Source organism: Nonomuraea longispora, assembly GCF_004348345.1.
In the GTDB taxonomy this organism is placed as follows: Bacteria; Actinomycetota; Actinomycetes; order Streptosporangiales; family Streptosporangiaceae; genus Nonomuraea; species Nonomuraea longispora.
Genome location: NZ_SMJZ01000024.1, coordinates 1 through 55,658, shown reverse-complemented (window position 1 = coordinate 55,658; position 55,658 = coordinate 1). Strand labels below are relative to the sequence as shown.

Sequence of the window (55,658 nt, the reverse complement as noted above, 5' to 3'; positions counted from 1 at the left end):
CCGGTCACCTTCGAGCCCAACAAGGCCTACCTGCGCGAACTCCTGTCCACCCAGATCGACTACACCACCCTGGGCACCGGCTACGTACAAGAAGCCCACGAACGCTTCGAGCAGATGCAACAAGCCCTCATGGGCGGCGAGAAAGCACCCTCCGAACGCGTCATCGAAGACAACCGCGCCGTCTCCGGCCACGAATACCGGCTGCAGACCGACGGCGAACACCCGATCACCAGCCTGGCCGCCGACCGCTGACCACCAGCGAGCCGGGATGGGCATGGTGACGGTGTCGTCGTGGCGCGAGCTGGACGACTCGATCAGCGAGGCCGGCCGGCGTGACGGGGTCGGGCCCGCGCACTCATCGCTGGTCTTCCGTGGGCTGGCGAGGAGCACGTACTCGCATGTGTCCGGGCTGGCGCGGTTGAACGGTGACTACGCCGACCTCGAGTCCCACCTGATCCGCAATTTCCGGAAATATGCGCATCGGCAGGCGCCGGGCACGACCATGTGGGACTGGCTGGCCCTGGGCCAGCACCACGGCCTGCCCACCCGCCTGCTGGACTGGACCTTCTCTCCGCTGGTGGCCCTGCACTTCGCCACCGCCTCCCGGCCCGAGGACGATGGTGCGCTGCTGGCGGTCGACTGCGCGGGCGCTCACCGGCTGCTGCCGGAGCCGCTGCGTGAGCCCCTTGCGGCGGAGGGGGCGTTGGTCTTCACCACGGAGATGCTCGCGGAGCAAGCCCGTGACCTCGCGGCCTTCGACCGGCTCGGTGAAGAGCCGTTCCTGGTGTTCTTCGAGCCGCCGTCGCTGGACGAACGCGTGATCAACCAGTCGTCGATCCTGTCGGCGTTCTCGCAGGTCACGTACCAGCTGGAACAGTGGCTGGCGGCGCATCCCCGGCTCTGGCACGGGTGGGTCATTCCCGCCGAGGTGAAGGCCGAGATCAGGCAGCGGCTCGACCAGGCGAACATCACCGAGCGGGTGCTGCTTCCCGGGCTGGACGGGCTCGCCGACTGGCTGCGCCGGTACTACTCGCCCGGCCGGGTCACGACGGGCGAGGCCGAGGGCGGAGCGTCCATGACCGAGAGCGAGGACCCCGGACAAACGTAGCCGTACCTGGGGATTCGCCGAAGGCGGGCCACGGGTGGCACGACGCATGCCCGACCGAAAAGCGATCTTGCTGCTCAGCATGGCTGTGACCGGTCGGGCGACGTGTCGCGGGACGGCCTGTCAGCCGAAGAGGGAGTGCCCGTTGCCCCGCTTGATGCGGCGGCGGATCACGACGACCAGATCGATGGCCGCGATGACGGCCAGGACCGCCATGATGACCGCCAGCACGGGAAGGTTCGCGGTGGCGGCCAGCACAGCGAAGACCGTACAGATCACCAGCCCGAAAGTGGCCAGCACGATGCGCAGGTTGAGCGCGCTCTGCGGTCGTTCCGAGGTCGGCGAGACGACCGACCAGAACCTGTCACGAACCGATGGGTGATGCCTGTCCATGCCCTCCACCTCTCTGCGGACCGCCCCTCTACCCAGCGGGGGACGGGCGATTCATGACGCCCTCACTTCCCGGCGTGCGCGCCCCGGGGGCAGATAGAACCGGCCGAGGAAGCCCCTGATCAGGCGGGCCACGTCGTCGAGGGCGCTCTCCAGGAGGAAGTGGCCGCCTTCGAGAAGGTGGATTGGCCGTGTGCGGCAACCGGATGAAGGCCCGGCGGCACTACCAGCGCGCCCGCCGGCCGCCGGCAGGAACGTGCTGAGCATTTCGACGAACGTTTCTACACGTGGCCGCACAGGCCGTGACCGGTACGGCGATGGACGACGCCGCGGTCCATCCGCCGGTCCCCGCCCTCATGGGCGTCCCACGAGCCCGGTACGCCGGGCCGCTCGCCACCGGGTGACGGCATGAAACTTTCACAGTCCATTGACGCTAGGAAAGCGCTTTCCTAGCGTGTGGGCCGAGCTCCCATGACGACCCCGATGCCGCGGGCCCCGCGGCACTCACTCCGGCACCCGACGACGAAAGTGAGACGACAATGGGACGAGCAGTCGCGCTGCGACTCCAGGCGGCGCTGGCCGCGATGGTCACCGCGGCCGCGGTCGGCGTGGCCTTACCGATGACCCAGGCGTCGGCGGCGGCCGGCACCGCCACCGGCTTCGCGACCGGCAACGGCGGCACCACCGGCGGCGCGGGCGGGCAGACGGTGAGAGCCACCACGGGCACCGCGATCCACGCGGCCCTGTGCGGCCGGGCCAGCAGCAGCACCCCGATCACCATCGAGGTCGAAGGGACCATCAACCACGGCAACACCTCCAAGGTGTCGGGCGACAGCTGCAACACCGCCGCCGGCGTGATCGAACTCAAGCAGATCAGCAACGTCACGATCATCGGCGTCGGCAGCGGCGCCGTCTTCGACCAGCTGGGCATCCACATCCGCGAGGCCCGCAACATCATCATCAGGAACGTGACGGTCCGCAACGTCAAGAAGTCGGGCTCGCCCACCTCCAACGGCGGTGACGCCATCGGCATGGAGAGCAGCGTCCGCAACGTCTGGGTCGACCACGTCACCCTGGAGGCCTCGGGCGGGGAGTCGGAGGGCTTCGACGGGCTCTTCGACATGAAGAACGACACCCAGTACGTCACCCTGTCCTACAGCATCCTGCGCAACAGTGGCCGGGGCGGGCTCATCGGATCCAGCGAGAGCGACCGCTCCAACGGCTACGTCACCTTCCACCACAACCGGTACGAGAACATCGACTCCCGCACCCCGCTGCTGCGCGGAGGCATCGCCCACATCTACAACAACCACTACGTCGACCTCCACGAGTCCGGCATCAACTCCCGGGCGGGAGGCCGCGCCAAGGTGGACAACAACTACTTCGAGGACTCCAAGGACGTCCTCGGCACCTTCTACACCGACGAGGCCGGCTACTGGCAGGTCGGCGGCAACATTTTCGACAACGTGACCTGGTCGAGCCCCGGCGACGAGAACAACCCCGCCGGCCCGAACCCGCAGTCCAACACCTCCGTCAGCATCCCCTACCCCTACAACCTCGACGGGGCAACCTGCGTGCCGGACATCGTGCGGCAGACGGCGGGCGCCAACAAGGGGCTGCTGGAGTCGGGGGGCGACTGCTCCTCGCCGCAGGAACCCACGACGCCCCCGACCGACCCCACCGACCCGCCGACCACGCCGCCGGACGGGAGCAACCTCAGCATCGGGGCCGGTTCCGACGGCTCCAGCAAGGGCGGCGGGACGAGCTACGGCAACGTACGGGACGGCGACATGAGCACCTATTGGTCGCCTTCCGGCTCGACCGGCGACATCTCGGTCAAGTGGAGCTCCGCCACGACGATCGCCAGGGTCGTCATCCGTGAGGCGTCGGGCTCCGCGGGCGCCATCGGATCCTGGCAACTGGTCAACCACGACACCGGGGCCGTCCTGAAGTCCGGCAGCGGGGCGGGCGACATCACCTTCACCCCGACCTCGCTGAAGAAGATCACCTTCAAGATCACCGGCGCGAGCGGCACGCCGAGGGTCGCCGAGTTCGAGACCTACGCCGGGTGACCGGCCCGCGGCGCGGAGGAGGTCGCACTCTCCTCCGCGCCGCGGCTCACCAGCCCCCGGTCCTTCCGCAACCGCACGCACACCGCGAACGGCGCGTCGTCCCGCTCCCCCCGACGCCTTCGACCGGGCCGCGCGTACGGATCTCGCCCGCGTACCGCATGCCGATGCGCTCCATCACCGCACGGGAACGCACGTTGTGGCGGGCCGTGCACGACACCACGGCCGACGACCTCGCCGCTCATCCGGTCGTACGCGATCCATTTGCGCACACCGTGCAGGAGCCACGACTCGCCCATGGACGCCGCCCATCGCTCCGGCTGCCGAAGGTCGGGCCTGGCCGTGCCGTACCAGGGCCACACCTCCTCGTCGTCGTGCACCGTCCACAGGTCGGACGCGAGGGAGGGACCGGCCGGTTCGAGCCGCAGGCGCGTCGTGAACCGCCGCATGCCGGCGTCACCACCAGCCGAAGGCGGCCCAAGCGAGGAGCGGGGCGACGACGATCGAGACAAGCCCGTAGGTGAGCAGGTTACGGAACAGACGGGGTCTGACCGAGGGCTCGGCGGCGCCGAGGATGAGCCCGCCGGTGATGCCGAGCGGGTTGATGTCGACCAGCACCGAGGCCAGAGCGAGGGCGAGCACGCCGCCCACCGGGGACACCCCGGCGGCCACCAGCGGCGGCAGCAGCGGCATGACGGTCGCGAACACCGCGATGGAGCTGGCGGCGAAGGACGTGACGCCGGCGATGTAGCAGAGCACCAGCAGGCTGAGCAGCGGCGACCCTTCGATCGTGAGCAGGTCGCTGATCTGCTTGAACGCGCCCAGGTGCTGCATCAGGCCCACGTACGTCAGCAGGCCGCCGATCAGCAGGACCACGGTCCACGGGATTCTGGACACGATCGCGTCGGCCGGCAGCCGGAACACCAGCTGCACGATCAGCGCGGCGGTCAGGCCGAGATAGCCCACGTTCATGTCGAAACCGACGGACAGGACGACGACGGCCAGCATGCAGGCCAGGGTGAACGCGCGTGCTCCGGGGCGCGTCGGCGTCGCGGCGGGCGGGGGTGCGGGAGCGTCGACGGTCGCCGTCGCGGCGCCACCGCCGGACGCGGGTGCGGGTGCGGGTGCGACCCCGCCGGACCCGGGCTCCGGCTCCGGTACGGCGGCGCCGTCCGCGGGCTCCGGGGCGGTGGCGCCGGAGCCCGGGTCGGGGGCGGCCGGTCCGGTGCTGCGGGCCGAGGAGAGGGCCGGGATGGGTGCCCGGCCGCGTGGGATGCCGCCGCTCCACAGGCCGACGATCAGCAGCCCCGCGCACACGGCCAGGCCGGCGAGCAGCCCGCCGCTCAGGAACGCCACCGGCGCCGAGCCGGACAGGCCGATCCCGAGCTTGGTGCTCAGCTCACGCGCGGTGACGCCGTACACGGCGAGCGGTGAGAGCAGCCCGCTGATGATTCCGGTGACGCCCAGGACGGCGGCGATCAACGGCGAGGTACGGTAGCGCGCGGCGAAGCCGAGCGCGATCGGCGAGACGATGGCGGTCGCCGCGGCGGGCAGGGTGCCGACGGCGGTGAGCACGGCCCCGATGGCGAAGGGCACCAGGGCGATCAGCACCAGCCGGCCGCCGGCCATCCGGAGCAGCACATCCAGTAACCAGTCGAGGGTTCCGTTGTGATGGGCGACGGCGAACAGCGCCGTCACGCCGACGATGAGCACGAAGAAGTCGGCCGGGAAGAACGCCGTCACGTCGCTCTCCGACACGCCGGCGGCCAGCCCGAGGACGAACGCCGCCGCCAGGGCGCCCAGCCCGAGGTCGAAGCCGGGGATCAGGGTCGCCGCGAGAAGGGCGGCCAGCACGATGATGGACAGGGTCGCCAGGGTCATGAGCACGCTCTTTCTCGGGTCAGACCACTCCTCGGTGGCGCAGGTCATGGATGTCTTGGTCCGCGAGCCCGGCGAGGTCGCGCAGCACTTGGGCGGTGTGCTCGCCGAGGGCCGGCGCGGCGTGTCCGACGGTGGCGTCGAAGCCGGAGAACCGCCCGGCCGGAGCCTGCATGAGACGGGTACGGCCCGTTCTGTCGTCCGGCACCTCCACCACCGAGCCACGGGCGCGGATGTGCGGGTCGGCGCAGACGTCGGCGGCCGAGTTGACCGGCCCTGCGGCCACCCCGGCGTCGACGAGCAGCGTCATCAGCGGTTCGAGGTCGTGCTCCGCGACGAAGGCGGCGACCCGCGCCTCGATCTCCTCCCGGTGTTCGAGGCGGGCGGTCATGGAGTCGTGCACGGCGAGGTCGGCGGCGTCCATGACCTTGACCAGCCGGCGCCACATCTGCTCGGTGGAGGCAGGCAGGGCCAGCCAGCGGCCGTCACGGGTGCGGTAGAGATCGTTGGGGCTGATGTGCGGGTTCTGGTTGCCCTGGCGTTCGCGGTTCTTCCCGGTCGCGCCGTACTCGACGATGAAGTCCTCCATCATCCGCAGCAGCGGCTCGTACAGGGGGATGTCGGCGAGCTGGGCCTGGCCGGTGAGGTCGCGCTGGCGCAGCGCGAGCATGGCGGCGAACGCGGCGTAGATGCCGGTGACGCCGTCGGCCACGGGGTAGCCGGCGAAGAGCGGTGGCCGATCGGGGGCGCCCGTGCGGTAGGTCAGGCCGGCGAAGGCCTCCGCGACGCGGGCGAAGCCGGGGCGGTCGGCGTACGGACCGGTCCGCCCGAACGCGCTCACCTGCACCATGACCAGGTCGGGCCGGTAGGCCCGCAGGTCGTCGAAGTCGATGCGGAACCGGCGCAACGTGGCCGGGCGGAAGTTGGTCACCACGATGTCGACGGCCGCGGCGAGCCGGCCGACCAGGTGTGCCGCCTCGGCGTGGTGCAGGTCGATCGTGACGCTGCGCTTGCCGCGGCCGAGCATCGCCCAGGCGGCCGACTCTCCGTCCTCCAGCGGCGGGTAGTGGCGTGCCGGGTCGCCCGTGGCGGGGTGCTCGACCTTGATCACCTCGGCGCCGAACTCGCCGAGCAGCGAGGACGCGAGGGGGCCGGCCAGGATCGTCGACACGTCCAGGACACGCACTCCGCCGAGCGGACCGTTGGCCACTGGTTATTCCTTTCACGTGGGGAACGTCGTTCGGGTGACGGTTGTGATGGACGTCACCATGCCGTGCCGTCGGCGTGCGGGGAAGACCTGAATGGCGTTCACGGGTGGAAGGTTTTTCCTTTATGGTGGCGCGGTGCGGGTGGAACGGGCGCGGTACTTCCTGGCCGCCGTCGAGACGGGGTCGCTGCGGGCGGCGGCCGGCCGGTGCGGCGTCAGCCAGCCCACGCTCGGGCAGCAGATCGCGCTGCTGGAGGAGGAGCTCGACGTCGTGCTGCTCACCCGCAGCCGGCACGGCGTGCGCCCGACCCCGGCCGGCCAGGCCCTGATCGAGCCGCTGCGCCGGCTGGTCGAGGCCGAGGAGGCGGTGCGCGAGTCGGCGATGCAGTCGAGCGGCTCCTACCGCGGCAGGGTCCAGATCGGCGGCGTCACGGTGACCGTGGAGACCATCATCGCTCCGGTCGTGGGCCGGCTGCGCCGCGACCATCCGGGGCTGCGCTTCACCGTACGCGAGGGGGCCTCGTCCGCCATCGAGACCGCCGTGCTGGACGGCGCGCTGGACTTCGGGGTGATCACCACGCCGCTGACCCCGCCCGCGCCGGGACTGCGGCGCATACCGCTCATCTCCGCTCCTCTCGGGGCGTACGCGCGTACCGACCATCCGCTGGCGGGCCGCGACCAGATCCACTGGCGTGACCTGGAGACCTGGCCCATCGTCACCATGCGGGCGGGCACCGTGCTGTGGGAGACGCTGCACCGGCACGTGGCGGCCCCCGACGTCGTGGTGCAGGCCATGTCGGCGCGGACCGTCAAGGTGATGGTCGGCCAAGGTGTCGGTCTCGGCATTCTCGCCGGGTTCGACACCTCGGCCGACATCACCGACGTGGTCTGGCTTCCGCTGTCCGACGCGCCTCCCGTGCAGCTGTGCCTGACGCAGCGTCAGGACAGCAGGCCCTCGCCGTCCGCCCTCATCGTCCAGCGGCTGATCCGCACCAGGGCCGGCGAGCTGGCCGGCGGCCGGGCTTCCCCGGTCAGCTGAGGGAGCAGGTGTTGGCCACGTCGCCGGAGGTCTGGCGGGGAATGGTGGCGCTGCGCGGGGGCTTGTGGCCGTGGCCCGGGGCCGTCCAGCGTTCGAGGGCCTCGAACGCCGTCCGCATGCAGGGAAGCAGCGGCCGCATCCGGTCGGGGAACATGTCGTACTCGATGTCGAGGTGGGAGGCGCCTTCCATCCTGTAGTAGCGGTGCAGGGCGGCCCTGCCCTGCTTGCGCACCAGCGCGGCGTACGGGTCGCTGTGGACCGCGATCGGCAGCAGGGTGTCCAGCGTCCCGTGCACCGTGATCAGCGGCTTGCCGATGCGGCCGGTCATCGAGGCCCGCCGCACCGCCTTGTGCACGCTCTCCGGGCGCGCGTAGTAGTCGTAGTCGGCGTCGCAGTTGGGCGTGCCGCTCTCGCAGAACGGGATGCCCGCCTCCAGGTCGCCGTCGTACTCCGGGTCGAGCTCCTCGCGTGCGCGGCGCTGCGTGCCGTCCCAGATGTTGCGGTAGTTGAACTCCCACAGGAACTCCGAGCCGGGGGCGAAGCCGGCCCGCAGCATCTCGGCGTGCGCCTCGGGGTCGCCGTTCTCGGCGTACTTCGGGTAGTTGCGCAGCGCCACCGGCAGGTAGACCAGCGCGTTCGGCCCGTTGTCCGGCGGCCAGTACGTGCCTTCCGCGTCGACGCCGCCGTCGTAGAGCTCGGGGTGGTTCTCCAGCGCCCAGCGCACCAGCTGGCCGCCGTTGGAGATGCCCGCCGCGTACGTCCTGCGCAGCGGCTTGCGGTAGTGGCGGGCGACGGTGGCCTTGGCGGCGACGGTGATCTGGGTCATCCGGTGGTACCACTCGACGTAGGCGTCGCCTGGCCGCCTGCCGTCCTTGTAGAACTCCGTGCCGCCGTTGCCCTTGTCGGTCGAGGCGTAGGCGTAGCCCTTGGCCAGCACGTAGTCGGCGATCGTGAAGTCGTTGGCGTACTGGCGGCGGTTGCCCGGCGCCCCCGCGACGACCAGCCCGCCGTTCCAGCGTCGCGGGAGGCGGATCACGAACTGGGAGTCGTGGTTCCAGCCGTGGGTGGGGTTGCTCGTGGAGTCGTCACGGAAATAGCCGTCGACCTGGATGCCCGGCACCCCGCTCGGGTTGCGGGTGGCCGCGGAGTGCAACCCCTGCCAGTCGGCGGCGTCGGTGTGCCCCGAGTCGACCGTGCCGGCGGTGGTGAGGTCGTCCAGGCAGGCCGTTACCTGGTGCTGCGCGCCCGGAACGTGGATTCTGCCCATGTGGGGGCAGCGGGCGTCCGCCTGCGCGAGCGACGCCACCGGCACCAGAGGGATCGCCACGAGCGACGCCATCAGGGCCGAGAAGACAGTGGATCTGCGGAGAAGAAGGGACATGGTGCGACTCCCTGGGGGAACGGAACTCGACGGTCAGGCCGGACGCCATGCGCGCCGGCGCTCAGTGCTCCGGCATCCTGTGGTCGCGGCCCCCACCGCTTCCGGTCCAGCGAGCCGACCGGTCTGGCTCAAGGTGCGTGTGCGGACGTTCGGGTCAATCGATCACGGAAGTTACTAAGCGCATAGTCAGGTGCCGGAGGGTGACTTGTCAACCGGTGAATTCCGGCGCCGAACGCGCGTACCTACTCCTTGGGCCTGCCGACCAACCGCAGCGCGAGGTCGGCGTAGAACTCACCGAGCTGCTCGGGCGAGTCGGCGCCGTCGAGCCGGTACCAGCGGACAAGATCGATGCTCAGCGACAACATCGCGCGCGTCACCCGCTTGACGTCCACCTGCGCGAACGTCCCGTCGGCGACTCCGCGCGCGACGGCGTCGCGGAAATAGCCGTTGGTCCGGTGACGCAACTCCACGATCTCGCCGTAGTGCTCGGCCGTGAGGGCGTTCAGCTCCATCTGGCAGACCCGCGCGGTCACGTGGTGGCGGGCATGCCACACGGTGTACGCCGCCACGATGGCGCGCAACCGGTCGGCCGACCCCTCCAGCGCCAGGATGGACGGGTCGCGTACGTGTGCCAGGACCCGCTCGTGGCCGACCCGGATGATCTCGAACAGAACTAGTTCCTTCGAGGGGAAGTGCACGTAGAGTGCGGCCGGGCTGAGGCCGACCCCGTCGGCGATGTCGCGCGTGGTCGTGGCGTGGAACCCGTTCGCGGCGAAGCAGCGCACCGCCGACGACAGCAGGCGGCGCTGCACCTCCCCCAGGTCCGCCCGCCACAACTCGGGCGAATGGTCCCGCAGCCGGGGATCGTCCACCAGGTCCTGTGCGGTGAACCGAGCCTGCCGTCTGGCCATCCGCGCCCCTTCGCCTCGGAGAGATGCCGCCCCCGCTCAGCGGCCCGGCACGAGCATTCTACGAGTGACTATGCGCTTAGCCACCTCGCCTACGGCGAGTCCAGCGGGCCGAAGGCACGCAGTGCGGCGACCAGCCCGAGGGGTTTCCCGAAAAGCTTGTTCCTCTGAACGCACGGAAAGCTTGCCCGCTCCAGACCCGTGACAAAGTCCCCTGAACACACGGAAAGGCGCGTACGTTCCAGACCGGTAACAGACAAACGCGCGGAAAGCCCACAAACCTGCCGAATCTCAGGGGGGTTGGTCGGCGGGCGGGGCGAGCCGGGTGAGTTCGTCCAGCGCCGTGATCAGGCCGGCGATCCGGTCGAGTGCGGCGAAGGCGTGTTCGGCGCCCGCCGGGTCGACGCCTTCGAACAGTTCCAGCCCGATGAAGGCGGCGGAGAGCGCCTTGGCCAGTCCGGCGACGTCCACGAGTCCGGACAGCGGGCTGCCGGCCAGCACGCGGCCGAGCACCTGCTCGATCTCCTCCGTCCACAGCGCGAGCCCGGCGGCGGTGGCGGGCGCCAGCCGGGGCTGTGTCTGCGCCCCCGCCAGCAGTTGGGCCAGTACGGCGACGTGCCCGCCGGCCCGTTCGGTGGTGTGCAGTTCCCGGCCCAGCGCGAGGAGTTCGTCCAGGGTGCCTGTCTTGCGCAGGCGGTCGCGGTAGACGGCGACCCGTTGTTCGGCGCCGTGGCGGCAGGCGGCGGCGAGCAGTTCGTCGACGCTGCCGAAATGGTAGAAGACCAGCGCCTGGTTGACCCCCGCGGCGGCGGCGACGGCGCGTGCGGAGGCCCCCGCGATGCCCTGCTCGACGAGCGTCGTGAGCGCGCCTTCGAGCAGTTTCGTACGGGTGTCCTTGCTCATGCCCGCGCTTCCTCGCGGACCGGCCGCAGGTCGGTGCGCACGCCGTGGGCGGCCACGCCGATGTGCTCGGCCTGGAAGGTGCCCTCGTAGCCGAAGAGCGGGCCGAAGTAGCGGTTGGAGACGGCGACCCGGACGCGGAAGCACTGCGCCTGGTCGTCGTACGACTCGCGGACCACGGCGTCGCCCCTGATCAGGGCCGGCACGTGGGTGTTCACGGGTCCTTCGCGGAAACGCTGCTCGCCGGAGCGGATGACCAGGGCTCCCTCCGGGTCGGCGTGCACGTGCAGGTCGGTGGCGAGGTGCTGGTGCGTGCCGAGGTAGTCGACGATGCAGCCACGTTCCCGGCTGAAGACCATCGTGGCGTCGAACCGCTGGGGACGGCCGGGGAAGGCGAACGTCCTGACGAAGGTGACGGTCTCGCGGCCGAAGGAGTCGCGGTAGGGGAAGTTCTCGATGGTGAAGGGCACGTCGCGGCCGACGCGCGGCACGAGGATGTGGCGGGTGGCGCCCAGCGCCAGGAACGGGCGGATCCACCTGCCGCCGTGCCGGACACGGTCCATCACGCCGCGGCCGACGCAGGCCTCGCCGCTGTCGAGCCCGACGGAGAAGCGACGCTGGATGCGCGGGTGGAGCCGGTCGAAGTCGGGGCCGAGGGCCCGCTGGAAGATCGAGGTCATGACCATCTCACGGAGTGCAGGAGGGCGGGTGGGGTGGCGGCCGTGTGTTCGGTCGGGCGGCGCAGGCAGCGCCGGGCCGCCGGCGTGACATGCGAGGGCGGCAGCAGGAGCGCGGCGATCGCCACCGGTACGGCGGCCACGGGCGCCACCGCCGCGGCCACCCCGATGGCCAGCGCCCGTGCCGCCACGTCGGCGAGCGCGTGCCGCAGGGATCGTTCGGGCGTGATGCCGCGCTCGCACCACAAACGCAGCCGGTCGAACGACCAGGCGGTGGCCCATCCCATGAGCGGCCGCAGGACGAGCCGGTCGGCGATCCGGCCGGGGCGCCCCCAGCGAGGCTCGTAGTCGTAGCCGGTGAGGAACCGGATGCCGTCTCCGGTCGGGAGGTAGCGCCAGTAGCCGCGGCCCCGCGCGATCGGTGAGAGGGGATGCGGGGAGGCGAAGCGGAGAGCCGAGGTGCGGGTGCCGTCGGGGCGCCGTTTCTCGCCCGCGGCGATGCCCGTTCCCGAGATGAGGAGACCGGGCAGGAGGCGGACCGCGTACCTGAAGCGCTGCGGCTCACTCCCGGCGCTGGCCAGGTGGTCGATGTGGGTGAAGCGCAGATCCCAGCGCCGGTGCTGCGCCGGATCCTGGGTGCGGTGCCAGAGCAGGTCGAGCTCGGTTCGTATGCGTGCCTCGATGTACAGCTGCACGTGCCGTCCTCTCGCGGCCCCCATGGCGCGAGTGTACGTTTGAGCGGTCGCTCAAACAAGGGTCAGCCGGCGGAGACGAGCCCGACCCGGTAGGCGAGGACGACCGCCTGCACGCGGTCGCGCAGGTCGAGTTTCATCAGGATCCGCGACACGTACGTCTTCACGGTCTCGACGGTGATGGACAGTTCGGCGGCGATCTCCGCGTTCGACAGGCCGGCCGCGATCTGTACGAGCACCTCCAGCTCACGCGGCGTCAGCGCGCGTACGACCTCCTGCCGGGCCGGATTGGCGGTGTCGGCGGGGCGCAGGCGGCCTGCGTAGTGGCCGATGAGGGTGCGGGTGACGGCGGGGGCCAGCAGGGACTCCCCGCGGACGATCGTACGCACGCCGTTGACCAGCTCCGCCGGCCTGGTGTCCTTGAGCAGGAAGCCGGCCGCCCCGGCCCTGAGGGCTTCGTAGACGTACTCGTCGACGTTGAAGGTGGTGACGACCAGCACTTTCACCGGGGTGGCGACGCCGGGCCCGGCCAGTTGCCTGGTGGCCTCGATGCCGTCGAGGACGGGCATCCGGATGTCCATCACGACGATGTCCGGGCGCAGCCGCCGCGCCGCCTCCACCGCCGCGCGGCCGTCGGCGGCCTCCCCGACCACCTCCATGTCGGGCTGGGCGGAGAAGATGGTGACGTAGCCGGTCCGTACGAGCTCCTGGTCCTCGCAGATGAGCACCCTGATCGGTGTGTCGGTCATGCGTGGCTCCTGGCGGGGATGGAGGCGCGGACGCTGAACCCGCCACCGGGCCCGCCTGCGGCGACCAGGTCGCCATCGAGCGTGCGCAGCCTGCGGCGCAGCCCTTCCAGGCCGCGCCCGCCCGAGGGCACGGCGGGCGCCGCGCCGGCGGGCCCGTCGCTGGTCACCTCGATGGCGATGCGATCGGGGTCGTGGTGCACCGTGACCCGGGTGGGCCGTCCTGCCGCGTGTTTCATCGCGTTGGTGAGCGCCTCCTGAACCACCCGGTAGGCGGCCAGCTCGACGTCCGCGGACCGGGGCCGCGGCTCCCCGTGCTCGGCCAGCTCGACGGGCTGGCCGGACGCGCGGGCCTGCTCGACCAGGTCGCCGATCCCGCACAGCGCCGGTGTACGGTCGTCCGCGGCGCCCGGCTCGCCGGTCGCCTCCAGCACGCCGAGCAGGTGCCGCAGCTCCGTGAGGGCCCGCCGCCCGGTGTCGCCGATGGAGGCGAGCCCGGCCTCGGCCCGGTCGGGCGCCGCGGCGACCACCAACCCTGCCGCGTCGGCCTGGACCACCATGGCGGTCACATGATGCGTGACCACGTCGTGCAGCTCGCGGGCGATGCGGGCCCGCTCGGACGCCTTGGCCACGTCCGCGGCGAGCCGCCGGCGCTCGGCCTCCTCCGCCTGCCGGCGGCGCATCCCCGCGCCGGCCATCCAGACCACCACCAGGATCAGGAAGAAGGCGAGGAAGTCCTGGGCTCGATTGGGCGATCCGAGGTGGTCCAGGACGACCGCGAGCGCGACATAGCCGGAGACGGCCGCCGCGGCGAGTCCGTGACGGAACCGCCTTTGGTGGGCTCCGGCCGCGTACACCGCCAGATACAGCCCGATGCTGGCGAACGTCGGCGGGTAGGACAGCGCCTGGTGCACCGCGAAGGCGGCGCCCACGACCGCCAGACAGGCCGCGGGCCATCGGCGGCGCACGGCCAGCGGCACGGACTGGGCCAGGACCAGCGCCAGGGCCGGCACGTCCGCCGGACGTCCGGGCAGGTCGCCGAGCTGCGCCGAGATGGCGGACAGCGTCGGCACGAACGCCAGCGCCGTGAGCAGCGCCGCGAGGGCGCCGTCCTTGGCGAACGCGGAGCGAGCACGCCAGGAGCCCGGCCAGGAACGGACGACGCCCGGGACGTTCGCGAACATCCGGCAAGAATAGTGGCGCAACCGCTCCCGGGCGCCGGGTGCCTCGACACCCTGTTGACCGGGGTCAGCATGGGAAGCCGAGCAAGGAGCTGGTTGACTAAGGCCGTCACCACGCGGTCGCTCCAAACGGGGGATTTCCATGCGCACTGTCGAACCCCAGGTCTTCGTCGTCGCCCGTCCGTCACTCGACTACGACGAGCTGGCCCGCTATCTCGCGGAGGTCGGCGGCGAGAGCTGGCTGGAGCGGCTCGACCGCGGCGACCTCGACGCCCAGAACCTCGCCGAGTTCGCCGGCCGGCTCTGCTACCGCTCCTTCGAACCCGGGCTCAATCCCAACGTGGTCCGGATCAGGAAGGACCAGGACGACTACCTGCGTAACATCCTGGCCAGCGCGCACGGCTCCGTGCTTGAGCACATCAGCTTCAGTTTCGTGCTGCACAACGTGAGCCGCGTCCTCACCCACGAGCTCGTCAGGCACCGTCCCGGCGTGGCGATCTCGCAGGAGTCGCTGCGGTTCGTACGCCTGGACGAGCTGCCGTTCTGGTTCCCCGAATGGGCGCAGGAGGACGACGAGCTGATGAAGCGGGCCACGGCCGTGCTGGAGCAGCTGGAGCAGTTCCAGCGGTGGATGGCCGGCCACTTCGGCCTCGACGAGGAGGGCGTGCCGTTCTCGGAGAAGAAGCACCGCACGTCGTTCATGCGCAGGTTCGCGCCCGAGGGCCTGGCGACCGGGCTGGTGTGGACGGCCAACGTGCGCACGCTGCGCCACACCATCGAGGCCCGCACCGCCGTCGGCGCGGAGGAGGAGATCCGCCTGCTGTTCCAGCGCATCGGCGAGCTCATGCGCGAGGAGGCGCCCGCCCTGTTCGGCGACTACGTGGTGGAGGACGGAGCCTGGGTGCCGGGCTGGCGCAAAGTCTGACCCGGCGGGCGCTCCCCGGCCTCACGAAAGCTTCACGGTCCGGCGTGAGGGCGCGAGCCTGACGGGCAGGGCGCGGTACCCGTTCGAGACGAACGACTCCAGCGGCAGCAGCTCACCGGGCGCGGCGGCCAGGGCCAGATCGGGGAAACGCTCGAACAGCGCGGGCAGCGCGATCCCGGCCTCCAGCCGGGCCAGCGGCGCGCCGACGCAGTGATGCACGCCGTAGCCGAAGGCCAGATGGGCCTTGACCGTGCGGGTGACGTCGAACCGGCCGGCGTCCGGCCCGTGCACGAGCGGGTCGCGCCCGGCGGCGCCGTAGCAGGCGAGGATGGCTTCGCCCGCGCGCAGCGTGACGCCGTCGCCGACGTCGATGTCCTCGACGGCGAAGCGCAGCGGCATGTTCGGCACGGGCGCCTGGTGGCGCAGCGTTTCCTCGATCGCGTCGTCCCAGGTGGCGCCCCCGCCGCGGACGCGGGCGAGCTGGCCTGGGTCGGTGAGCAGCGCGACGATCGTGTTGCCGAGCAGGTTGACGGTGGTCTCGTGGCCCGCGCTCACGAACAACGCCAGCGTGTCCACCAGCTCCTCCTCCGACAGCGGCGAGGTGTCGTCGCGCGCGGCGATCAGGGCGGAGGAGAGGTCGTCACCGGGCCGTTCGCGTTTCTCCGCCACCAGGTCCCTGAGGAGCCCCTGCAGGCGGGGAAAGGCGGCGGCGCTCTCCTCGGGCGCCTTGCCCACGTTGAACAGCAGGTCCACGCAGCGGGACACCTCCACGCGGGTGGCCTCGTCAGCGATGCCGAACAGCTCGCAGATCACCTTGATCGGCAGCTGGTAGGTGTAGCGGTCGCGTAAGTCGATGGGAGCGCCCGCAGGCAGGCCGGCCAGGTCGTCCAGCAGGTCACCGGTGATCGCCTCGATGCGTGGGCGCAGCGCGGTGACGCGGCGCGCGGTGAAGGCGCCGGCGATCAGCCCGCGCAACCGGCGATGGTCGGCCCCGTACGCCGTGAGCATGTTGCGCACGGCCACCCACGGGAACAGGGGCCAGTCCATGGGAATCTCGCCCTTGATCCAGGCAGGCCAGTGCCGGCCGGCGTCCTTGGACACGCGTGGATCGACGAGCAGCCGCCTGAGCAGAGCCTGGTCGCTCACCGCCCAGGCCCGCACAGCGCCGGGCATTTCGACGCGGGCGACCGGGCCGAGCGCGCGAATGCGTTCGGCCTCGCCGAGGACGTCGCTACCGCTGGGATCGATGACGAAGGGATCGTTGTCCATGCTTTCCTCCGGAATTTCGGAAGCGGGCCGCACGGCCACGCCAGGAAGCCGGCCACGCCCAGCCTGTTGGAACGACATTCTGGTGAACGTGCCGTTCATTGGGCCGGACGCTGTTTCGAGTAAACCCTGCGAATGGCGGCTTTCTGCCGTGCGTGTGACGCAGAACACTCCTGCCCTCGCCATACAACGCGGGAATCATGTGGAGCGCACGACGGAGAACATGAAGTTCTCATGAGATGGGAAGGGCAGGGGCAACATGTTCTTTCGCGGGAAGAGACGCTTCACGCAAGCTTCACGGCGCGACCCGTAGATGACACACGATCCTTGAGTTTTATTGCGGAGCATAAGCCGGAAACGCGACTTCGAGAGCTGGCTAAGGGAACGCAGAAGTTTTCTCAGAACGTCGGCCGCCGCGACGGGCGCCGCCGCGCTCGGATCGCTGGCGACGTCTGCGGCGTCGGCCGCGCCCGGACCGAAGCGCAAAGGGCCGCTGCGGGTCCAGGTCCTGATGTTCGAAGGAGTGGAGGTGCAAAACGTCCCGGCATCAACGCCCTGATCAAGGACAAGCAGGTCCTCGCGAACGTCGTACGGGCGCACAAGGCAGGGGTGATCATGATCGGCGTCCCAGCGGCCCTCCAGCGGCCCCGCCGGACCGCCCATGGCGGCGGCCACGGCGTACAGGGCGCCGACGGCGGAGACGTGCTCGGCGCCGCCGGGCTCTCCCATGCCGGTGACGTTCAGGCAGGTGACCGGTCCGTAGCGGACCACTTTCGGTGTCACGACTCCTCCAGGGGAATCATCAGGTGGGTGACCAGCCGGTCGGGCGGGGTGGTCGCCGGGTCCGACACGTACACCTCGCGGATGGGGCCGCGGACGGGGCCGACCCGCTCCGCGCACCAGGACAGCAGCGCGTACGCGGTCAACCCGATCTGGTCGTACGGGCCGACGTGCGTGGCGCGGGCGAACCGGCCGCCCGGCAGCACGTCCGGCTCGGCCCCCGCCACCCGCTCCTCGCTGACCAGAGCGACGGTGACGGGGACGGGCTCGCCGAAGTCGAGCGGGAACAGGCCGATGAGCTCAGGTGCGACGCCCGGCGGCCCGGCGCGCAGCAGGCCGGCGACGGCCGCCGAGGTGGCCGCGCCGATCTCCGACGGATCCGCCGCCGCCGTCGTGACCACCGCCACCCGCCGCGCCGGTTCTGTGACCACCGTGACCGGAGGGGACGGCAGGCCCTCCGCCATGACGCGTTCCAGGGCGGCCAGCGTCGACCGGCGCCTGGCCAGCTCTGCTTCCAGCCGCTCGTGCACCTCCTCCAGGACGCCGGACGTGCCGGACAGCACCTGTGCGATGGCGGCGAGCGGGACGTCGAGCGAACGCAGCAGCCCGATCGACAGCGCGGCGCGCGCCTGCTCCTGCCGGAAGTAGCGATAGCCGGTGTGCTCGTCGACGTACGCGGGCACCAGCAGGCCGAGCTGGGCGTAGTGCCGCACCTGTTTGACGCTCAGCCGGCTGAGCCTGGCGAACTGCCCGATCGGCAGCAGTCCCTCGTCCATGCCCCCAGCATGGTGTCTCCCTCTGTGGGAGGGTCACCCGGCGTGGTCAGCCGGCGTTTCCTGGGGCGGGTACGGCGTGTTCGGCATCACGGCTGACCTGCTCCCATGCGGCCCAGGTCTCCATCCGCCGCCGGGAGATGTCGAAGGCCAGGTCGTAGACCATGCTGCCGAGCAGCAGCCGCAGCGGCGGGTCCGCGCTGTCGACCAGCTTCAGCAGCGCCTCCGCGGCCAGCCGCGGCTCGCTGTCGATCGAGCCCTCGGCCCACTGTCTCTCCAGCTCGGCGCGCAACGGGGCGTACTCCGGCGCGGGCGACGCCGTCGTCATGCTGGTGTAGAGGTCGGTCCAGTAGCCGCCGGCCTGGACGATGCTGACCTTGACGCCGAACGGTGCGGCCTCCATCGCCAGCGCCTCGCTCATGCCCTCCAGCGCGAACTTGCTCGCGCTGTACATCCCCGTGCTGGGGAAGCCGCCCAGGGCGCCGATGCTGGAGATCTGCACGATGTGACCGCAGCCCTGAGCGCGCAGGTGCGGCAGGACGGCCTGGCAGACCCACATCGCCCCGAAGAAGTTGACCTCCAGCTGGGCGCGCGCCTGGGCTTCGGTGAACTCCTCGATCATGCCGGAGTACAGGGTGCCGGCGTTGTTCACCACGATGTCGAGCCGGCCGAAATGCTCGACCGCGGTGCCGACGGCGGCGAACACCGCGTCGCGGTCGGTCACGTCCAGGGGCAGGACGAGGAGCCGATCTCCGTACCGGTCGTCGAAGTCCTGTCGCTTGACGGTCCGGGCTGCGGCGGCCACGCGATCGCCGCGCTCCAGCGCGGCGAGGGTGAACGCCCGGCCCAGGCCGCGGCCGGCTCCCGTGATGAACCAGGTACGGGTGGAGGAGACGGTGTTCGGGGTGCGCATGGGTGGAGCTCCGATCGCATCTGTACGGCGAGACGGTCCGTCTCGTCTTGTGAGGCGACCGTACAACCCCTCCTTCACCGAGTCAAGACGGACCGTCTCGTCTCATCCTTTGTTAGGTTGGCGGCATGACGACACAGCGCAAGCCGCCCTCCCCTGCGCCCCGCCGGAACGAGGCCTCCCGGCGGGCCATCCTCACCGCGGCCTTCGCGCTGGTGCAGGAGGTGGGATACGCCAAGCTGAGCATCGAGGGCATCGCGGCGCGGGCCGGTGTCGGCAAGCAGACCATCTACCGCTGGTGGCCCTCGAAGGGAGCGGTCCTCTTCGACGCCTTCCTCATGCTCAGCGAACAGCCGGGCAGCGGAGACAGCGCCCTGCCCGACACCGGCGACCTGGAGGCGGACCTGAAGGCGGTGCTGCGGGCCACCATCGAAGAGCTCAACGACCCGCGCTACGACGAGCCGATGCGCGCGCTCAACACGGAGATCACGCACGATCCCGCACTCGCCGCCCTCTACGCCGAACGCCTGGACGGCCCCATGAGAGAGCTGAAAAAGGGTCGCCTGCGCAGCGCCCAGCGGGCCGGTCAACTGGCCGGCGACCTCGACCTCGACGTGGCCGTCGACCTGATCTGGGGGCCGCTGCTCAACCGCTGGCTCCAGCGCACCGGAGCGCTCACCCCCGGCTATGCCGACAGCGTCGTCGAGACCGCGCTCAACGGACTGCGCCCACGCCCCTGACTCTTAGGCGTGACCCGTCACGGTAAGGTCGGCGGCGTGTCAACGCCGGGACACCGAGACGAGCCGATGACCAGCACCGCGCCCGAGTCCCGGCCAGGGGCCGGGGGCCGGTTGCTGGTGCCCCGGCTGCGCGGGCGGGCCATGACGGTCCTGGCCGGCGGGAGCGGCGTGGTCCAGGTCGTGCGCAGCGTCGGCTTCTCCATCGGCAGCGCGCTCGCCGGGCTGGTGCTCGCCGCCCACACCGGCGCCGGCTCCACCTTCCCCACCGAAACCGGCTTCACCACCGCCGCCTGGGCGGGAACGGCCGCGATGACGCTCGCGATGGTCATCAGTCTGGCCCTACGACGCACCGCCACCGCACCCTCGGCCTGACAACCGATCGGCCTCCTCCATGGTGACGGCGCCGAGGCTCTGGGCGTCGGCCTGCCGCAGGCCCGCGAGCAGGTCGTCAAGGTCCTCCACGGCCACGGTTTCCAGGGGGCGCCACCTCTAGGGTCGTCATTGCGGCGGAGGCGGGCCGTGGGGCTCGCGAAGCCCGGCGATCACGCCTGGTGGGGGGTTTGTGAGTTGGTGGACCGAGTGGCCTGGCCTTCGATGATGCGGTCGAGCCAGTCGGCCAGCAGCCGGCTCTCGGAGGGGGTGAGGACCTCCAGGTCGCCCAGGGATGCCTTGAGGGTGATGGCGCCGGCGACGACGTCGCTGCCGGTCCGGACGTGCCCGTTGGAGGGGCCGGAGGAGGGATCGGCGGACGGGGCGGGCTCGGTGATCGAGTGGATGACCGCTTCGCGCACGATCCTGGCGGCCTCCATGTCGCGCTCGGCCTCCGGCATGGCGATCAGGGACAGCGTGGTGCCGCGCCCGGCCGCGTGGACCACGCGCGCCGCCCGTTCCTCGGGGACGCGCAGCCGGCCGGCCAGGGCGACACGGTGCACGAGGCCGGCGAGGATCTCGGCGGCCTGCTTGGCGCCTTCGGGCTCGGCGCCCGGTCGGGGGCTGCCGTAGATCAGGGCGTAGAGAGCGGGTTCGGCGAGACCGAAGCCGACGTGCAGGTCCCAGCCGCGCCGCAGGTCCTCGACGGGATCGCCGCTGGGGGTGATGCGGCGCTTCTCGGCGATGTAGGCGGCGAGTCCCCGGCTGGCGACGGCGTCCAGGAGCCCCTGCTTGTCGCCGAACAGCCGGTAGAGGATGGGTGCCTGCACGCCTGCGGCCTTGCAGACGGCCCTGGTCGAGACGGCGTCCCTGCCTTCACGCGCGAGAAGGTCAGCCGCGGCGTCGAGGATCGCGTCCCGTTTGTTCGAGCCAGCCATGTATCGATGCTAACAGGCAGCAACCCCTACCGATAAACCAACTGCTAACACTTACTTGTTATCGGCTCCGCGAAGGTGTTAACGTGAAACTGTTAGCAGTTGAGCAGGGAGAGAGCTCATGGGTAGCGCAACACGTACCGCCATCGTCACCGGCGGCTCACGGGGGATCGGCCGCGCCGTCGCGGCCCGGCTCGCCGCGGCGGGCCAGAACGTCGCCGTCGTCTACGCCTCCAACGCCAAGGAGGCGGACGCCACCGTCGGCGAGATCGAGGCGGCCGGCGCCCGCGGCATCGCACTGCAGGCGGACGTGGCCGACGAGCAGCAGGTCGCCGACGCCTTCGACACCGTGGAACGGCTCCTCGGCCCCGTCGACGTCCTCGTCAACGCGGCGGGCGTCATGGCGCTGCAGCCGGTCCGGGAGCTGGACCTGACCCAGCTCGACCGGCTGGTGCGCACCAACGTACGGGGCACGTTCGTCACGGCCAAGGAGGCCGCCCGCCGGATCCGCCCCGGCGGCGCCATCATCGCCTTCTCCACCAGCGTCACCCGCCTGCACCTGCCGGCCTACGGCGCGTACGCCGCGACCAAGGGAGCGGTGGAGGCCCTCGTCCCGATCCTGGCCAAGGAGATGGGCGAGCGCGACGTCACGGTCAACGCGGTGGCGCCGGGCCCCACGGCCACGGAGCTGTTCTTCGAAGGCAAGTCACAGCAGGTCATCGACCGGATCGCCGGCCTGAGCGCGCTGAACAGGCTCGGCACCCCGGAGGACATCGCGCAGGTCGTCGCCTTCCTCGCCGGGCCCGGCCGCTGGATCAACGGCCAGGTCGTGTTCGCCAACGGCGGCGCGGCCTGACTTTCCCACCCAGCACATGCTTCCGGGACTGCTCACGCTGATCGCCGGCACCGCTCTGGGGGCCGTCGCGGGCTTCACCTGCCAGCAGTTGCAGCACCGGTTCGCCACGTAGCGGCCCGGGCCGGGGGCGGAGCGCCGTCCCCGGCCCGGCGCGACATGAAGGACAGATCAGCCATGATCCTCATCCCACGTACCGGCGCCGCCGTCACCGCCCTGCTCTGCGCCCTGGCCGTGCTGCCCGGCTGCGCCGCACCGGAGTCCGGCGCCTCACAGATGAGCACCACACCGCAGAGCACCACGGCTGCGGTCGCGCGCGGGCTGGTGCCCGGAGAGGTCACCGAGATCGCCCGCGGCCTGGCCATGCCGTGGGGCCTGGCGTTCCTCCCGGACGGCTCCACCCTGGTGTCCGAGCGAGCCTCGGCCCGGATCCTGCACATCCGGCCGGGCCGGGACCCCGTGCCGATCGGCACCGTCCCCGGCGTCGAGGTGAGCTCCGAGGGCGGCCTGCTCGGGCTGGCCGTCTCGCCCGCGTTCGACAGGGACCGCACCGTGTACGCCTACGTCTCCGCCTCGCCCACCAACCGCGTCGTCACGCTGCGCCTCGCCCCCGACCTGCGCTCCCTGCGCCAGGAACGGGTGATCGTCGAAGGCGTCGAGACCGCCGACCGCCACCACGGCGGGCGGCTGCGCTTCGGCCCCGACGGCACCGCGTACGCCTCCGAACTCGGCCACCGCACCTGGGACGAGAGCTGAACGTGCTGCGCCCCGGACGCGACTACGGCTGGCCCGAGTCGGAAGGCGGGGACGGCTCCCACGGCGAACGTCCGATCTTCACCCTTCACCCGGACGACGCCTCGCCGTCCGGCATCGCCGTCGCGGGCGGAGCCGTGTGGATGGGCGCGCTCGGCGGGCAGCGGCTCTGGCGCCTGCCCGTGGACGGGCCCCGAGCGGACGGCGACGCCGTCGCCTACTTCGTCCAGAGCCACGGACGGATCCGCACGGTGGAACCGGCGCCCGACGGCTCCTTGTGGATCACGACCTCCAACACCGACGAGGCGACGTGGGGCGGCACCGACCCCCGGCCGGGCGACGACCGCATCCTGCGCGTCGAACTGGTCCGCCCCGGTTCCTGACCCTTCACCCCGGAAACGGAGACCCACCATGTCCACCGTCCTCATCGCCGGGGCCGCCACCGGCATCGGCAACCTCACCGCCCAGGCGCTCACCCGGGCCGGGCACACCGTGTGGGCCAGCATGCTGGACCCGTACGGACGCAATGACGCGCGCCGCCGCGAACTGCTCGACGTCACCGCGCCGCCCGTCCCCGGCCCGTACTCGGCGTCGAAGGCGGCGTTCGACACCCTGGCGGTGGCGACGTCGTACGAGGCGAACGCGTTCGGCATCGAGACCCGCATCGTCATGCCCGGCGCGATCACCAAGGGCACCCAGCACTTCCCCCACGCCACACGCGCCGGCGACACCTCCGCGTGGCGGTCGACCCGAGCCCCGCCGGTCTCACGCCAACCGGGCGAGGGCCGCTTCGGCGGTCAGGCAGCCCGCGGTGGCCATGGCCAGGTTGCCCAGGGAGGCGTTGTGGGCGTCGTCGCCGGCCGCGGTCACGCAGTCGGAGATCGTGTGCACGGTGAAGCCCAGGTCGGTGCCGTGCCGGGCGGTCTGCTCGACGGTGAGGTTGGTGGCGACCCCGGTGAGCAGCAGCGTGGTGATGCCGTGCGCGGCCAGCCACTCGGGCAGTCCGTTGCCCGCCAGCCCGGACAGCCGCTGGTTGTCCACGACGGTGCTCCGCCCGGCCTGCGCGGCCATCTCCGGGATGATCCCCGTTCCCGGGGCGTCGGGACGGAACGCGGTCTGCGCGTCGCCGACCGACCGCATGAACGCGGTGTTGCGGACGAGGGTGCCGCCGCCGTCGGGCACCGTGAAGCGGGTGAAGACGACCGGCACGTCGCGCGCCATGACCGCGTCGTGGAAGGCCGTGGCCCGCCCGACCACGCCGCTGCGCTCGACGGGTTCCGCGAGCAACCCGCCGAAGAAGCCTTCGGGTTTGATCACGTTGATCTGCCAGTGCAGGGCCAGGACAGCGGTGGCGTCGAGCGAGAAAGACATGATCAGATTCTGCCTTCACGACGGCCGGATCGGGCGGTTTCGAGCAATCGGGTTCGCGGTGACGCGTCAGCCTCCCAGGACGGGCAGGGCTCCGGCCGGCAGCGGGCCGCGCGTCCTCCCGGCCGATCCGCCTGGCGACGTTCACCGCCCACGGGTGTCCGGTGGCGGGGTCGTGCAGGGCGTTGACGAGCAGTGCCCGTCCCGGTCACGGTCGACGCCGACGGGCGCCTCTCGCCGCCGGTGGAGTCGTCGCTGTACCACATCTCCAGCGAGGCGGTCGCCAACGCGATCAAGCACGCGACGCCCGACCGCATCCACCCTCGCCAAGCTCGGCCTCCAGGCCGACGACGGCAACCGGCGCGTGCTGGCCGTCCCCGCCTACCTCCGGGCGATCCGGGTCGAACCGGCCGGTGGGGAGGCGGTGGAGGCGCGGTAGACCATGGACACGGGCAGGACGACGTCCCCCGGCGGTCCGGACGCGATGCGTTCGAGCAGGAGGCGTACGGCGGCCGCCCCCGCGTCGAAGAACGGCATGCGGACGGTCGTCAGCGGCGGGATGGTCCTGGCGGCGACCGGGTGGTCGTCGCAGCCGACGACCGAGCAGTCGCCGGGGACGGAGACCCCGCGCTCGTGCAGCGCGTTGAGCACCCCGACGGCCATGAGGTCGTTCTGGACGTAGATCGCGGTGATGCCGGAGGCCCGGTCGAGCAGCCTGTGGGTGGCGGCGTAGCCGCCTTCGACCTCCCATGCGCCGTCCTCGACGAGCAGGGCGTCGTAGGGCAGACCGTGCTCGGCCAGCACCTCACGGTAGACGGCGGTGCGCCGCTGCGCGCTGTGACGCTGCCGCAGGCCGGTCACCACGCCGATGCGGCGGTGGCCGAGCGCGATCAGGTGGCGGACCGGGAGCGCCGCGGTGGCCTCGGAGTCGACGGTGACGCGCGGGACCCCGCCGCCGGCGATCTCGTGCAGGCTGACGGCGGGCGGCCCGGCGCGCAGCAGCCGCCCGACCTCTTCGTCCTCCTCGGTGGCAGGAGCGTTCATGATGATCCCGTCCACCCGGCGCTCCATCAGCACGCGCAGATAGCGCACGCAGTCGGAGCCGTCGGGCTCCAGGCTGCTGAGGATCACGCTGAGGCCGTGCCGGCGCGCTTCCCGCTCGATGCCGACGAGGAACTGCGCCGGCGTCGCGTTGCTGAAGTCGACGGTGATCACGCCGAGGGTCAGGGAGCTGCGTGACTGCAGGCTGCGGGCCAGCGCGTTGGGGACGTAGCCGATCTCCTCGGCCGCCTCGATGATGCGCTGCCGGGTGGCGGGCGCGACGGCGCCCTTGCCGTTGAGCACCTTGCTCACCGTCTGGAAGCTCACGTTGGCACGCGCGGCGACGTCTCTGAGCGAGACATTGGCCACGGGGTCACCTCCGGAAGGCGAACGTTCGCATGCGGCGTCGCCACGCCACTGCCGGACAGCGCAATTGTGCCACAGGGGCCTGGTGGCAGCCGCCCCTCTACGGCGGCGGTGGGGGGTTGACGGGGTCGGGTGGCGTGACTCAGCATAGGCGAACGTTCGCCTTCGGGTGTGACTTCCCTACCATCGCCCCCGCTTCGGTCCCGGCGGGAAGGAGAGAACCTCCATGACGACGTTCGGCCGGCGACGATTCCTCGGGCTGTCCGGCGGCGCTCTCGCGGCCGCCCTCGGCGCCGCCGGGTGCGCCCGCACCTCGGAACAGGAGGCCGCCCCGGCGGCCGGAGGCGACGCGTTGCGCTGGTGGGATCACTTCCAGCCGCTGCGACCGCTGAACGAGCGCATCTTCGCCGAGTACGGCAAGGCCAACCCGGGCGTCCGGGTGGAGCACGAGGTGTACAACCCGAACGAGATGGGCCAGGCGCTGCAACTGGCGTTCAAGAGCAACCAGATCGCCGACGTGCACACGATCGCCGGCCTCGGATCGTCCGAGGCGTCCCTCGTCGCCGGTGGCTGGTTCGCGCCGCTGGCGGGACAGGAGGCGATCCGCGCCAAGCTCCCCGCCGACACCCTGCTCGAAGGGCTGCACGTCTTCGACGGCAAGCTCCACGCCTTCCCCCTCTTCACCGCCCGGCAGTACGCCACCCTCTCCTGGTTCAACCGCGAGCTGGTCGAGAAGGCCGGCGGCGACCCCGACAACGGCCCGGCGACCTGGGACGAGTTCCGCTCCATCGCCGCGCGCATCACCAAGGACGGCGGCGGCCACGCGTACGGTTGGATCCAGGGCCTGCAGTTCCACGAACGGTTGCAGAGCCACGTGATCGAGCTGGCGATGTCCGCCGGCGCCCCGCTCGCCATGACCCCAGGAGCGGACGAGAAGGGCTTGGTGGACCCGCGCACCGGCGACTACGCCTACGCGAGCGACCCGTTCGTCCAGACGCTGGAATTTCTGTTGTCCCTGGTCCGCGACAAGGTCGTGTTCCCCGCGTCTACGTCGCTGGACGCCAGAACCGCCCGGGCGAGGTGGGCGACCGGAGTGGCGGGCATGTTCTTCGACGGGTCATGGAACATCGGCGTCGTCAACGGGCAGTTCAAGCAGTTCCTCGGCAAGGTCGGCGTCGGTCCCGTCCCGTCGCCGGGCGGCAAGCCGGTCCTCTACGGCGCTCCCGCCCCTGGCCAGCTGTTCGTGTCCAGCCAGTCGCGGCACGTGGAGGCGGCCTCCGAGTTGCTCGCCCGCTTCACCGGCCCCCAGTTCCACCGGGCGCTGTCCACGTACATGGACCAGGTGCCCCTCGACCTGGAGGCCGTGTCGACGGCGGACGTGCATCCCACGTACAAGCGCGCGGTCGAGCTGTTCGGCCAGGCCGTACGGCTCGCGCCCAGTCCCGTCGTCCGCAATCCCGCCGTCGCGCAGGTGCTGACCGAGATGAAGGAGCCGCGGCCCACGCTCGGCGAGATCACGCAGGGGATCCTCAGCGGCGAGCTCACCGACATTCGCAAGGCCCTGCGCGAGCACACCGGCAAGCTCGCCGCCGAGCGGGAGCGCGCCACGCGGGCCATCGCCGAGAAGGGCGTGAAGGTGAGCCTGGACGACTGGACGTTCCCGAACTGGCGGCCGGGCAAGGACTACACGGCGGAGATGTACCGGACGTCATGAGCAGCGTGACACGCAAGGCCCCGAGCCTCGCCGTCAGGATCTGGTCGGAGCGGTGGGCGTACGTCTTCCTGCTGCCCACCCTGCTGTTGTTCGGCGCGTACACCGTCTGGCCGATCATCTCCAGCCTGTACTACTCGATGCTCGACTGGAAGGGGCTGGGCGCCGAGCGGCCGTTCGTCGGCCTGGCCAACTACCGTGAGGCGTTCGGCGACCCGCTGTTCTGGAAGTCGCTCGGGGTCACGCTGACGATCATCGCGGTGACCGTGCCGCTGCGGGTGGGGCTGAGCCTGTTGACAGCGCTCGTCCTGAACAACCCGAGACTGCCGCTCGCCAGGGTGTTCAGGACCGCGCTGTTCGTGCCCGCGGTGACGACGACGGCGATCATCGGGGTGGTGATGGGGTTCATCTTCGACCCCGCCGGCGGCCCGGTGAACCAGTTGCTGCTCGACCTCGGGATCGTGGATCAGCCGGTCGACTTCCTCGGAGACCCCGGCACGTCCCTGTGGACGGTGATGGGCGTGCACATGTGGAAGTGGTTCGGCATCACGCTCGTCTACTGGCTGGCCGCGCTGCAGACGATCCCCACCACGGTCTATGAGGCCGCGAGAACGGACGGCGCCGGTGGCTGGGCGGCGCTGCGCCACGTGACGCTCCCGCTGCTGCGGCCGTTCCTGATCATCATCGTTCTCCTCACGGCGATCGAGACCATGCAGATCTTCGACCTGGTGCTGACTATGACGAACGGCGGGCCGTTCTTCTCCACCCTCGCCACGGAGGTCTACATCTACCAGCAGGCCTTCGCCGGCTCCACGCCCCGGCTCGGCTACGGAGCGGCGCTCGGCGTGCTGTTCGGGCTCGTCACGCTCGTCTTCGCCGCGCTGCAGGCCGTGGGCATCCGCTACGCCGACCGCGTGAGGAGCCGCTCATGAGCGCCGCGAGCGGCCTGCGGGCCAAGCGCCGCCGGCTCGGGATCTGGGCACAGGTGATCGTGCTCGCCGTCATCTGCGTGGTATGGGTCTATCCACTGCTCTGGATCTTCTCGGCCTCGCTGAAGGACTCGCTGGGAGTCTTCTCCGGAGGGCTCGGCCTGATCCCCGACGCGCTGCACTTCGAGAACTACGCGCGGGCCTGGCAGGACGCCGACTTCGGGTTGTACACCGTCAACAGCGTCGTCGTCACCCTGGGAACGGTGGCGCTGGTCGTGCTGCGCTGCGCCCTGGCCGGCTACGTCATCGCCCGCAGGAACTTCATCGGCAAGCGGGCCGTGGTCGCCGTGCTGGTCGCGACGTTGTTCGCGCCGCACGGGCTCACCATCATCCCCGTGGTCGAGCTCAGCGATCTCATGGGCCTGCTGAACTCGCGTACCGGCATCGTCCTCGCCCTGGCGGGCAGCGGCCACGTGGCCGCCGTCCTGCTCTACGCCGGCTACTTCAGCCGGGTCCCCCGCGAACTGGAGGAAGCGGCGATCATGGACGGTGCGGGCTTCCTGCGGACGTTCTTCCGCGTCATGCTGCCGCTCGCGGGACCGGTCACCGCGACGGTGGGCGTCATGACGTTCCTGGCGGCCTGGAACAACTTCTTCCTGCCGTTGGTGTTCACCTTCAGCCGCCCGGACCTGCGCACGCTCGCGGTGGGCATGCTCGCCTTCCGCGGCACCAACTCCACCGACTGGTCCGGCCTGGCCGCCGCGGGCACCATCTCGCTCATCCCACTGCTCCTCGTCTTCCTCGCGCTCCAGCGTTACTTCGTCGAAGGCGTCGCCGGGGCCGTGAAGTCCTGACGCGCCCCACCTCGAAGGAAAGCAATGAACCGACCGAACATCCTGCTCATCTGCACCGACCAGCAGCGCTTCGACGCGCTGGGCGCCTACGGCAACGACGAGATCGACACGCCCCACCTCGACCGGCTGGCCGAGCAGGGGGTGCTGTTCGACAACTGCTACGTGCAGTCGCCGGTCTGCGGGCCGTCGCGCGCCAGCCTGATGTCCGGCCGGTACGCGCACGCGCACGGCGCCTGGGCGAACGGCGTCGGGCTGCCCGCGCACGAGCAGCTGTTCTCGCGCGTCCTGGCCGGCCATGGCTACGACTGCGGCCTGGCCGGGAAGTTCCACGTCGCCGGCGCGTGCTTCGGCGGCCGGCTGGAGCCGCGGCTGGACGACGGTTTCCGGGTGTTCCGATGGGCGCACGACCCTTACCCCGGATCGTCCGAGAACGCCTACCACCGGTGGCTCCGGGCCGTACGGCCGGACCTGTACGACGCCGCCGCCCGCCCCGGTCCGGGGGCCGGCTTCGACGCGATGCCGACGGAGTACCACTACAGTCGGTGGATCGGCGACGAGACCATCGACTACCTGCGGCGCTCACGCGACCCGGGCAAGCCGTTCTTCTTCGTGGCGAACTTCTTCGACCCGCACCACGGGTTCGGGGCGCCGGAGGAGTACGTCGCCCGCTACCGGGGCAGGACGCTGCGCGGCCCGGTCACCCGGGACCAGGAGCTCGCCGGCAAGCCGCCCGTGCTGACCGAGGCCTCGCACCGCTCCTACGCCGGCCACGCCCGCGGCTACACCGAGTACACCGAAGCCGAGCTGCACGACGTCAGGGTCAACTACTACGCGATGGTGAGCCTCGTGGACGACGAGGTCGGCAGGATCCTCGCCGCCCTCGACGAGGAGGGCCTGGCCGAGGACACCCTGGTCGTCTTCACCAGCGACCACGGCGAGATGCTCGGCGACCACCAGCTCATGTTGAAGGGCCCGATGATGTACGAGTGCGCCGTCCGGGTGCCGCTCGTCATGCGCTGGCCCGCCGGGCTGCCCGCCGGTGAACGGCGCTCCGAGCTGGTCCAGTGGATCGATCTGGCGCCGAGTTTCCTCGCCGCCGCTGGAGCGCCGCCGCTCCCCCGCGGGCAGGGGCTCGACCTCCTGCCGCTGGCCCGGGGCGAGCGGGGCGCGCCGGTCAGGGGCTGGGCCCTGTGCGAATACCGCAACAGCGGCCATCCGTACGACGAGCCCGTGCACACCACGATGCTCAGGCACGACCGCTGGAAGATCGTCGTCTATCACGGCCCGCCGTCCACGACCCGCGCCCGCACCGGCGAGCTGTACGACCTGGAGAGCGACCCGGTGGAACTGGACAACCTGTGGGACGACCCGGCCCATGCGACGACCCGGGCCGAACTCCAGGAGCTCCTGCTCGACGTCCTGGTCGCCACCGAGGACCGCAGCCGGCCCCGGGATGCCTACTGGTGAGGACGGCGCCGCGGCGACGCCGCCCAAGCGGAGCGAGGATGGCTCGGGCGGCACCCGGCTGGACTTCCGGCTACGGCAGCTCGTCCAGGTTGCTCTGCACTCCGGCGATCGTGGGAGCGAGGTCGGGCAGGTCCGCGTAGGCCTTGGGAAGCTGGAGCGAGAACCTGAAGGTGTAGAGCCCGTCCCGCGCGATGAACTCGACCGCGTCGAAGACGTAGTAGCCCCACACGTAATACTTGATGTGGTAAACATCCACACCGTTGACCGTGCTGATCTTCTCGAACTGCATCGGGTCAGTGCCGCCGCTTCCGCCGTTCTTGCGGGCGGCCTCCAGCAGGGCCGCATGATCGGCGTAGTAGTCGGCGTCTGCCATGCTCAGGTGTTTGGAGATGCTGCTGATCGCGGCGAAAGTCCAGCCGTCGGCAGTCTCTTCGGTGACGCTGCTTTCGCGGGCGTGGCGCCAGTCGGGCGTCCCGTCGTCGGCGGAGTGGTCCGTGCGCTTGACCCACGGCAGGCCCATGTCGGGCAGTTCGCCGTCGGACAGGTAGGCCACTCTGAGCGGGGGGCCGTCGTTGACGGTGGCGGCGGTCTGTCCGTCCGTGGGTGCGGCGAGGGCGGCTGCCGGGCCGCCGCTGAGCCCCAGGGAGGCGGACAGCGCCGCGCCGGTTAACGCCAGGCCGAGACGTGGAGAAACGAGGCGGGACATGACACTCCTTCGGTGTGCGACACCGGGACAAGATCCATAGCATCAAACAGTAAAGGTTTACTGTCAAGGATGAGCTCAGTTCGAGCCCGCCCCGGCACCTGGTCATGCACACCAGCTCCAGGAATGCGCCTATCCCTGGCGCGTGGCCCGCTTGGCGACGTTCTCGATGGCCTTGACGGCGACGTCGGGCTGGTCGGTGTAGATGTAGTGACCGCTCCTGGCGGCGGTGCTCAGGTTGCTGTTGCCGGAGAGGGCGAGCCACCCGCGCCGGCGGCGCTCCGCGCCTTCTCCAGTTGCTTGCTGGGCGCGCATCTCGGCAGCGCGATGATGCCGCCGAGGGAGTGGCCGGCCGGGACGACCTGGTGGTCGCGCTACGGATCGGAGGGGTCCCTCTGCGTCCCCGCACGGTGGACATCCGCCTGTAGCCCGCACGGGGGACAACCCCGGCGTGATCCGCCCGGCCCGCCGCCTGTCCCCCGTACGAGCTACCCCTGAATGTCCACCGAGCGGGGACGATTCCGGGCCGTGCGATCCCTAACGTTCTCCTGGTAACCGCGGCGCTCCGGTCGCGGAAGGCGGAAGCTCGTGAAGGAGTCGTCATGCGAGTGTTGGAGCGGCTCGTGGCCGCGTTCCACGGCTGTCCGGTCCCCATCCGGCGCAGCGACAGGGCCGCCACGAGCGCTAGGCTGCCCCGATGATCCATCTCCGGCGGATCGCGGAGCTGTGGCGGCGCTGCGACGTCACACTCCGGGATGCTCCGTTAGCGCTGCTGCTGCTCGTCGGCTCGCTCCTGCCGGAGTTCCAGGGCCACGGAACCCAGATCGGAATCCTGCCGACCCGCGACTACGACGTGCTGGCCGTCCTCGTGGTCGCGCTGGAGTGCCTCCCGCTCACCGTGCGCCGCCGGTGGCCGGGCGTCTGCATCGTCCTGGTGTCGCTCGGCTTCTCCCTCGACCAGCTCCTCGGCGTCCACGCGATGGCGGGCACCGCCCTGCCGATCGCGCTCGTCAGCGTCGGCGCCCATCTGGAGCGCCACCGCCGCGCCACCGCGGTCCTCCTGACCGTCGCCTTCGTACCGCTCATGGTCGCGCTCGACCGGCTCGGCTCGGGCGAGCCGCTCGCGGACATCGTGCTGCTCTACGTGGTGCTGGTCCTCGCCTGGTGCATCGGAGCCTGGCTGCGTTCCGCCCGCGCCGCCGAGGCCGAACGCCGCCGCCACGTCGCCGCCGCCACCCGCGCCGCCGAACGCACCCGCATCGCCCGCGAACTGCACGACGTCGTCACCCACCATGTGACGGCGATGGTCGTGCAAGCCGAGGCCGCGCGCTACCTGACCGCCGCACCCGAGCGCCTCGACGCGACCCTGAGCGCCGTCACCGACACCGGCCGGCGGGCCATCACCGACCTGCGGCACCTGCTCGACCTGCTCAACCCCGACCACGACACCGACGGCCGCACTCCCTCCGCCGGCGACCTGCACGGCCTTGTCGAGCAGACCCGCCAGGCCGGGCAGCCGGTCGAGTTCGACGAAGAGGGCACACCGCCGGAGTCGGCGGGCAGCGCCGAGTTCGTGGCCTACCGGGTCGTACAGGAAGCTCTGACCAACGCCCTCAAGTACGCCCACGGCAGCCGCACCGAAGTGCGCGTACGCCATGCCCACAAGGAGATCAGCGTGGAGATCAGCACCGACGGTTCCGGATCGCGGACCCGCTCACCCGGCGGCAGCGGGCGGGGCCTGGCCGGGCTCCGCGACCGGGTCGACGCCCTGGGCGGCGAGTTCGACGCGGGCCCGCGCCCCGACGGCGGCTTCCTCGTACGCGCCCGAGTCCCCGCCGGGGGACCGTCGTGACCGCGCCCGTCCGGGTCCTGGTCTGCGACGACCAGCCGCTCATCCGCACCGGGTTCTCGACCATCATCGACGCGCAGCCCGACCTTGAGGTGGTCGGCGAATGCGGGGACGGCCGCGCCGCGATCGAGCTCACCCGCCAGGTGAACCCGGACATCGTCGTGATGGACGTGCGCATGCCGGTGCTCGACGGCATCGAGGCGACCCGCCGGCTGGCCGGAGCCGGGGTCTCGCAGCCCGTCAAGGTGCTCGTGGTGACGACGTTCAACCTCGACGAGTACGTGTACGAAGCACTGCGCGCCGGGGCGAGCGGCTTCCTGCTCAAGGACGCCCCGCCCCAGCAGTTGCTGCACGGCATCCGCACCGTCGCCTCGGGCGCCGCGCTGCTGGCCCCCGAGGTGACCCGGCAGCTCGTCGGCAGGTACGCCGCCCGGATCCGCCCCGCCGAGAGCACACCGGAAGAACCCGCGCTGACCCCGCGCGAGCTGGAGGTCCTGCGCCTCATCGCCGACGGCCTGTCCAACAGCGAGATCGCCGCGTCCCTGGTGATCAGCCAGGAGACCGTCAAAACGTACGTGTCACGCATCCTCACCAAGCTCGACCTGCGCGACCGCGTGCAGGCGGTGGTCTACGCCTACCGCAGGGGCCTGGTGACCTGAGCCCGTCCTGGGACGGAACCGCACGCCTGACGTGAGCGTGCGGATGGCCGGACGGGGCCACGCTCCATGCCAGATCGTCGGTGACCCAGGTGGCCGGCCACCGTGCGCCGGTCACCGCAGCCCGGAGCCCGGCGGAAGGTCGGCGACAGCCTGGCGCGCCCGGTCGCAGACCCGGCAGGTCGCCTCGGACATCGGGCAGATCCGGGCGAGGACCACGACGGGAACGGCGACGACCGGCTCGGACGGCACCACCCCGGACCGCGAAGGGCGCGGCACCATCCGAGTCCTGTGGACGATCCCCTCGTGAGGTCAGGAACGCGGGGGCAGCCAGGTGCGGATCTGGTCCATCAGCGGGATGGGCGCGTCGTACTGCATCAGGTGGCCGGCGCCGTCGATCAGCGCGAGGTCGGCGCCCGGGATCAGTTTCCGCAGCCGGTGGCCGATGTCGCTGGACAGCCAGGTGTCCTGGGCGCCCCACAGGATGCGTACGGGGATGTCGATGCGGCCCAGCTCGCGCTCGTTCTCCTCGAGGAAACGCTCGTCGTAACCGGCGATCTGCCGGTAGAACGCGGGCTGGCCGTCGTCCCCGGTCCAGGGTCGGACGAGCTGGTCGAGGTCGGCGTCGCGCAGGCCGCGATGGCTGGCGCCCTGGATGTAGGCGCGCAGGATCGCCTCGTGGACGTAGGCCGGCAACCGGCCGAGCAGGTCGGGGTTCTCCCCGACGTACGTGAAGAACGGCGAACCGGAGGGCGGGATGGCCACCACGTCGACGAGCATGAGCGAGGCGTAAGGAACGCCGCCGTGCAGATGAGCGCGGAGCGAGACCGCTCCGCCGAAGTCGTGCGCGATCACGTGAGGCCGGTCGAGCCCCCAGTGCGCGAGCAGGGCCGCGAACGCCTCGGCCTGCACGCCGAAGCCGACCGGATGCCCCGCGTGTTTCGACGACCGGCCGTAGCCCGGCATGTCCCACAGGTGAACGGTGAAGTCACGGCTCAACGCCTCGGCGAAGGGCCGCCACACCAGCGACGAGAACGGGGTGCCGTGGCAGAACACCACGGCGGGGCCGGATCCCGCCCTCCCCCAGGCGATCCGCCGTCCCTGCCAGTCGAAACGCTCGGTCAGCTCCATGCCCACCCACCCTAGTCACCGTCCCGGCCTCGCAGCCGGCCGGTGTCCTGGTCACGAACGCTCTGACCCGTGCCGTCAGCGCCCCGGTGAACCGTCCGCGGCCGTGGGCTCCTCGATGTCCCAGCGGAGCTCGTCGCGGTCGGTGAGGAACTTCTCCGCCGTCTCCCAGCGCATCGGCAGCGGCATGGGGACGGTGGCCCTGATCCGGGCGAGCTCCTGGTGCGCGCGGACGAGGCCGGCGAAGTCGCGCGGGTAGGCGCGCGTGTCCACACCGGTGAACACGCCGAGCTTGGTCGCACGGGCCAGCGTCTCCCGCCACTGCCCGATCGTGGCCAGCCCGACGGACTCCACGCCGTGGGAGAACAGCAGCAGCCTGATCTCCTCGAACGGGCCGGCCGCGTCGAGGTAGGCGTCCAGGCTCGCGCGCGACGGCTCGGAGTTGAAGACCATCCAGTACGGCACCGACCCGCTGCGCAGCGTCCACCACGGTTCGAGCAGCAGGAAACACTCGGCCAGCAGCCGGTCGGCCGGCAGGCCGCGCCGCCGGTACCACTCCCGGTACAGGTCGGCCACCACCGGGCTGAGCCGCTCGGGCTCGGCGAAGCTCATGCGGGCCAGGCGCCAGCCGTTGCGCGCGGCCAGCTCCCGCAGGTCGGCCAGCAGCTCGGGCTCGAACCCCCACTCCGCCTCCGGGCTCTCCCCGTCCGCCTCCGGGTAGTCCCACCTGCGGTGCGGCGAGCCGTAACGGCGCAGGTAGCCGGCCACGCGGGGACCGCCATGCCGGTACTCGTCCGGGGTCGCGCCGCCGGGCGCCCCATGCTGGAAGACGTGCCGGGGGCCGACCCGGGTCACCGGCCAGCGCAGCTCGCAGTCGGCGACCACCAGCGTCGCGCCGGACTCCAGGGTCTGCTCCAGGTGCTCGCGGTAGGCCGCGGGCAGGCGGCGCCACTTGACCCGGAAGTACGACATGCCCGCGATCATCAGGCGGTCCTGGTTGGCGTCGTGCATCTGGTGCAGGACGAGGTCCGGGTTCGCGGAGACGAGGGCCTGGCCGGCCTCCTGGGTGCGGAGCAGGTCGGCGCGCGGTTCGTCCGGGTGCACGCCGTGGCGGCGTACCGGGATCAGCAGCGTCTGCGGCAGCCAGGGCGCGCCCAGGGCCGCGCACAGGTGCATCATGGCGCCGTTCGCCGATCCGACGAACGCGACGTCGCTGCGCCGGCGCGGATAGTGCCCGGTGACCCACCGCGCCAGCTCGCCGGAGCGGATGCCGCCCACCCGGCGCAGCGGTACGGCCTCCGCCCACCCGCTCGCGGCGTACGCCCGCTCCTTCACCCCGCGCGGCAGCCTGTTGGCCGCGCCCAACAGCGCCGCCGCCCACGCCTCCGCGGCGGGCGGGCCCTGGCCGATGAGCGGCACGTCACGGCCGTGCAGGAACCGCGACAGCGCCCGCAACATGCCGGTCGCCGAGTCGAACGACGCGACCACTCTTCCCGGTTTCACACCGCCACCTCCGACAGGAACCCGGCGACCGCGGCCGCGACGCGCCGGGGGTCGCGATACACCGTCATGTGCGGCAGCCCGTCCATGACCTCAAGGCGCCCGTACGGCAGCAGCCTGGTCACCTCCTCGGCCCACGCCTGCGGCACCATCCGGTCCTTGCCGCCCCTGATGACCAGGGCGGGCACGGTGACGAGCGGCAGCTTGTCCTCGACCCGGTCGCGGATCGACTCCCCGAAGGCCGCGAGCACGGTGCGCGGCCCGGCGTCACGGTAGTCGGCGACGTTCAGGGGCATCATGCGCGGGCTCTCCCCCGGCGCGTTGCGCAGCCACTGAGCGGCCAGCCGCCACGGCGATCGTCCGCGCGGGTCCACGGTCGGCCCGGCCAGCACGAGGGCGGCGGCCGTCTCGGGATGGCGCACGGCCACGTCCACGACCACCTGGCAGCCGTACGAGACGCCGAGGAGGCACGGGCGTTCCAGGCCCGTGCGCTCCGCCCAGGCGGCCACCACGTCGGCCAGCGCCGGCAGCACCAGTGGCCGGTCCGGTTTGCCGCTCGCCCCGAACCCGGGCAGGTCGATCGCCCAGGCGTCATATCGTTCGCCGAGCACGTCGACGAGCGGCAGCAGTTCCCTGCTGGACACGCCGGCGCCGTGCACGCAGACGACCGCCTGCCCCGGCCCGCGCCTGCGGTGGCCGGCGACCTTCAGATCACCCACCACGTGGTCCTGCCGCTGAAGCGACACCCCTGGCCTCCTCTCCTGAGGCCGCTCCCCCTACCCGCCGGCCGATCACCTGAACAACGCCGCCCGCCGTTTCATCGACGGGGGGCGGCAAAGGCGGCAAGCTCCGTCGGTGGCGATGTAGCGCCGGACGTGCTCGGTCACCGAGGCTCCGGGCTGTCGATGACGTTCATTCCTCCGTTCCCAGTCCCTGCGCGAAGCCGCCGTCCACGGCGAGCTCGACATTGGTCGTGAAAGTCGCGTCCGCCGCAAGGAACAGGGCCGCCCTCGCGACCTCCTCGACCGTGCCGATCCGCTTGAGCGGCGTGGAGATGTCGCCCTGCCGCTCGAACTCCCGGCGCTGCTCCTCGGTCAGGCCCGCCACGCCCATCGTCGGCGTCTTGATGTATCCGGGTGCGACGCTGTTGACCCGGATCTTGCGCGGCAGCAGCTCGACGGCCAGGACGTGCGCGAACGCCCGCGTCGCCTCCTTGGACGCCGAATAGGCGCTGATGCCGGGGAACACCACGTCGTTGGCGACCGTGGTGAACACGATCGACCCGCCGTCGGCCAGCAGCGGGGCGAGCGCCTGGACGGTGAAGAACGCGCCCTTCGTGTTGACGTCGAAGTGCCGGTCCCACGCCTCTTCCGTCACCTCGTCCAGCGTGGCGAAGGAGGCGAAGCCATGGTTGACGAAGAGGTGATCGAGGCGGCCGAGCACGTCGTGGGCCTGCTCGGCGAGCGCCGCGACGTCGGCCGCACTCGCCGCATCCGATCGGACGACGTTCGCGGCCCTGCCCTTCAACGCGGTCCGGGCCTCTTCGAGGGTCTGCTCGTTCCTGCCGGTCAACAGGACTTCCGCACCCTCGTCGAGCAGCGCCTCGACGATCGCCCGTCCCATGCCGTGCGTGCCACCAGTGACGATGGCCTTCTTGTCGGTGAATCGGCTCATGGAGAGACTGTCGCGGACCACGCGTTCGATCGGTCTTCGGTTCGTCTTCGGCGCCGAATACGATGATTCGATGCGCTTCGGGGTGCTCGGTCCGCTGACGGTATGGAGGGCGGACGGCGGGCAGGTCACTGTGCCCGAGGCCAAGGTCCGCGCCCTGCTGGCGGCGTTGCTGGCGAACCCGGGGCGGGTGGTCTCGGCCGACCGGTTGGCCGACGAACTGTGGGACCGGCCTCCGGCCCATCCCGTGCGCGCCGTGCAGACCCTCGTGTCCCGGCTGCGCGCCGTGCTCGGCGCGGAGGCCGTGCTGCGCCGTCCGCCTGGCTACCTGCTGAACGTCGAGGACGAGACGGTCGACGCGGTGCGTTTCGTCGCGCTGGCCGACCGTGCCCGCGCCGCCGGTGACCCACGCGTACAGGCTGAGATGTTCTCCGAAGCGCTCGGGCTCTGGCGGGGGCAGGCGTTCGACGGATTCGCCGACGAACCGTTCGCGCGGGCGGCTGCTGCGCGGCTGGAAGAACAGCGTCTGCTGGCGTGGGAGGACTACGCCGAGGCGCGCCTCGAACTGGGCGATCATGGCCCGCTGGTGAGCGAACTCGCCGAGCTGACGCGCGGCCACCCGCTGCGCGAGCGACTGCGCGCCGCCCACATGCGCGCCCTATACGGCGCGGGACGCGCGAGCGCCGCGCTTGACGTCTTCCAGGACGCACGCCGCGTCCTCAACGAGGATCTGGGCCTGGAGCCGGGCCCCGGGCTGATCGAACTGCAGCAGCAGATCCTGCGCCAGGAATTCGCCGACCGGCCGCCCCAAGGCAACCTCCCCGAGCCGCTGACCGACCTGGTCGGACGGTCACGGGCCGCCGCGGACGTGCGGGGCCTGCTGAACGAAGAACGCCTGGTCACCCTGACAGGACCGGGCGGAGTCGGCAAGACGCGGCTCGCGCTGGAGGTGGGGCACGCGCAGGCCGAAGCCTTTCCCGACGGGGTGTGGCTCGTGGAACTCGGCGGGGAGCGGCCACATGGGGAAAGGATCTCGGAGGCGGTGGCCTTCGTGCTCGGGCTCCGGGACGAGCCGTCGCCGTCCGGTGTCTCCCACCGGCTGGCCGAGGCGCTGCGCGGGCGGCGGCTCCTGCTCGTCCTGGACAACTGCGAGCACGTCATCGACGCGGTGGCGGGTTTGGCCGGACTGCTGCTGCGCCGCGCGCCAGGCGTACGCATCCTCGCCACTAGCCGCGAGCCGCTGGGCATCGCAGGCGAGCGGCAGTGGCCTGTTCCGCCCCTCGACGTGCCGGAAGCGGGAGCCGGCCCGCAGGAGGTCGCCCAGTCGAGCGCGGTCCGGTTGTTCGTGGCACGGGCGGCCGCCGCCTCACCGGGCTTCGCCGTGTCGGCGGAGAACGCCGAGGCTGTGGCCACGATCTGCCGTCGCATGGACGGCATCCCGCTCGCCCTGGAGCTGGCGTCCACCCGAGTGCGCGTGCTGGGCACGACGGAGCTGGCCCACCGGCTCGACGACCGGTTCGGACTGCTGGTCGGCGGCCGCCGCGACGCCCCGGCCCGTCAGCGGACGCTCAAGGCTGTGATCGACTGGAGCTGGAACCTGCTGACCGGCGCCGAGCGGGCCGTGCTGGGCCGCCTGGCGATCCACCGGGACGGCTGCGCGCTGGAGGCCGCCGAGGCGCTCTGCTCCGGCCGCGGCGTGAAGCCCGCCGAGGTCGTGGACTTGCTGGCCAGTCTCGTGAACCGGTCGCTCCTGGTCGTGACAGGCGACGACCCGCCCCGTTACCGGCTGCTGGAATCCGTCGCCGCGTACTGCCTGGAGAAGCTGCCGGAGGACGAGCACGAAGCCCTGCGCCAGGCGCACGCCCGCTACTACGTCTCCTTGGCCGAACGCGCCGACGCGCACCTGCGCGGCGGCGACCAGCAGCGGTGGCTGCGCCGTCTTGACGCCGAGGCGGCCAACCTGCGCGCCGCGCTCGACACCGCCGACGAGCACCTCGCCAGACGTCTGGTGCGGAGGATGGCCTGGTACTGGTTGCTGCGCGGCCGATTCGCCGAGGCCAGGCGCTCGCTGGCTCTCGCGCTCGAGACGGATGACGATGGCGCCTGGCTGGCCGGGATGACGCTGCTCACCGGGGAGCCATGGCGGGGCCGTCCCCCCGTCGAGGCGTCGGGACGGGCCAGGTGGTTCCTGGGGTACGCGGAGACGCTGTTCGGTTCCCTGGAGGCAGCCGAGGAGCTGAACCGGCGTGCCCTTGACGACTTCCGGGACAAGAAAGATCGCTGGGGCATCGCGGCATCGCTAACGGTGCGGGGCCTGCACCGTTACGTGCGCGGGGACATCGCCGGCTCGCGGCTCGACGCCGAGGAGGGGCTGGCGCTGTTCACGGAGGCCCGCGACCAGTGGGGACGGCTCCAGGCCATCGGCGTGCTCGGCAGGCTCGCCGAGATCGTGGGTGACTACCACGCAGCGGAGGCCCGGCACCGCGAGGGCCTGGCTCTCGCAGAGAGCCTCGACCTGTGGGGTGAGGTGTCCGTGCGCTGGTCGGAGCTGGGCCGGATCGCGTTGCTGTCCAGCGACTTCGCACGCGCCGACAAGCTGCACGAACGCGGCCGGCGGCTGGCCGTGACGCACGCCGACCGGCGCGCCCAGGAGTTCGCGGAGGTGGGCCTCGCCCTCGCCGCCCGCCGTCAGGGGCGGCTCGACGAGGCGGAGAAGCGCCTGCGCGCCTGGCTGGACTGGAACCGGGAGTTCGACGCGGAGAACGGCGCGGCGCTCATCCTCGCCGAGCTGGGCTTCGTCGCCGAGCAGCGCGGCGACGCCCCCGTGGCGCTGGAGCTGCACGAGCAGGGCCTTGCGGCCGCCTCCGCCACCGGCGATCCGCGGGCGGTCGCCCTCGCCTACGAGGGACTGGCCGGAGCGCACAGCCTGGCGGGCCGCCACGAGGAGGCGGCCCGGCTGCTGAACGAGGCCTTCCGATTGCGCGAGAGTGTGGGCGCACCGCTCCCACCCGCCGAACGCGGCGACGTCGACCGCATCACCGCAGTCCTGCGGACAGCGCTTGGCACGCTCGGGCCCTGATGTCGTACGGCCGGTATGCCTCGATGGGTGACGTCGCCGTCACTCGGCGGTTTCGCCCTCCGGCGGCGCCCATCTCATGGTGAACAGCTCGTAACCAGGGGCCTGGCCCGGCAGCGCACCCGCCGGCCCGGCGCGTAGGCCGTCGAGCGCGATGGTGATGATGCGCTCTCGCGCGTTCAGGGCGGCGTCGTACAGCTCGGTCCGGCCTTGGCACTGCAGCTGCTCCTGCAAGGGGGACTTCGACAGTTGTTCGATGAGCAGTTCGAGGTCGACCGCGGTCACCCCGGCGCGGAGCACCCCCGCCCTGTGCGCGCGTTGGACGAGCTCGGCCACCGCGCGATCACCCCGCCGCGCCAGCTCGGTCATCTCGTCGGTGACGTCGAAGGTGCCGGCCGCCGGCGCCAGCGAACCCGGGCCCGACCGGATGGACGCCATCGCGTAGTGCATCAGGCCCTGCCAGGTGTCGTCCATGGCAAGGCCCTCGTTCGCCGCGTCGAGGTATTCCCGCAGGGCGATCAGGCACAGCCGCTGGAACAGCTCCTGTTTCGTACGGTAGCGCCGGTAGAGCGAGCCCACTCCGACGCCGGCCCGAGCCGCGATCGCCGCCACCGACGCGTGCGCGCCGTCCACCGCCAGCACCTCGCGGGCCGCCCTCAGCAAAGCCCGGTCGTTCCTGGCGACCTCCTCGCTGCGCCATGAACGCGAACGTGTCATGCCGTGCAGTCTACCCATTTGCGGAGTGTTCTGCTCCGCGTCTATGGTCTTGTGCGGAGCGAATCACTCCGCAACTGAAGGAGCCCCATGGCCGCCAGCACATCCGACATCGGGGACAGCGAGCCCGCCCCCCGGCGCAGCCGCCTGCCCCGGCCCTTCCGGCCGTACCGCACGGGTCACTACCGCCTCCTGTCGGCGTCGCTCGCCCTGAGCCTGGCCGGCAGCGGCATGTGGGCGGTCACGGTGGCGTGGCAGGTGATCGCCATAGGGGCGGGCCCGTCCGAGCTCTCCCTGATCGCCGCCGCGAGCGGCATCGGGCTCGTCGGTACGGCCCTGCTGGGAGGTGTCGTCGCCGACCGAGCGTCTCGGCGGCGCATCATTTTGATCAGCCAGCTCGCCAAGGCGGTGGCTGTCGGCTCGGCCACGGTCACCGGCACGATGGGCCTGCTCACCCCGGCACAACTCGTCGCGGTCGCCGCGGCCCTCGGGATCGCGGACGGATTCTTCTATCCCGCCTACTCGGCGCTCGTTCCCGCCGCGGTCGCCGAGGACGATCTGCTCGCGGCCAACGGGATCGAGAGCATGTTGAGACCGACGCTGATGCACGTGCTCGGGCCCGCCGCCGCCAGCGCGCTGATCAGCCTCTTCGCGCCGAGCACGGCCCTGGCGGGAGTCGCCGGCGCGCATCTCCTCGCCGCGGCGTGCGCGATCGGCATACGCCGTTTCGAGCCGGCCTCGACGGGCGTACGTGGACCGGAGACGCGCGCGACCCCCGAACCCCGGCCTGTGACGCGCTCCCGCATCTCGCGCGCGGGTGGCCACGTCCGGTCGGCGGTGGGCGACCTCGGCGCCGGGTTCGCCTACCTTCACTCGACTCCTTGGCTGATCGCGACGCTCGCGTTCGCCGTCACGTTCGTCCTGGTCACCAACGGGCCGGTCCAGGTCCTGCTGCCGTTCGTCGTCCGCGACCAGGGAATGGGCGGGCCGCGGGAGTTCGCTCTCGCCCTCGCCTGCAGAGGTATCGGCGGGGTGGTCGGCTCGCTCACGATGTCCGCGCTTCCCCTCCCCCGCCGCTACCTGTCGGTCATGCTGCTGGCCTGGGCCGCGGGCTGCCTTCCCCTCCTCGCTCTCGGGTCGACCGACCGGCTGTGGATCATGATGGCCGCGCTTTTCGTCCACGGCGCCCTGACCTCCGGCGCGATGGTCATCTGGGGGACGCTCCTGCAGCGCCGGGTGCCGCCCGCCATGCTCGGCCGGGTCTCCAGCCTCGACTTCTTCGTCTCACTGAGCATGGCTCCCCTGTCGATGGCCCTGGCCGGGCCGGCGGCGGCCACCTGGGGAAATCAATGGATCTTCCTGGTTGCGGGCGTCGTTCCCATGGTGGCCGCCGCACTGGCCGTCACGGTCGCCCGCCTCCCGCGCGACGAGATCGATCAGCCGCTCGACCGCACGAGATGACCGCCCGCAAGGGCGCAGCAACCCGGAAGTGCCGCGGGTCAGGTCCGCGCCGGCGTCGCGCCCTCGCGCAGCCCTTTCATCGCGCCGCCCCAGGCGACGACCTCGTCGAGCATCTCTGTGGCGGCGTGCACCCGGTGAGCCGCCGGCTTGAACGTGCTGAAGTTCTCGAAGTCGCTGCCCAGGAACAGCGCGACCTGAGAGCCCACGCAGGCCACCTTCAACTCGCCCATGATCAGGCGCAGGTGCTCCACCGCCCGCGTGCCGCCCACGCTCCCGTAACCGACGAATCCCGCCGCCTTGTTGTGCCACTCGCCATAGAGGAAGTCGATGGCGTTCTTCAGCGCGCCGGAGATCGAGTGGTTGTACTCGGGCGTGACGAACACGTACGCATCGAAGGACGCGACCTTGCCGGCCCACTTCCTGGTGTGGGGAAGGTCGCGGTGGCCCATCGCGGGCGGCAGCGCCTCGTCGAGGTGCGGCAGGCCGAAGTCCTTGAGGTCCACGAGCTCGAACCGGGCGTCGTCACGTCGCGCGGCGAGATCGTGGATCCAGCGCGCCACCGCCTCCCCATTACGCCCGGGACGCGTGCTGCCGATGATGATCGCGACATTGATCACGAGTCGTCATTCCCTTCCGTCCTGAGATATCGGAGCGGTTCGCTCCGACAGAGCGCACACTATCCCGGAGCGTTTCGCTCCGCAATTTTCCCATCAGCCGTACGACCTCGCCCGCCGTTTCATCGCCGGCGGGCGGGGAAGGCGTCGAGCTGCGCGTCCACGGCGTCGACGGCCAGGTACGCGACCAGCGCACGATCGCCCCCGGCAACGACCCCGTCCCGCCCAGGGGCTGACCCGACGTACGGCGACGCGCGGGCTAGCTCGGCGGGGGCGGCACCGGCCAGGCGGCGAGGGCCTGGGCGACGGCGTACAGGTTGGACGCCATGGCGCGGGCGGTCTTGTGCGACCATTCGCGGCCCTGCTCGGAGTCCAGGTAGTTGGGCCCGGGACCAGGGCCGAGATGCCAGTAGGTCCAGGACTGGCCGGGGATCGTGTAGCCGATGTCGATCAGCGCGCCGGCGATCTCGCTGATCACGTGGTGCGCGCCGTCCTCGTTCCCGGTGACGACGACTCCGGCGACGCGGTTGTAGGCCACCGGGCGCCCGTCGTCGCCCGTCTCCGACAACATGGCGTCCATCCGTTCGATCACCCGCTGGGCCACCGACGACGGGTGTCCCACCCAGGTGGGGGTGGCGACGATGAGAATCTCGGAGTCGAGCAGGCTCCGGTGGATCCTCGGCCACCCGTCGCCCTCTCCCATGTCCGTCTCCACCCCGGGCAGGATGTTCTCGTCGACCGCCCGGTACGTCTCGGTGCCGACGCCGCGCTCCCGCAGCTCGCCGGCGACGACGTCGGCGAGCGAGCCCGTGTTCGACGGTTCAGGGGCCGGCTTCAGAGTGCAGTTGACGACGACGGCTCGCATGCGGTGACCTCCGCGCTGATCGACTCGTACGGGCTCCTGCCCATACCCGCGATCAGGGAAGTAAACGGCGCGGCCTGAGTGCGCGCCCGCGTGGGTCTCCGGCGGGTCAGGGTCCGTAGTCCTCCAGCTCGATGGCGTTCGCGGCCTGGCTCGCCGTCTTGGTGATGAGGCCCTTCCACGGCATGTACGGCAGCAGCCGGTAGTTGAGGTTGCGCATCCGGATCCAGGTGCCGGACGGCGGGACGAGCCAGTTGCCCGCGCCCTCGGCCAGCTTCATGTTGGCGTCGACGTAGCCGCGCATCCGCGACTCGTAGCGGGCGAAGGCCGTCTCGTGGTCGCCGCGGGCCCGTGCCAGCTCGCCGGCCAGCACGTACGCACCGACCACGGCCAGGCCGCTGCCGCCGCCCGACAGGGTGGACGCGCAGTATCCCGCGTCGCCGAGCAGGGCGACGCGGCCGCGCGAGTAGGAGGGCAGCCGGATCTGCGTGGTGGAGTCGAAGTAGAAGTCGGGGGCGTTCCGCATCTCCTTCAGCAGCCGGGGCACCTCCCATGACTCCCCGGCGAACCTCTGCTCCAGGATCTTCTTCTGCTGCTCGTCGTCGCGGTGGTCGTAGCCGAGCGGCGGCGAGGCGAAGTAGAACAGGGCGCGGGCCTCGGTGTTGTCCCGTGCGCTGTACATCCCCGCGAGCTTGCCCGGCACGTTGTAGAAGTGCCCGGTGTATTCGAGGCCGAGGAAGTTGGGCACGGAGAAGATCGACAGGTGGTAGCCCAGGTAGCGGCTGAACTGCGACTCGTCGCCGAAGGTCAGTGCGCGCACGTTCGAGTGCAGCCCGTCCGCGCCCACGACGAGGTCGAAGGTACGGGTCGCGCCCGAGGCGAAGCTCACGGCGACGCCGTCGTCGCCGGTGTCCATCGCGGCGATGGAGTCGCCGAAGAGGTACTCGGTGTCGTTCCTGGTGGCGTCGTGCAGGATGTGCACGAGGTCGCCGCGGAGGATCTCCACTTCACCGCTCATGATCTCGGCGGGCAGCGTGGCCCGGTGTCTGCCCAGGCCGTCGACGTAGCTGACCGCGCCCATCGCTGTGCGCGCCCGGTGGATGGCGTCGTAGAGGCCCATGCGCCGGGTCACTTCGAGGGCGGCGCCGCGGAAGTCGACCGCCTGGCCTCCGTCCCGGGGGCCCCGCGCCCGTTCCACGACGGTCGGGGCGAACCCGAAACGCCGCAGCCAGAAGGCCAGCGCCGGACCGGCGATGCCGCCGCCGGAGATGAGGATGGTCTGGTTGCGCATTGTCGTCTCACTTTCTGTCGGACGTCGTCGTTCAGCGGCGGCCGGAGGGGGAAAGACGGCCGGTCTGCGGCTTGGTCGTCGCGGATACGGCGTGCCGCGGAGTGCGGCGCATGGAGACGGCGGCGATGATCACTCCGGCGATCAGGGTCACCGCGCCGGCCACCCCGACGACGTTGATGGCCTGCGCGGACGCCTGCCGCGCGACCTCCGCCAGCGCGGCGCCCGCACCGCCGGGGAGTTCGGCGGCCGCGGCCAGCGCGGCGCCGATGGTCTCGCGGGCGGCGTCGAGCGCGGCCGCGGGTACGGCGTCGGGAGCCGCGTCGCCCACCCGGGCGCTGTAGACGGCGGCCCCGATGGAGCCCAGCACGGCCATGCCGAGCGCGGAGCCGAGCTCCTTGCCCGTCTCCGACAGCGCGCCGGCGGCCGCCGCCTTCTCCTGGGGCGCGGTGGCGACCATCGTGTCGGCGACCAGCGCGGTCGCCACTCCGGCGCCGGCGGCGAGCAGGCTCGCGCCCACCATGACGAGCAGCGCTCCGGTGCCGGCCGTGACCTGGGTGAGTGCCAGCATGCCGAGGGTGGCCACGGCGAAGCCCCCGATCATGAGGGTGCCCGTACGCACGCCGCGCTTGGCGAGCAGCGTGGCGCCCGTGATGGCGAGCACCATCACCACCGGCGAGGCGAGCTGGACCAGCCCGGCCCCCGCCGGGTCGAGGCCCGCTCCCGCCTGGAGGTACTCCATCAGCAGAGGCGAGAAGCCCATCAGGACGAACATGACGAGCAGGTTGAGCACGATCCCGGCGCCGAAGGTGGGGTGCCGCAGCAACCACAGGTCGATGAGGGGCCTCTGGAGCGACAGTTGCCTGGTCACGAACGCGGACGCGAACGCTCCGCCGGCGAGCACGGCGGCGATGGACAGCGGGCCGACGCCCGATCCGGTCATGGTCTTGAGGCCGTACACCACCGGGAACACGGCGCCCACCGAGAGTGCGGCGCTGACGAGGTCGAACGGCGGCGCTTCGGGGTTGCGGACCTCCGGCAGCAGGAACCGGCCGAGGACGAGCAGGGCGAGCATGCCGGGAACGCTGATCAGGTAGACCGACGTCGGCCGGGCCGTGACGGCCAGCAGCACGCCGCCGACGAGCGGGCCCACGGCGGAGCCGACGGTGACGCCCGCCACGGTCGCGGCGATGGCGGCCCTGCGCTGTTCGGGCACGTGGAACATGCCGCGAATGAGCCCGAGCGTGGAGGGCATCAGCGTCGCCCCCGCCACGCCGAGTGCCGCGCGGGCGGCGATGAGCAGTGCGGCGGACGTGGCGAACGCCGCGACGAATGAGGCCGTGGCGAAGCCCGCGGCGCCCAGCATCAGCAGCCGGCGGCGGCCGATCCTGTCGCCCAGCCCGCCCATCGCGACCAGGAGCCCCGCCATGACGAACGTGTAGACGTCCTGAACCCACAACTTCTGAGTGGCGCTCATGTCGAGCTGCCGGGTGAGCTCGTTCACGGCTAGGAGGTTGGCTCCCAGGTCCACGCCGGCCAGCGTGCACACGAGGAGGAGGACGGCCAGCCCGGCCCGTTCTCTGCCTGTTGCTGTCGTGTTGAGCTGTCTCATACCTCGCCACCATATGGACGTCTAAGACATATGTGCAAGACATTGTCTGAGACTTTCGTTTGATAGGGTCTGCGGGTATGGGTAACCGTGAAGACTTGCTCGCCGGAGCCAAGCGCTGTCTGCTCGAGAAGGGCTACGCGCGCACCACGGCTCGCGACATCGCGACCGCGGCGGGGACCAGCCTGGCCGCCATCGGCTATCACTTCGGCTCGAAGGAACAGCTGCTCAACGCGGCGCTCTACGACGCGACCGCGGAAGGGCTGGGCGAGGAGTTCGGTCGCGCGCTGCGCGCCGCCGCCTCCGGGAAGGACGCGGCCGAACGGTTCGAGGCGACGTGGACCCACATGATCGACTCGTTTCCGCAACACCGGCAGGTCATCGTCGCCGCCCTGGAGAACCTCGGCCAGCTCGCGCACGTGCCGGAGCTGCGGGAGACGTTCGCCAAGGCCCAGGCCGACGCCATCGACGAGTTCACCCACCGCTACCGGCAGTCCGAGCACGACGTCGGCAACGCGCCGGCGCGCGCCGTCGCCACCCTCTACTACCTGCTGATGAACGGCCTGATCGTGCAGTGGATGACCGACCCGGGCGGCGTCCCCTCCGGCGAGGACCTCGCCCTCGCGGTGCGCACCATCGCCTCCGCCGGGCAGCGGGAGCCCGCCTCCGACCGAGCCGTTTGAGACGTTTGTACAAGACGTGCATATGAGACACATGTACTATCGCTCGGTGTGACCAGGAAGCCGTGAACGTCCCGCACTTCGCGCCGCGCGCCCAGGAGGCCCAGGAGGCCCAGGAGGCCCAGGAGATCGTCGACATTCTGAGATCGCTCCCGGGTGCGCATACGGGATAGAGATCGATAAGTCCGCCTAGACTGGACACCGGCATTTTCGAGCCACTTAGAGGATTGGGTCATGGCTGACGAGAGCCTGAGCGAACAGAAACTCAAGCCGCATGTGCCTCACACGGCACGGATCTGGAACTACTGGCTGGGCGGCAAGGACCATTTCCCCGTCGACCGGGAGGTCGGCGACCGGGTCAAGGAGATCTTCCCGGTGGTGGTCGAGCTCGCGCGAGCCGACCGGTTGTTCCTGGGGCGGGCCGTACGCTTCCTGACCGCCGAGGCGGGCATCCGGCAGTTCCTCGACATCGGCACCGGGCTGCCCACCCAGGACAACACGCACGAGGTGGCGCAGCAGATCGCGCCGGAGTCGCGGGTCGTGTACGTCGACAACGACCCCCTGGTGCTCGTGCACGCGCGCGCCCTGCTGACCAGCTCGGAGGAGGGCGCCACCTCCTACATCGACGCCGACGCGCGTGACCCCTCCCTCATCCTGCGCGAAGCCGCCAAGACGCTGGACTTCACCCAACCGGTGGCGATCATGCTGCTGGGCATCATGCACTTCGTCAACGACGACGACGAGCTGCAGCGGATCATCGACGAGCTGATGGCCGCGGTGCCGTCGGGAAGCTACGTGGCGGTGGCCAACACCACCACGGCGGTCAACGGCGAGGCCACGGCCGAGGCGGTGCGCGTGTGGAACATCGACGCCCAGCCGAAGCTGAAGCTGCGCACGCCCGAGCGGATCGCCCAGTTCTTCACCGGCTACGACATGGTGGAGCCGGGCTGGGTCTCGTGCTCGCGGTGGCGTCCTGAGCCGGAGTGGGACGGCAGCCTGCCGGTCGAGGTCGACCAGTGGTGCGGTGTCGTCCGCAAGTCATGAGCACCACCCCTGCCGTGCCGACCAGGTGAGGGCCGGGCTCGGATCGCCGACATACCCGGGATATACCGGGGGCTCCTACTCTCGCGGACGTGTCTCCCCGCAGATCCTTACCCAGGACGTTCGCCCCCCTCACACTGGTCGCTGCCCTGCTGGTGCCTGGGCCCCAGGCCGCTGCGGCATCCCTGTCGGACGCCGAGTTCTTCGGCAAGTGGAGCAACGGCGCCTGGGTGACGGCCCCGCGCGTCGCCTACGACGAGGGGCTGGACGAGGTGCGGCGCGCGGTCAAAGATGGCGACTACGGCCTGGCCAAGCAGAAGCTGCTCGATCACTTCCGCGAGCGTCCCGCCATGTCGGCGGGCCGCTTCTCGCACTCCGCCTGGCCTGGGGTCCTGGAGCTGACGCCCGACCACATCTGGACGCTGGACACCGGCGAGGTCTACCTCACGACGCTGACGGTCGGCCCGCAGGAGACGACGGTCAAGGCCGACGTGACGACCAGCGTCAAGGAAGGCAGGACCGGGTTCTTCCTGATGAGCCGGTACAAGGATCCGGTCATCGCGCGCTTCGGCACCAGCGAGAAGAGCTCAGGCACCCCCACGCTCCGCCTGACGCTGGCCGACGGGTCGGAGAGGACCCTACGCCCGTCGCACGACACCTACATCTGGGCCGGCCACCCCGGCACCGCGTACGGCGACAAATACCTGATGCAGGTCAGTGACCAGGGCAGGGGCCCGTTCAGCGCGGAGACGCGCAAGGCGTACCTGCAGTTCGACCTCGCCGGGCTGCCCGAGGTGAAGAAGGCCGAGCTCTCGCTGACCGGCTCGGCCGACGCGAAGAAGGACGTCATGCTGTACGGCAACGGCGACACCTTCACCGAGGCCTCCCGCACCTGGTCCAACACCGTGCAGTACACCTACTCCTGGCAGGGCGACCCGGGAGGGTTCGACTGGAAGCAGCCGGCGGGCGCCGACAAGGAATATCTGGTCCAGCTGCCCCGCTTCTACTTCGCCGGCCCTCTGGCCGAGGCCTACCGGCAGACCGGCGACAAGAAGCACGCCGGCACGCTCATCGACCTGATGACCGACTTCGTCAAGGACGCCGACACCTATGTGGCCGACGGGGCGGGGGCGTACCCGAACAGCCTGTCCGTGGCGCGGCGCGTGCAGAACTGGATCGCGGCGTACGAGATCCTGCGCACGAGCCCGTCGCTGACACCCGAGGCCAACACCGAGATCCTCAAGGCGCTGAACAGGTCCGCCGCGCACCTGGAGACCAGCGAACAGGGCGCGCACAACTGGCGGCAGACCCAGAAGGCCGCGCTGCTGCACACCGCCGTGTACTTCCCCGAGTTCTCCAGGGCTCCGCAGTGGAAGGCCAACGCGGTCACCTCCCTGGAGCGGCTGCTCGACGAGTCCACGTACGCCGACGGTGGCTACTGGGAGGCGACGGACGGATACGCCCGCGCCTACGCCTCCCAGTACGTGGACCTCGCACTGTTCATGAGCGAGCACGGCCTCGCCTTCAGCGAAGCGGCCAGGGCCAGACTCCGGAAGCTGGGCCGCTTCCTCATGGACCAGACCTACCCCAACGGCTACGGCCCCGTGTACGGCGACAGCGAGCCGAGGGATGTCCGCTCGACCCTCAGAAGGCTGGGAGAGCTGGTCGACGACGAGGAGCTGATCCATGTCGGCACTTCAGGCGCCTCCGGGAAGAAGCCCGCGCACACCTCGGCGCTCTATCCCGACACCCGCGTGGCGGTGGCCAGGTCCGGCTGGAGCCCCGAGGACTCCTACCTGCGGATCAACGCCGACCGGGGCAACCACAGCCACACGGACGAACTGGCCATCACCGCCTACGCCTACGGCAGGCCGCTGCTGCCCGACATGGGGACGTTCACCTACGCCTCGGACCCGCGCGCGACCTGGCTGCGGAAGAGCACGGAGTCGCACAACACGATCGAGATCGACGACCAGGCGCAGGTGTCGACGGCCGCCGGGGCGATCACCAGCCTGATCTCCAATTCGTCCTTCAGCCTGGTCGGCGCGCACACCGAAGCCTCCAAGGGGGCGCTGCACGAACGGTCGGTCCTGTCGCTGTCCTCGGGCCTGTGGCTGGTCTCCGACCGGTTGAAGCCCTCGGACAACGCCTCGCACCGATACGAGCAGAACTGGCACTTCACCCCGGACGCGAACCTCTCGCTCGGGTCGGGGCAGAAGGCGGCGACGACGGCCTTCGGCGACGGCGCCAACATCACCGTCGTGCCCGCCGATCCGGGCAGGGTGTCCGCCTCGCTGCGCGACGGGTATTACGCCCCGGCCATGTACCGGGTGGAGAACGCCAAGTACGCGTCCTACGTCAAGACGACCGCGGGCCGGACCACCTTCGACACCCTCCTGCTGCCGTCCAAGGGTGCGGCGGACCGCACGGTGGCGGTGGAGCGCATCCCCGTCGGCTCCACTCCGGCGCACCAGGCGACCGCGCTGGGCCTGAAGCTCGGCGAGCGGGGCGAAGCGGTCTACTACAAGTCATGGACGACCCGGGCGTCCCGCTCCTTCGGGGCGTACACGTTCGACGGCAAGCTGCTCTACGCCGAGACCGGCGCCGCCGGGCAGTCGATCATGCTGGTGGACGGCACGTCGGTCAAGCGTGACGGCGCGGCCCTGGTCACGTCGCCGACGCCGGTCAAGGACCTGGCCGTGGCGATCGGCAAGGACGGCACCGTACGCATCGACGGCGCCGGGCTGAAGGCGAGCACCGACCCGGCGCGGGCCATCGCGATCACCACGGCGGACGCCGCCAAGGTCGTCCTCAACGGCACGCAGGTGCCCTTCCACCGGGCCGGCTCGCTCATTTACGCGGCGGCGGCGCGCTGACGACCTGAGGCCGCGTGCCGTTCTTCGCGGCACGCGACCTCAGACCGGCCGCCGGCGGTCCTGCTTCGCCTCGCGCACGATCGCGCCGACATCCGCGACCGGGCCCAGGTGCCGGAGCTTGTCCGGATTGACCAGTGAACGGATGGTCTGGATGCGTTCGTCGAGGATGTCGAGCCCCCAGGCGGTAAGGATATTGCCGCCGGGGTCGCGCAGGATCGCGCCGGGCTGGCCGTTCACCTCGCGCGGTTCCACCACCGCACCGGTCCGGGTGATGAACAGCGGCACGTTGGCGGCCAGAACCCTGATGACCTTCTCCACCCCGCAGACGCGGCGCGGACCGCCGACCTTGCCCCCGCCGTCGTTGACCAGCTGCACGTCGGCGGCGAGCAGCTCGCGCAGAGCGTCGACATCGCCTTCCTTGAGCGCGTCGAGAAACCGTCCGGCGAGCTCCTCACGCTTCCCGCGGTCGGCGTCGAAGCGGGGCTGACCCTCCTGCATGTGACGGCGGGCCCGCGACACGAGCTGCCGGCAGGCCGCCTCCGAGCGCCCCACCGCCGAGGCGACCTCCGCGAACTCGAACCTGAACACGTCCCTGAGCACGAAGACCGCACGTTCGAGCGGAGTCAGCCGCTCCAGCAGGAGCAGCGCCGCCATCGACACCGAGTCGGCCAGCTCCGCGGAACGTTCCGGGTCCTCGTACGGGTCGGCGAGCAGCGGTTCGGGGAACCACGGCCCGATGTACTCCTCCCGGCGGACCCGGGCGGAGCGCAGCACGTCGATCGAGAGCCTGGTGACCGTCGCCGACAGGAAGGCCTTGGGGGATCGCGGCTGCGCCGAGGCGGTCGCGTAGCGCAGCCACGTCTCCTGGACGGCGTCCTCCGCCTCCGTCACGCTGCCCAGGATCCGGTAAGAGATCGAGAACAGCAGCGGTCGCAGCTCCTCGAATTCCTGCTCTCGCGTCATGCCTGTCCAGTTCGTGCTCGGGGTCGGTCTCCGTACACGAGACGAGAGTGCCGGTCGTTCTGTGACATCGCATCATGGCATTCACCCGTGTCACAACCGGGCGGGCCACGTCGTCCCAGAGGGCATGACGAACGCGGACACGACCTCGGTGCTGGTCACCGGAGGCAACAAGGGACTCGGTCTCGAAGCGGCCAGGCGGCTCGGGCAGCGAGGATGGCGGGTCTTTCTCGGCTCACGCGACGAGGGCCGGGGCCTGGCGTCCGCCGCCGAGCTCTCCCGCGAGGGCACGAACGTGGTCATGGTCCCGCTGGACGTGACCTCCGACGCCTCGGTGGCCGGCGCCGTACGGCTCGTCCGGGAGCACACCGACCGGCTGGACGTACTGATCAACAACGCCGGAGCGTCGGGCAGGGCGGTCGCGCCGGCGGACGCGACCGCCGACGAGATCCACTCCGTCTACGACACCAACGTGTACGGGCCGATCAGGGTCACGCACGCGTTCCTCCCCCTGCTGCGGGCGGCGGACCATCCGCGGGTGGTGATGGTGTCGAGCGCCGTCGGCTCCTTCGCGGTCGTGACCGATCCCGAGCAGCCCTCCTCGAAGATCCACGAACTCGCCTACAGCTCGTCGAAGGCCGCGCTCAACATGATCACCGTCAGGTACGCCCAGGCGCTCCCGGAGATCAGGTTCAACGCCGTCACACCCGGCGAGGTCGTCAACCACGCTTACGCCGCCACCGACATGAACCACCACACGGGCAAGCTGACGGTCACCGAGGGCACCGACTCGTACGTCAGGCTCGCGACGATCGGCCCCGACGGCCCCACCGGCACCTTCAGCGACCGCCTCGGCCCCATCGCCTGGTGAGCCGCCCGTCGGTCATGGGCCGGCGCCGTATCGGCTGAGGCGTCGCCGATGTCGTCGTGGCGGCCGCCACACGCCGGGCGATGTACGTTTCATGCGGCCGGTGGCGGGGCGCCGGAACGTGTCCGCATCGCCGCAGGTCAGAGAGCGTCCACGGCCTGGCGTGGCGGCTCCTCGCGTACGTCGTGATCGCCGCCCTGGTTGGGACGGCGGGCGAGCCGATACCGTCCGATCCGACGACGCCTCGCCTCTTGGAGTCCCGCCATGCCAGGAAAACGCTGGGCCGCCCCCGCACTGCTCGCCCTGACCCTGCCGCTGCTCGCCCCACCGGTCGCCGCGGCGACGGTCGCGTCCGTCCCGGCCGCCTCCGACGTGCCGCTGGAGGAGGTCAACACGGTCACCACCCAGGTCGCCTTCGGTTTACGCCGCCCCACGGCCATCGCCGCACCCGACGACGGGACGGATCGACTGTTCATCACCGAGAAACGCGGGACCGTGCGGGTCTACCACCCGGACACCGGTCTCGACGCGACCCCGATCATCGACATCACCGCTTCGGTGGACGAGTCGGGCAACGAACGCGGGCTGCTCGGCATCGCCCTCGCGCCCGACTTCGCCGAGAGCCACGACCTGTACCTCGCCTACACGGCGCTACCGGACGGCGCGGTGACCCTGGCGCGGTACGCGCTGGACGACGCCGGCCTCGAACCCCTGCTCTCCCAGGAGCACGCCGAGAACAGCAACCACAACGGCGGCCAGATCACCTTCGGCACCGACGGCAACCTGTACATGAGCATCGGCGACGGCGGCGGCTCGGGCGACCCCTTCGACTCCGGGCAGCGCCTCGACACCCTGCTGGGCAAGATCGTGCGCATCGACGTCAGCCGGAGCTGCGGCGACCTGGCCTACTGCGTGCCTCAGGACAATCCGTTCGCCGGCGTCGAGGGCGCGCGCGAGGAGATCTGGATGTACGGCGGGCGCAACCCGTGGCGGTTCTCCATCGACCCCGCGGACGGCTCGATGTGGATCGCCGACGTCGGCCAGGGCCGCTGGGAGGAGATCAACCACGTCAAGCCGGGACGGCAGGCCGGCGCGAACCTCGGCTGGTCCTGCTACGAAGGGCTGGAGGTGTTCGACGAGACCCAGTGCCGCTCCGACGCCGAGTACACCGAGCCGGTCTTCACCTACTCCCCGCACACCGGCGGCTGCGCGGTCATCGGCGGGCAGGTCTACCACGGCGAGGAGTTCGCCGACCTGGTCGGCGGCACCTACATCGCCACCGACTACTGCTCCTCCACCGTGTGGGCGCTGCGCGAGGACGGCGCGGGCGGCTATCTCCAGGCCGAGATCGGCCAGACGCCGACGCAGGTCACCGCGTTCGGCGCCACGCCGGAGGGCGAACTGTACGTCGTCAACGATCTTCCCGGTGGCCTGCACCGCGTCTCGTTCGAACGCGCCGAGCCGACCTGCCTGATCGGGCACACCACACGGGCCTGGGGCGGCGGCATGACCGTCGACCTCACCGTCACCAACACCGGCACCATGCCGATCAACGGGTGGACGCTGCGGTTCCCCCTTCCGCGCGGACAGAGCATCGTCTCCGACTGGAACACCGACCTCACCCAGAGCGGCGACGTGGTCACCGCGGTCAACACCGGCCACAACGGCTCCATCGCGCCCGGCGGCAGCGTCACGCTGGGCTATCTCGCCGAGCACACGGGCGACACGTCTCTGCCGGGCCGGTTCTCGCTCAACAGGGACACCTGCGCCGTCGACCGCTGACCGGAGCTCTGTGCAATGGTATAACTACATAGTGTGATCGCGGCGCTCGGCGCCGCCCCGCTGCGCCTCCCCACGTCCCCCAAGGAGCAACCAGCATGCGAGCGACC

Annotated in this window: 54 protein-coding genes (1 of these 54 running past the window's edge); 23 read left to right on the top strand and 31 right to left on the bottom strand. The window is 71.0% G+C overall.

Annotated elements, in window-relative coordinates:
- Positions 1-252, top strand: partial view of a hypothetical protein gene (locus E1267_RS09515; RefSeq protein ID WP_132331889.1) — the end only. It extends 951 nt beyond the left edge of the window; 252 of the gene's 1,203 nt are visible here — the last part of the coding sequence; the start codon falls outside the window, past its left edge; its stop codon occupies positions 250-252.
- Positions 253-268: 16 nt separating this feature from the next.
- The gene (locus tag E1267_RS09510; RefSeq protein WP_132331887.1) at positions 269-1,108 is read left to right on the top strand and encodes an FRG domain-containing protein; all 840 of its coding nucleotides are present in this window, start codon (positions 269-271) and stop codon (positions 1,106-1,108) included.
- A 120-nt stretch (positions 1,109-1,228) separates the two neighbouring features.
- Here E1267_RS09510 and E1267_RS09505 read toward each other — a convergent pair whose 3' ends face one another.
- Positions 1,229-1,498: a DUF6343 family protein gene (locus E1267_RS09505; protein WP_201762030.1), complete on the bottom strand. Its 270-nt coding sequence runs from the start codon at positions 1,496-1,498 to the stop codon at positions 1,229-1,231.
- A 536-nt stretch (positions 1,499-2,034) separates the two neighbouring features.
- Here E1267_RS09505 and E1267_RS09495 point away from each other — a divergent pair.
- Positions 2,035-3,567, top strand: coding sequence for a pectate lyase family protein (locus E1267_RS09495; RefSeq protein ID WP_132331883.1), 1,533 nt, complete (start codon positions 2,035-2,037; stop codon positions 3,565-3,567).
- Here the strand turns inward: E1267_RS09495 and E1267_RS09490 are convergent.
- From E1267_RS09490 to E1267_RS09480, 3 genes are read right to left on the bottom strand one after another with little or no spacing between them, the layout of a single operon-like run.
- Positions 3,555-4,013 (bottom strand): GNAT family N-acetyltransferase, encoded by a 459-nt coding sequence (locus E1267_RS09490; RefSeq protein ID WP_181957771.1) that lies wholly within the window; start codon positions 4,011-4,013, stop codon positions 3,555-3,557. The genes E1267_RS09495 and E1267_RS09490 overlap by 13 nt on opposite strands.
- 7 nt (positions 4,014-4,020) lie before the next feature.
- The gene (locus E1267_RS09485; RefSeq protein WP_165959528.1) at positions 4,021-5,445 is read right to left on the bottom strand and encodes an SLC13 family permease; all 1,425 of its coding nucleotides are present in this window, start codon (positions 5,443-5,445) and stop codon (positions 4,021-4,023) included.
- A 19-nt stretch (positions 5,446-5,464) separates the two neighbouring features.
- On the bottom strand, positions 5,465-6,652 hold the full coding sequence (locus E1267_RS09480; RefSeq protein WP_132331879.1) for a CaiB/BaiF CoA transferase family protein: 1,188 nt from the start codon (positions 6,650-6,652) through the stop codon (positions 5,465-5,467).
- A 133-nt stretch (positions 6,653-6,785) separates the two neighbouring features.
- Here E1267_RS09480 and E1267_RS09475 point away from each other — a divergent pair, with 133 nt between their 5' ends.
- Entirely contained in the window at positions 6,786-7,688 is a 903-nt protein-coding gene (locus tag E1267_RS09475; RefSeq protein ID WP_161715017.1) for a LysR family transcriptional regulator, read from the top strand.
- On the opposite strand, the gene E1267_RS09470 is transcribed toward E1267_RS09475, so the two are convergent.
- The 7 genes from E1267_RS09470 to E1267_RS09440 form a co-directional block, all read right to left on the bottom strand.
- Complete coding sequence (locus E1267_RS09470) at positions 7,681-9,069, bottom strand: tannase/feruloyl esterase family alpha/beta hydrolase (RefSeq protein WP_132331875.1); 1,389 nt, start codon at positions 9,067-9,069, stop codon at positions 7,681-7,683. The two genes, E1267_RS09475 and E1267_RS09470, sit on opposite strands and share 8 nt — an antisense overlap.
- 242 nt (positions 9,070-9,311) lie before the next feature.
- Positions 9,312-9,980, bottom strand: a complete 669-nt coding sequence (locus tag E1267_RS09465) for a TetR/AcrR family transcriptional regulator (protein WP_132331873.1) — start codon at positions 9,978-9,980, stop codon at positions 9,312-9,314.
- Between the two features lie 288 nt (positions 9,981-10,268).
- Entirely contained in the window at positions 10,269-10,880 is a 612-nt protein-coding gene (locus E1267_RS09460; RefSeq protein WP_132331871.1) for a TetR family transcriptional regulator, read from the bottom strand.
- The gene (locus tag E1267_RS09455) at positions 10,877-11,563 is read right to left on the bottom strand and encodes a DUF4166 domain-containing protein (RefSeq protein ID WP_246063658.1); all 687 of its coding nucleotides are present in this window, start codon (positions 11,561-11,563) and stop codon (positions 10,877-10,879) included. Before E1267_RS09455 ends, E1267_RS09460 begins: the two co-directional genes overlap by 4 nt.
- Positions 11,554-12,273 carry a hypothetical protein gene (locus tag E1267_RS09450; protein WP_246063656.1) on the bottom strand — a complete coding sequence of 240 codons (720 nt, stop codon included), beginning with the start codon at positions 12,271-12,273 and terminating at the stop codon, positions 11,554-11,556. The genes E1267_RS09455 and E1267_RS09450 overlap by 10 nt, the downstream gene beginning before the upstream one ends.
- A 38-nt stretch (positions 12,274-12,311) precedes the next feature.
- A complete protein-coding gene (locus E1267_RS09445) occupies positions 12,312-12,995 on the bottom strand; it encodes a response regulator (RefSeq protein ID WP_132331869.1) in 684 nt (227 codons plus the stop codon).
- On the bottom strand, positions 12,992-14,176 hold the full coding sequence (locus E1267_RS09440) for a sensor histidine kinase (protein WP_132331867.1): 1,185 nt from the start codon (positions 14,174-14,176) through the stop codon (positions 12,992-12,994). Before E1267_RS09440 ends, E1267_RS09445 begins: the two co-directional genes overlap by 4 nt.
- Before the next feature lie 139 nt (positions 14,177-14,315).
- Here E1267_RS09440 and thyX point away from each other — a divergent pair, with 139 nt between their 5' ends.
- Entirely contained in the window at positions 14,316-15,098 is a 783-nt protein-coding gene (thyX, locus tag E1267_RS09435; RefSeq protein WP_132331865.1) for an FAD-dependent thymidylate synthase, read from the top strand.
- A gap of 21 nt (positions 15,099-15,119) precedes the next feature.
- Here thyX and E1267_RS09430 read toward each other — a convergent pair whose 3' ends face one another.
- The 4 genes from E1267_RS09430 to E1267_RS09415 all read right to left on the bottom strand — a co-directional run bounded on the left by E1267_RS09430 (position 15,120) and on the right by E1267_RS09415 (position 18,830).
- The gene (locus E1267_RS09430) at positions 15,120-16,367 is read right to left on the bottom strand and encodes a cytochrome P450 family protein (RefSeq protein WP_132331863.1); all 1,248 of its coding nucleotides are present in this window, start codon (positions 16,365-16,367) and stop codon (positions 15,120-15,122) included.
- Between the two features lie 195 nt (positions 16,368-16,562).
- Positions 16,563-17,147, bottom strand: a complete 585-nt coding sequence (locus E1267_RS46235; protein WP_246063654.1) for a hypothetical protein — start codon at positions 17,145-17,147, stop codon at positions 16,563-16,565.
- Positions 17,144-17,920: a MerR family transcriptional regulator gene (locus E1267_RS09420; protein WP_132331859.1), complete on the bottom strand. Its 777-nt coding sequence runs from the start codon at positions 17,918-17,920 to the stop codon at positions 17,144-17,146. Before E1267_RS09420 ends, E1267_RS46235 begins: the two co-directional genes overlap by 4 nt.
- Before the next feature lie 46 nt (positions 17,921-17,966).
- Positions 17,967-18,830 (bottom strand): SDR family oxidoreductase, encoded by an 864-nt coding sequence (locus E1267_RS09415; RefSeq protein WP_132331857.1) that lies wholly within the window; start codon positions 18,828-18,830, stop codon positions 17,967-17,969.
- 125 nt (positions 18,831-18,955) lie between these two features.
- Between E1267_RS09415 and E1267_RS09410 the strand changes: the two genes are divergently transcribed.
- Together E1267_RS09410 and E1267_RS09405 are read left to right on the top strand one after the other, a co-directional pair.
- Positions 18,956-19,567, top strand: coding sequence for a TetR/AcrR family transcriptional regulator (locus E1267_RS09410; RefSeq protein WP_132331855.1), 612 nt, complete (start codon positions 18,956-18,958; stop codon positions 19,565-19,567).
- 66 nt (positions 19,568-19,633) lie between these two features.
- The gene (locus E1267_RS09405) at positions 19,634-19,939 is read left to right on the top strand and encodes a hypothetical protein (protein WP_132331853.1); all 306 of its coding nucleotides are present in this window, start codon (positions 19,634-19,636) and stop codon (positions 19,937-19,939) included.
- Positions 19,940-20,109: 170 nt separating this feature from the next.
- On the opposite strand, the gene E1267_RS09400 is transcribed toward E1267_RS09405, so the two are convergent.
- The gene (locus E1267_RS09400) at positions 20,110-20,874 is read right to left on the bottom strand and encodes a TetR/AcrR family transcriptional regulator (protein WP_132331851.1); all 765 of its coding nucleotides are present in this window, start codon (positions 20,872-20,874) and stop codon (positions 20,110-20,112) included.
- A gap of 118 nt (positions 20,875-20,992) precedes the next feature.
- On the opposite strand from E1267_RS09400, the gene E1267_RS09395 reads away from it, so the two are divergent.
- The 3 genes from E1267_RS09395 (at position 20,993) to E1267_RS45555 (ending at position 22,860) form a co-directional block, all read left to right on the top strand.
- Positions 20,993-21,727 (top strand): SDR family oxidoreductase, encoded by a 735-nt coding sequence (locus E1267_RS09395; RefSeq protein ID WP_132331849.1) that lies wholly within the window; start codon positions 20,993-20,995, stop codon positions 21,725-21,727.
- A gap of 174 nt (positions 21,728-21,901) precedes the next feature.
- A complete protein-coding gene (locus E1267_RS45560; RefSeq protein ID WP_220449396.1) occupies positions 21,902-22,480 on the top strand; it encodes a PQQ-dependent sugar dehydrogenase in 579 nt (192 codons plus the stop codon).
- A gap of 2 nt (positions 22,481-22,482) precedes the next feature.
- Complete coding sequence (locus E1267_RS45555) at positions 22,483-22,860, top strand: PQQ-dependent sugar dehydrogenase (protein ID WP_220449395.1); 378 nt, start codon at positions 22,483-22,485, stop codon at positions 22,858-22,860.
- A 382-nt stretch (positions 22,861-23,242) separates the two neighbouring features.
- On the opposite strand, the gene E1267_RS09380 is transcribed toward E1267_RS45555, so the two are convergent.
- On the bottom strand, positions 23,243-23,848 hold the full coding sequence (locus tag E1267_RS09380) for a cysteine hydrolase family protein (RefSeq protein ID WP_132331847.1): 606 nt from the start codon (positions 23,846-23,848) through the stop codon (positions 23,243-23,245).
- A 378-nt stretch (positions 23,849-24,226) separates the two neighbouring features.
- Positions 24,227-25,255, bottom strand: coding sequence for a LacI family DNA-binding transcriptional regulator (locus E1267_RS09375; RefSeq protein ID WP_132331845.1), 1,029 nt, complete (start codon positions 25,253-25,255; stop codon positions 24,227-24,229).
- 223 nt (positions 25,256-25,478) lie between these two features.
- On the opposite strand from E1267_RS09375, the gene E1267_RS09370 reads away from it, so the two are divergent.
- From E1267_RS09370 to E1267_RS09355, 4 genes are read left to right on the top strand one after another with little or no spacing between them, the layout of a single operon-like run.
- Positions 25,479-26,966, top strand: coding sequence for an ABC transporter substrate-binding protein (locus tag E1267_RS09370; RefSeq protein ID WP_132331843.1), 1,488 nt, complete (start codon positions 25,479-25,481; stop codon positions 26,964-26,966).
- Positions 26,963-27,895, top strand: a complete 933-nt coding sequence (locus E1267_RS09365; protein WP_132331840.1) for a carbohydrate ABC transporter permease — start codon at positions 26,963-26,965, stop codon at positions 27,893-27,895. The genes E1267_RS09370 and E1267_RS09365 overlap by 4 nt, the downstream gene beginning before the upstream one ends.
- Positions 27,892-28,746, top strand: coding sequence for a carbohydrate ABC transporter permease (locus E1267_RS09360; RefSeq protein ID WP_132331838.1), 855 nt, complete (start codon positions 27,892-27,894; stop codon positions 28,744-28,746). The genes E1267_RS09365 and E1267_RS09360 overlap by 4 nt, the downstream gene beginning before the upstream one ends.
- A 24-nt stretch (positions 28,747-28,770) precedes the next feature.
- Complete coding sequence (locus E1267_RS09355) at positions 28,771-30,213, top strand: sulfatase family protein (protein WP_132331836.1); 1,443 nt, start codon at positions 28,771-28,773, stop codon at positions 30,211-30,213.
- Positions 30,214-30,283: 70 nt separating this feature from the next.
- Here the strand turns inward: E1267_RS09355 and E1267_RS09350 are convergent, their stop codons facing one another.
- Positions 30,284-30,919, bottom strand: a complete 636-nt coding sequence (locus E1267_RS09350) for a hypothetical protein (RefSeq protein WP_132331834.1) — start codon at positions 30,917-30,919, stop codon at positions 30,284-30,286.
- Between the two features lie 129 nt (positions 30,920-31,048).
- Positions 31,049-31,231 (bottom strand): hypothetical protein, encoded by a 183-nt coding sequence (locus E1267_RS09345; RefSeq protein WP_181957770.1) that lies wholly within the window; start codon positions 31,229-31,231, stop codon positions 31,049-31,051.
- Positions 31,232-31,613: 382 nt separating this feature from the next.
- On the opposite strand from E1267_RS09345, the gene E1267_RS09340 reads away from it, so the two are divergent.
- Both E1267_RS09340 and E1267_RS09335 read left to right on the top strand, forming a co-directional pair.
- Positions 31,614-32,768 carry a sensor histidine kinase gene (locus tag E1267_RS09340; RefSeq protein ID WP_132331832.1) on the top strand — a complete coding sequence of 385 codons (1,155 nt, stop codon included), beginning with the start codon at positions 31,614-31,616 and terminating at the stop codon, positions 32,766-32,768.
- The gene (locus E1267_RS09335) at positions 32,765-33,424 is read left to right on the top strand and encodes a response regulator (protein ID WP_132331830.1); all 660 of its coding nucleotides are present in this window, start codon (positions 32,765-32,767) and stop codon (positions 33,422-33,424) included. The genes E1267_RS09340 and E1267_RS09335 overlap by 4 nt, the downstream gene beginning before the upstream one ends.
- 111 nt (positions 33,425-33,535) lie before the next feature.
- Here the strand turns inward: E1267_RS09335 and E1267_RS44170 are convergent, their stop codons facing one another.
- From E1267_RS44170 to E1267_RS09315, 5 genes are all read right to left on the bottom strand, one after another.
- On the bottom strand, positions 33,536-33,703 hold the full coding sequence (locus E1267_RS44170; protein ID WP_165959527.1) for a hypothetical protein: 168 nt from the start codon (positions 33,701-33,703) through the stop codon (positions 33,536-33,538).
- 30 nt (positions 33,704-33,733) lie between these two features.
- The gene (locus E1267_RS09330; protein ID WP_132331828.1) at positions 33,734-34,552 is read right to left on the bottom strand and encodes an alpha/beta fold hydrolase; all 819 of its coding nucleotides are present in this window, start codon (positions 34,550-34,552) and stop codon (positions 33,734-33,736) included.
- A gap of 75 nt (positions 34,553-34,627) precedes the next feature.
- Positions 34,628-36,052 carry a hypothetical protein gene (locus tag E1267_RS09325; protein WP_181957769.1) on the bottom strand — a complete coding sequence of 475 codons (1,425 nt, stop codon included), beginning with the start codon at positions 36,050-36,052 and terminating at the stop codon, positions 34,628-34,630.
- A complete protein-coding gene (locus E1267_RS09320) occupies positions 36,049-36,795 on the bottom strand; it encodes an alpha/beta fold hydrolase (RefSeq protein ID WP_132331826.1) in 747 nt (248 codons plus the stop codon). The genes E1267_RS09325 and E1267_RS09320 overlap by 4 nt, the downstream gene beginning before the upstream one ends.
- A 166-nt stretch (positions 36,796-36,961) precedes the next feature.
- The gene (locus E1267_RS09315) at positions 36,962-37,723 is read right to left on the bottom strand and encodes an SDR family oxidoreductase (protein WP_132331824.1); all 762 of its coding nucleotides are present in this window, start codon (positions 37,721-37,723) and stop codon (positions 36,962-36,964) included.
- A gap of 70 nt (positions 37,724-37,793) precedes the next feature.
- On the opposite strand from E1267_RS09315, the gene E1267_RS09310 reads away from it, so the two are divergent.
- Positions 37,794-40,799 (top strand): AfsR/SARP family transcriptional regulator, encoded by a 3,006-nt coding sequence (locus tag E1267_RS09310; protein ID WP_132331822.1) that lies wholly within the window; start codon positions 37,794-37,796, stop codon positions 40,797-40,799.
- 39 nt (positions 40,800-40,838) lie between these two features.
- On the opposite strand, the gene E1267_RS09305 is transcribed toward E1267_RS09310, so the two are convergent.
- Positions 40,839-41,513 carry a TetR/AcrR family transcriptional regulator gene (locus E1267_RS09305; protein ID WP_132331820.1) on the bottom strand — a complete coding sequence of 225 codons (675 nt, stop codon included), beginning with the start codon at positions 41,511-41,513 and terminating at the stop codon, positions 40,839-40,841.
- Positions 41,514-41,600: 87 nt separating this feature from the next.
- On the opposite strand from E1267_RS09305, the gene E1267_RS09300 reads away from it, so the two are divergent.
- Complete coding sequence (locus tag E1267_RS09300) at positions 41,601-42,971, top strand: MFS transporter (RefSeq protein WP_132331818.1); 1,371 nt, start codon at positions 41,601-41,603, stop codon at positions 42,969-42,971.
- 38 nt (positions 42,972-43,009) lie between these two features.
- Here E1267_RS09300 and E1267_RS09295 read toward each other — a convergent pair whose 3' ends face one another.
- The 4 genes from E1267_RS09295 to E1267_RS09280 form a co-directional block, all read right to left on the bottom strand.
- Entirely contained in the window at positions 43,010-43,588 is a 579-nt protein-coding gene (locus tag E1267_RS09295; protein WP_132331816.1) for an NADPH-dependent FMN reductase, read from the bottom strand.
- A gap of 256 nt (positions 43,589-43,844) precedes the next feature.
- Positions 43,845-44,450 (bottom strand): flavodoxin family protein, encoded by a 606-nt coding sequence (locus E1267_RS09290; protein ID WP_132331814.1) that lies wholly within the window; start codon positions 44,448-44,450, stop codon positions 43,845-43,847.
- A 106-nt stretch (positions 44,451-44,556) separates the two neighbouring features.
- Positions 44,557-45,738 carry an FAD-dependent monooxygenase gene (locus E1267_RS09285; protein ID WP_132331812.1) on the bottom strand — a complete coding sequence of 394 codons (1,182 nt, stop codon included), beginning with the start codon at positions 45,736-45,738 and terminating at the stop codon, positions 44,557-44,559.
- Between the two features lie 31 nt (positions 45,739-45,769).
- Complete coding sequence (locus tag E1267_RS09280; RefSeq protein WP_132331810.1) at positions 45,770-47,347, bottom strand: MFS transporter; 1,578 nt, start codon at positions 47,345-47,347, stop codon at positions 45,770-45,772.
- A gap of 77 nt (positions 47,348-47,424) precedes the next feature.
- On the opposite strand from E1267_RS09280, the gene E1267_RS09275 reads away from it, so the two are divergent.
- The 3 genes from E1267_RS09275 to E1267_RS09265 all read left to right on the top strand — a co-directional run bounded on the left by E1267_RS09275 (position 47,425) and on the right by E1267_RS09265 (position 51,941).
- Positions 47,425-48,027 (top strand): TetR/AcrR family transcriptional regulator, encoded by a 603-nt coding sequence (locus E1267_RS09275; protein ID WP_132331808.1) that lies wholly within the window; start codon positions 47,425-47,427, stop codon positions 48,025-48,027.
- 231 nt (positions 48,028-48,258) lie between these two features.
- Entirely contained in the window at positions 48,259-49,068 is an 810-nt protein-coding gene (locus E1267_RS09270; RefSeq protein ID WP_132331806.1) for an SAM-dependent methyltransferase, read from the top strand.
- A gap of 89 nt (positions 49,069-49,157) precedes the next feature.
- On the top strand, positions 49,158-51,941 hold the full coding sequence (locus E1267_RS09265; protein ID WP_132331804.1) for a heparinase II/III family protein: 2,784 nt from the start codon (positions 49,158-49,160) through the stop codon (positions 51,939-51,941).
- Between the two features lie 39 nt (positions 51,942-51,980).
- On the opposite strand, the gene E1267_RS09260 is transcribed toward E1267_RS09265, so the two are convergent.
- Positions 51,981-52,904 (bottom strand): RNA polymerase sigma-70 factor, encoded by a 924-nt coding sequence (locus E1267_RS09260; RefSeq protein WP_132331802.1) that lies wholly within the window; start codon positions 52,902-52,904, stop codon positions 51,981-51,983.
- Positions 52,905-53,028: 124 nt separating this feature from the next.
- Here E1267_RS09260 and E1267_RS09255 point away from each other — a divergent pair, with 124 nt between their 5' ends.
- Both E1267_RS09255 and E1267_RS09250 read left to right on the top strand, forming a co-directional pair.
- Complete coding sequence (locus E1267_RS09255; RefSeq protein WP_132331800.1) at positions 53,029-53,772, top strand: SDR family oxidoreductase; 744 nt, start codon at positions 53,029-53,031, stop codon at positions 53,770-53,772.
- 261 nt (positions 53,773-54,033) lie between these two features.
- Positions 54,034-55,551, top strand: a complete 1,518-nt coding sequence (locus tag E1267_RS09250; protein WP_132331798.1) for a PQQ-dependent sugar dehydrogenase — start codon at positions 54,034-54,036, stop codon at positions 55,549-55,551.
- Positions 55,552-55,658: the final 107 nt, after the last annotated feature.

Excerpts from the sequence above, each read along its gene's own strand:
- E1267_RS09420 (WP_132331859.1), bottom strand. The coding sequence starts at position 17,920 with ATGGACGAGGGACTGCTGCCGATCGGGCAGTTCGCCAGGCTCAGCCGG.
- E1267_RS09380 (WP_132331847.1), bottom strand. The coding sequence starts at position 23,848 with ATGTCTTTCTCGCTCGACGCCACCGCTGTCCTGGCCCTGCACTGGCAG.
- E1267_RS09310 (WP_132331822.1), top strand. The coding sequence starts at position 37,794 with ATGCGCTTCGGGGTGCTCGGTCCGCTGACGGTATGGAGGGCGGACGGC.
- E1267_RS09315 (WP_132331824.1), bottom strand. The coding sequence starts at position 37,723 with ATGAGCCGATTCACCGACAAGAAGGCCATCGTCACTGGTGGCACGCAC.
- E1267_RS44170 (WP_165959527.1), bottom strand. The coding sequence starts at position 33,703 with ATGGTGCCGCGCCCTTCGCGGTCCGGGGTGGTGCCGTCCGAGCCGGTC.
- E1267_RS09370 (WP_132331843.1), top strand. The coding sequence starts at position 25,479 with ATGACGACGTTCGGCCGGCGACGATTCCTCGGGCTGTCCGGCGGCGCT.
- E1267_RS45560 (WP_220449396.1), top strand. The coding sequence starts at position 21,902 with ATGATCCTCATCCCACGTACCGGCGCCGCCGTCACCGCCCTGCTCTGC.
- E1267_RS09300 (WP_132331818.1), top strand. The coding sequence starts at position 41,601 with ATGGCCGCCAGCACATCCGACATCGGGGACAGCGAGCCCGCCCCCCGG.
- E1267_RS09255 (WP_132331800.1), top strand. The coding sequence starts at position 53,029 with ATGACGAACGCGGACACGACCTCGGTGCTGGTCACCGGAGGCAACAAG.
- E1267_RS09365 (WP_132331840.1), top strand. The coding sequence starts at position 26,963 with ATGAGCAGCGTGACACGCAAGGCCCCGAGCCTCGCCGTCAGGATCTGG.
- E1267_RS09430 (WP_132331863.1), bottom strand. The coding sequence starts at position 16,367 with ATGGACAACGATCCCTTCGTCATCGATCCCAGCGGTAGCGACGTCCTC.
- E1267_RS09395 (WP_132331849.1), top strand. The coding sequence starts at position 20,993 with ATGGGTAGCGCAACACGTACCGCCATCGTCACCGGCGGCTCACGGGGG.
- E1267_RS09285 (WP_132331812.1), bottom strand. The coding sequence starts at position 45,738 with ATGCGCAACCAGACCATCCTCATCTCCGGCGGCGGCATCGCCGGTCCG.
- E1267_RS09330 (WP_132331828.1), bottom strand. The coding sequence starts at position 34,552 with ATGGAGCTGACCGAGCGTTTCGACTGGCAGGGACGGCGGATCGCCTGG.
- E1267_RS09415 (WP_132331857.1), bottom strand. The coding sequence starts at position 18,830 with ATGCGCACCCCGAACACCGTCTCCTCCACCCGTACCTGGTTCATCACG.
- E1267_RS09440 (WP_132331867.1), bottom strand. The coding sequence starts at position 14,176 with ATGTTCGCGAACGTCCCGGGCGTCGTCCGTTCCTGGCCGGGCTCCTGG.
- E1267_RS09355 (WP_132331836.1), top strand. The coding sequence starts at position 28,771 with ATGAACCGACCGAACATCCTGCTCATCTGCACCGACCAGCAGCGCTTC.
- E1267_RS09505 (WP_201762030.1), bottom strand. The coding sequence starts at position 1,498 with ATGGACAGGCATCACCCATCGGTTCGTGACAGGTTCTGGTCGGTCGTC.
- E1267_RS09275 (WP_132331808.1), top strand. The coding sequence starts at position 47,425 with ATGGGTAACCGTGAAGACTTGCTCGCCGGAGCCAAGCGCTGTCTGCTC.
- E1267_RS09270 (WP_132331806.1), top strand. The coding sequence starts at position 48,259 with ATGGCTGACGAGAGCCTGAGCGAACAGAAACTCAAGCCGCATGTGCCT.
- E1267_RS09290 (WP_132331814.1), bottom strand. The coding sequence starts at position 44,450 with ATGCGAGCCGTCGTCGTCAACTGCACTCTGAAGCCGGCCCCTGAACCG.
- E1267_RS09400 (WP_132331851.1), bottom strand. The coding sequence starts at position 20,874 with ATGGCTGGCTCGAACAAACGGGACGCGATCCTCGACGCCGCGGCTGAC.
- E1267_RS09445 (WP_132331869.1), bottom strand. The coding sequence starts at position 12,995 with ATGACCGACACACCGATCAGGGTGCTCATCTGCGAGGACCAGGAGCTC.
- E1267_RS09305 (WP_132331820.1), bottom strand. The coding sequence starts at position 41,513 with ATGACACGTTCGCGTTCATGGCGCAGCGAGGAGGTCGCCAGGAACGAC.
- E1267_RS09485 (WP_165959528.1), bottom strand. The coding sequence starts at position 5,445 with ATGACCCTGGCGACCCTGTCCATCATCGTGCTGGCCGCCCTTCTCGCG.
- E1267_RS09490 (WP_181957771.1), bottom strand. The coding sequence starts at position 4,013 with ATGCGGCGGTTCACGACGCGCCTGCGGCTCGAACCGGCCGGTCCCTCC.
- E1267_RS09460 (WP_132331871.1), bottom strand. The coding sequence starts at position 10,880 with ATGAGCAAGGACACCCGTACGAAACTGCTCGAAGGCGCGCTCACGACG.
- E1267_RS09465 (WP_132331873.1), bottom strand. The coding sequence starts at position 9,980 with ATGGCCAGACGGCAGGCTCGGTTCACCGCACAGGACCTGGTGGACGAT.
- E1267_RS09495 (WP_132331883.1), top strand. The coding sequence starts at position 2,035 with ATGGGACGAGCAGTCGCGCTGCGACTCCAGGCGGCGCTGGCCGCGATG.
- E1267_RS09405 (WP_132331853.1), top strand. The coding sequence starts at position 19,634 with ATGACCAGCACCGCGCCCGAGTCCCGGCCAGGGGCCGGGGGCCGGTTG.
- E1267_RS09260 (WP_132331802.1), bottom strand. The coding sequence starts at position 52,904 with ATGACGCGAGAGCAGGAATTCGAGGAGCTGCGACCGCTGCTGTTCTCG.
- E1267_RS09250 (WP_132331798.1), top strand. The coding sequence starts at position 54,034 with ATGCCAGGAAAACGCTGGGCCGCCCCCGCACTGCTCGCCCTGACCCTG.
- E1267_RS09450 (WP_246063656.1), bottom strand. The coding sequence starts at position 12,273 with ATGGGGGCCGCGAGAGGACGGCACGTGCAGCTGTACATCGAGGCACGC.
- E1267_RS09360 (WP_132331838.1), top strand. The coding sequence starts at position 27,892 with ATGAGCGCCGCGAGCGGCCTGCGGGCCAAGCGCCGCCGGCTCGGGATC.
- E1267_RS09510 (WP_132331887.1), top strand. The coding sequence starts at position 269 with ATGGGCATGGTGACGGTGTCGTCGTGGCGCGAGCTGGACGACTCGATC.
- E1267_RS09280 (WP_132331810.1), bottom strand. The coding sequence starts at position 47,347 with ATGAGACAGCTCAACACGACAGCAACAGGCAGAGAACGGGCCGGGCTG.
- E1267_RS09345 (WP_181957770.1), bottom strand. The coding sequence starts at position 31,231 with ATGCGCGCCCAGCAAGCAACTGGAGAAGGCGCGGAGCGCCGCCGGCGC.
- E1267_RS09340 (WP_132331832.1), top strand. The coding sequence starts at position 31,614 with ATGATCCATCTCCGGCGGATCGCGGAGCTGTGGCGGCGCTGCGACGTC.
- thyX (WP_132331865.1), top strand. The coding sequence starts at position 14,316 with ATGCGCACTGTCGAACCCCAGGTCTTCGTCGTCGCCCGTCCGTCACTC.
- E1267_RS09350 (WP_132331834.1), bottom strand. The coding sequence starts at position 30,919 with ATGTCCCGCCTCGTTTCTCCACGTCTCGGCCTGGCGTTAACCGGCGCG.
- E1267_RS09410 (WP_132331855.1), top strand. The coding sequence starts at position 18,956 with ATGACGACACAGCGCAAGCCGCCCTCCCCTGCGCCCCGCCGGAACGAG.
- E1267_RS09455 (WP_246063658.1), bottom strand. The coding sequence starts at position 11,563 with ATGGTCATGACCTCGATCTTCCAGCGGGCCCTCGGCCCCGACTTCGAC.
- E1267_RS09470 (WP_132331875.1), bottom strand. The coding sequence starts at position 9,069 with ATGTCCCTTCTTCTCCGCAGATCCACTGTCTTCTCGGCCCTGATGGCG.